This window comes from Streptomyces altiplanensis, from assembly GCF_053591575.1.
Genome location: NZ_JBSFUB010000002.1, coordinates 56,868 through 113,585, shown reverse-complemented (window position 1 = coordinate 113,585; position 56,718 = coordinate 56,868). Strand labels below are relative to the sequence as shown.

The 56,718-nt window shown below is 71.6% G+C and carries 47 protein-coding genes and 1 tRNA gene (2 of these 48 running past the window's edge); 21 read left to right on the top strand and 27 right to left on the bottom strand.

Going from position 1 to position 56,718, the window contains the following annotated elements:
• Window positions 1–413, bottom strand: partial view of a carbohydrate ABC transporter permease gene (locus ACWD0Y_RS01380; RefSeq protein ID WP_450258424.1) — the 5' end (the start) only. It extends 610 nt beyond the left edge of the window; only the first 413 of its 1,023 coding nucleotides appear in the window; it begins with the start codon at window positions 411–413; its stop codon lies beyond the left edge, outside the window.
• Entirely contained in the window at window positions 413–1,750 is a 1,338-nt protein-coding gene (locus tag ACWD0Y_RS01375; RefSeq protein WP_450258423.1) for an ABC transporter substrate-binding protein, read from the bottom strand. Before ACWD0Y_RS01375 ends, ACWD0Y_RS01380 begins: the two co-directional genes overlap by 1 nt.
• A gap of 271 nt (window positions 1,751–2,021) precedes the next feature.
• On the opposite strand from ACWD0Y_RS01375, the gene ACWD0Y_RS01370 reads away from it, so the two are divergent.
• Together ACWD0Y_RS01370 and ACWD0Y_RS01365 are read left to right on the top strand one after the other, a co-directional pair.
• A complete protein-coding gene (locus ACWD0Y_RS01370; protein ID WP_450258488.1) occupies window positions 2,022–3,077 on the top strand; it encodes a LacI family DNA-binding transcriptional regulator in 1,056 nt (351 codons plus the stop codon).
• A 247-nt stretch (window positions 3,078–3,324) separates the two neighbouring features.
• Complete coding sequence (locus ACWD0Y_RS01365) at window positions 3,325–3,564, top strand: helix-turn-helix domain-containing protein (protein WP_450258422.1); 240 nt, start codon at window positions 3,325–3,327, stop codon at window positions 3,562–3,564.
• A 12-nt stretch (window positions 3,565–3,576) separates the two neighbouring features.
• Here the strand turns inward: ACWD0Y_RS01365 and ACWD0Y_RS01360 are convergent, their stop codons facing one another.
• Both ACWD0Y_RS01360 and ACWD0Y_RS01355 read right to left on the bottom strand, forming a co-directional pair.
• Complete coding sequence (locus tag ACWD0Y_RS01360) at window positions 3,577–3,714, bottom strand: hypothetical protein (protein ID WP_450258421.1); 138 nt, start codon at window positions 3,712–3,714, stop codon at window positions 3,577–3,579.
• Window positions 3,715–4,381: 667 nt separating this feature from the next.
• Window positions 4,382–4,780 carry a hypothetical protein gene (locus ACWD0Y_RS01355; RefSeq protein ID WP_450258420.1) on the bottom strand — a complete coding sequence of 133 codons (399 nt, stop codon included), beginning with the start codon at window positions 4,778–4,780 and terminating at the stop codon, window positions 4,382–4,384.
• Window positions 4,781–5,006: 226 nt separating this feature from the next.
• On the opposite strand from ACWD0Y_RS01355, the gene ACWD0Y_RS01350 reads away from it, so the two are divergent.
• Window positions 5,007–6,218 (top strand): transcriptional regulator, encoded by a 1,212-nt coding sequence (locus ACWD0Y_RS01350; RefSeq protein WP_450258419.1) that lies wholly within the window; start codon window positions 5,007–5,009, stop codon window positions 6,216–6,218.
• Here the strand turns inward: ACWD0Y_RS01350 and ACWD0Y_RS01345 are convergent.
• Complete coding sequence (locus tag ACWD0Y_RS01345; protein WP_450258418.1) at window positions 6,199–6,861, bottom strand: HAD family hydrolase; 663 nt, start codon at window positions 6,859–6,861, stop codon at window positions 6,199–6,201. The genes ACWD0Y_RS01350 and ACWD0Y_RS01345 overlap by 20 nt on opposite strands.
• Window positions 6,862–6,986: 125 nt before the next feature.
• Here ACWD0Y_RS01345 and ACWD0Y_RS01340 point away from each other — a divergent pair, with 125 nt between their 5' ends.
• Window positions 6,987–7,118: a hypothetical protein gene (locus tag ACWD0Y_RS01340; RefSeq protein ID WP_450258417.1), complete on the top strand. Its 132-nt coding sequence runs from the start codon at window positions 6,987–6,989 to the stop codon at window positions 7,116–7,118.
• 314 nt (window positions 7,119–7,432) lie between these two features.
• Here ACWD0Y_RS01340 and ACWD0Y_RS01335 read toward each other — a convergent pair.
• From ACWD0Y_RS01335 to ACWD0Y_RS01325, 3 genes are all read right to left on the bottom strand, one after another.
• Window positions 7,433–7,505 (bottom strand) — tRNA-His (locus ACWD0Y_RS01335).
• A gap of 90 nt (window positions 7,506–7,595) precedes the next feature.
• Entirely contained in the window at window positions 7,596–8,207 is a 612-nt protein-coding gene (gene orn / locus ACWD0Y_RS01330; RefSeq protein WP_450258416.1) for an oligoribonuclease, read from the bottom strand.
• A 5-nt stretch (window positions 8,208–8,212) separates the two neighbouring features.
• Window positions 8,213–9,433 (bottom strand): helix-turn-helix domain-containing protein, encoded by a 1,221-nt coding sequence (locus tag ACWD0Y_RS01325; RefSeq protein ID WP_450258415.1) that lies wholly within the window; start codon window positions 9,431–9,433, stop codon window positions 8,213–8,215.
• A gap of 801 nt (window positions 9,434–10,234) precedes the next feature.
• On the opposite strand from ACWD0Y_RS01325, the gene ACWD0Y_RS01320 reads away from it, so the two are divergent.
• On the top strand, window positions 10,235–10,756 hold the full coding sequence (locus tag ACWD0Y_RS01320) for a universal stress protein (RefSeq protein ID WP_450258414.1): 522 nt from the start codon (window positions 10,235–10,237) through the stop codon (window positions 10,754–10,756).
• Window positions 10,757–10,834: 78 nt separating this feature from the next.
• On the opposite strand, the gene glmS is transcribed toward ACWD0Y_RS01320, so the two are convergent.
• Both glmS and ACWD0Y_RS01310 read right to left on the bottom strand, forming a co-directional pair.
• The gene (glmS, locus tag ACWD0Y_RS01315; RefSeq protein ID WP_450258413.1) at window positions 10,835–12,652 is read right to left on the bottom strand and encodes a glutamine--fructose-6-phosphate transaminase (isomerizing); all 1,818 of its coding nucleotides are present in this window, start codon (window positions 12,650–12,652) and stop codon (window positions 10,835–10,837) included.
• Window positions 12,653–12,684: 32 nt separating this feature from the next.
• Window positions 12,685–12,966, bottom strand: coding sequence for a hypothetical protein (locus ACWD0Y_RS01310; RefSeq protein WP_028811565.1), 282 nt, complete (start codon window positions 12,964–12,966; stop codon window positions 12,685–12,687).
• 228 nt (window positions 12,967–13,194) lie between these two features.
• Here ACWD0Y_RS01310 and ACWD0Y_RS01305 point away from each other — a divergent pair, with 228 nt between their 5' ends.
• A complete protein-coding gene (locus ACWD0Y_RS01305) occupies window positions 13,195–14,802 on the top strand; it encodes a beta-N-acetylhexosaminidase (protein ID WP_450258412.1) in 1,608 nt (535 codons plus the stop codon).
• Between the two features lie 78 nt (window positions 14,803–14,880).
• Here ACWD0Y_RS01305 and ACWD0Y_RS01300 read toward each other — a convergent pair whose 3' ends face one another.
• The 10 genes from ACWD0Y_RS01300 to ACWD0Y_RS01255 all read right to left on the bottom strand — a co-directional run bounded on the left by ACWD0Y_RS01300 (window position 14,881) and on the right by ACWD0Y_RS01255 (window position 28,083).
• Window positions 14,881–16,671: an IucA/IucC family protein gene (locus tag ACWD0Y_RS01300; RefSeq protein WP_450258411.1), complete on the bottom strand. Its 1,791-nt coding sequence runs from the start codon at window positions 16,669–16,671 to the stop codon at window positions 14,881–14,883.
• A complete protein-coding gene (locus ACWD0Y_RS01295) occupies window positions 16,668–17,222 on the bottom strand; it encodes a GNAT family N-acetyltransferase (RefSeq protein WP_450258410.1) in 555 nt (184 codons plus the stop codon). Before ACWD0Y_RS01295 ends, ACWD0Y_RS01300 begins: the two co-directional genes overlap by 4 nt.
• Window positions 17,219–18,493, bottom strand: a complete 1,275-nt coding sequence (locus tag ACWD0Y_RS01290) for a lysine N(6)-hydroxylase/L-ornithine N(5)-oxygenase family protein (protein ID WP_450258409.1) — start codon at window positions 18,491–18,493, stop codon at window positions 17,219–17,221. The genes ACWD0Y_RS01295 and ACWD0Y_RS01290 overlap by 4 nt, the downstream gene beginning before the upstream one ends.
• Window positions 18,477–19,931, bottom strand: coding sequence for a pyridoxal phosphate-dependent decarboxylase family protein (locus ACWD0Y_RS01285; RefSeq protein ID WP_450258408.1), 1,455 nt, complete (start codon window positions 19,929–19,931; stop codon window positions 18,477–18,479). The genes ACWD0Y_RS01290 and ACWD0Y_RS01285 overlap by 17 nt, the downstream gene beginning before the upstream one ends.
• A 141-nt stretch (window positions 19,932–20,072) precedes the next feature.
• On the bottom strand, window positions 20,073–20,951 hold the full coding sequence (locus ACWD0Y_RS01280; protein WP_450258407.1) for a siderophore-interacting protein: 879 nt from the start codon (window positions 20,949–20,951) through the stop codon (window positions 20,073–20,075).
• Window positions 20,952–20,953: 2 nt separating this feature from the next.
• Entirely contained in the window at window positions 20,954–21,976 is a 1,023-nt protein-coding gene (locus ACWD0Y_RS01275; RefSeq protein WP_450258406.1) for an ABC transporter substrate-binding protein, read from the bottom strand.
• A 219-nt stretch (window positions 21,977–22,195) separates the two neighbouring features.
• Window positions 22,196–23,356, bottom strand: coding sequence for an acyl-CoA dehydrogenase family protein (locus ACWD0Y_RS01270; RefSeq protein ID WP_450258405.1), 1,161 nt, complete (start codon window positions 23,354–23,356; stop codon window positions 22,196–22,198).
• A 2-nt stretch (window positions 23,357–23,358) separates the two neighbouring features.
• On the bottom strand, window positions 23,359–24,297 hold the full coding sequence (locus tag ACWD0Y_RS01265) for a hydroxymethylglutaryl-CoA lyase (protein WP_450258404.1): 939 nt from the start codon (window positions 24,295–24,297) through the stop codon (window positions 23,359–23,361).
• On the bottom strand, window positions 24,294–26,453 hold the full coding sequence (locus ACWD0Y_RS01260; RefSeq protein ID WP_450258487.1) for an acetyl-CoA carboxylase biotin carboxylase subunit: 2,160 nt from the start codon (window positions 26,451–26,453) through the stop codon (window positions 24,294–24,296). Before ACWD0Y_RS01260 ends, ACWD0Y_RS01265 begins: the two co-directional genes overlap by 4 nt.
• A 13-nt stretch (window positions 26,454–26,466) precedes the next feature.
• Complete coding sequence (locus ACWD0Y_RS01255; protein ID WP_450258403.1) at window positions 26,467–28,083, bottom strand: carboxyl transferase domain-containing protein; 1,617 nt, start codon at window positions 28,081–28,083, stop codon at window positions 26,467–26,469.
• A gap of 212 nt (window positions 28,084–28,295) precedes the next feature.
• Here ACWD0Y_RS01255 and ACWD0Y_RS01250 point away from each other — a divergent pair, with 212 nt between their 5' ends.
• From ACWD0Y_RS01250 to ACWD0Y_RS01240, 3 genes are all read left to right on the top strand, one after another.
• Window positions 28,296–29,516, top strand: coding sequence for a DUF418 domain-containing protein (locus ACWD0Y_RS01250; protein ID WP_450258402.1), 1,221 nt, complete (start codon window positions 28,296–28,298; stop codon window positions 29,514–29,516).
• A gap of 22 nt (window positions 29,517–29,538) precedes the next feature.
• Window positions 29,539–30,159, top strand: a complete 621-nt coding sequence (locus ACWD0Y_RS01245) for an SACE_7040 family transcriptional regulator (RefSeq protein ID WP_450258401.1) — start codon at window positions 29,539–29,541, stop codon at window positions 30,157–30,159.
• 113 nt (window positions 30,160–30,272) lie between these two features.
• Window positions 30,273–31,061 (top strand): phosphatase, encoded by a 789-nt coding sequence (locus ACWD0Y_RS01240; RefSeq protein WP_450258400.1) that lies wholly within the window; start codon window positions 30,273–30,275, stop codon window positions 31,059–31,061.
• A gap of 38 nt (window positions 31,062–31,099) precedes the next feature.
• On the opposite strand, the gene tesB is transcribed toward ACWD0Y_RS01240, so the two are convergent.
• From tesB to ACWD0Y_RS01225, 3 genes are all read right to left on the bottom strand, one after another.
• Window positions 31,100–31,972 carry an acyl-CoA thioesterase II gene (gene tesB / locus ACWD0Y_RS01235; RefSeq protein WP_450258399.1) on the bottom strand — a complete coding sequence of 291 codons (873 nt, stop codon included), beginning with the start codon at window positions 31,970–31,972 and terminating at the stop codon, window positions 31,100–31,102.
• A gap of 5 nt (window positions 31,973–31,977) precedes the next feature.
• Window positions 31,978–33,135: an acyl-CoA dehydrogenase family protein gene (locus ACWD0Y_RS01230; protein WP_450258398.1), complete on the bottom strand. Its 1,158-nt coding sequence runs from the start codon at window positions 33,133–33,135 to the stop codon at window positions 31,978–31,980.
• A gap of 118 nt (window positions 33,136–33,253) precedes the next feature.
• Window positions 33,254–34,738 carry a PucR family transcriptional regulator gene (locus tag ACWD0Y_RS01225; protein ID WP_450258397.1) on the bottom strand — a complete coding sequence of 495 codons (1,485 nt, stop codon included), beginning with the start codon at window positions 34,736–34,738 and terminating at the stop codon, window positions 33,254–33,256.
• 182 nt (window positions 34,739–34,920) lie between these two features.
• On the opposite strand from ACWD0Y_RS01225, the gene ACWD0Y_RS01220 reads away from it, so the two are divergent.
• The 3 genes from ACWD0Y_RS01220 (at window position 34,921) to ACWD0Y_RS01210 (ending at window position 39,255) form a co-directional block, all read left to right on the top strand.
• Window positions 34,921–36,399, top strand: a complete 1,479-nt coding sequence (locus ACWD0Y_RS01220; protein ID WP_450258396.1) for a sodium:solute symporter — start codon at window positions 34,921–34,923, stop codon at window positions 36,397–36,399.
• A 52-nt stretch (window positions 36,400–36,451) separates the two neighbouring features.
• Window positions 36,452–37,450 carry an agmatinase gene (gene speB, locus ACWD0Y_RS01215; protein ID WP_450258395.1) on the top strand — a complete coding sequence of 333 codons (999 nt, stop codon included), beginning with the start codon at window positions 36,452–36,454 and terminating at the stop codon, window positions 37,448–37,450.
• Window positions 37,451–37,572: 122 nt separating this feature from the next.
• Window positions 37,573–39,255 carry a thiamine pyrophosphate-binding protein gene (locus tag ACWD0Y_RS01210; protein ID WP_450258394.1) on the top strand — a complete coding sequence of 561 codons (1,683 nt, stop codon included), beginning with the start codon at window positions 37,573–37,575 and terminating at the stop codon, window positions 39,253–39,255.
• Between the two features lie 25 nt (window positions 39,256–39,280).
• Here the strand turns inward: ACWD0Y_RS01210 and ACWD0Y_RS01205 are convergent, their stop codons facing one another.
• Window positions 39,281–39,649, bottom strand: coding sequence for a hypothetical protein (locus tag ACWD0Y_RS01205; RefSeq protein ID WP_450258393.1), 369 nt, complete (start codon window positions 39,647–39,649; stop codon window positions 39,281–39,283).
• 166 nt (window positions 39,650–39,815) lie between these two features.
• Between ACWD0Y_RS01205 and ACWD0Y_RS01200 the strand changes: the two genes are divergently transcribed.
• The 5 genes from ACWD0Y_RS01200 (at window position 39,816) to ACWD0Y_RS01180 (ending at window position 48,281) form a co-directional block, all read left to right on the top strand.
• Window positions 39,816–40,733: a serine hydrolase gene (locus ACWD0Y_RS01200; protein ID WP_450258392.1), complete on the top strand. Its 918-nt coding sequence runs from the start codon at window positions 39,816–39,818 to the stop codon at window positions 40,731–40,733.
• Between the two features lie 149 nt (window positions 40,734–40,882).
• Window positions 40,883–42,328 (top strand): argininosuccinate synthase, encoded by a 1,446-nt coding sequence (gene argG / locus ACWD0Y_RS01195; RefSeq protein ID WP_450258486.1) that lies wholly within the window; start codon window positions 40,883–40,885, stop codon window positions 42,326–42,328.
• Between the two features lie 184 nt (window positions 42,329–42,512).
• Window positions 42,513–46,247, top strand: a complete 3,735-nt coding sequence (locus ACWD0Y_RS01190) for an ABC transporter ATP-binding protein (protein ID WP_450258391.1) — start codon at window positions 42,513–42,515, stop codon at window positions 46,245–46,247.
• Between the two features lie 140 nt (window positions 46,248–46,387).
• Window positions 46,388–46,765 (top strand): hypothetical protein, encoded by a 378-nt coding sequence (locus ACWD0Y_RS01185; RefSeq protein ID WP_450258390.1) that lies wholly within the window; start codon window positions 46,388–46,390, stop codon window positions 46,763–46,765.
• Window positions 46,766–46,832: 67 nt separating this feature from the next.
• Window positions 46,833–48,281: a S28 family serine protease gene (locus tag ACWD0Y_RS01180; RefSeq protein ID WP_450258389.1), complete on the top strand. Its 1,449-nt coding sequence runs from the start codon at window positions 46,833–46,835 to the stop codon at window positions 48,279–48,281.
• Window positions 48,282–48,387: 106 nt separating this feature from the next.
• On the opposite strand, the gene ACWD0Y_RS01175 is transcribed toward ACWD0Y_RS01180, so the two are convergent.
• Together ACWD0Y_RS01175 and ACWD0Y_RS01170 are read right to left on the bottom strand one after the other, a co-directional pair.
• Window positions 48,388–50,220, bottom strand: coding sequence for a glycoside hydrolase family 3 protein (locus ACWD0Y_RS01175; RefSeq protein WP_450258388.1), 1,833 nt, complete (start codon window positions 50,218–50,220; stop codon window positions 48,388–48,390).
• 395 nt (window positions 50,221–50,615) lie between these two features.
• Complete coding sequence (locus ACWD0Y_RS01170; RefSeq protein ID WP_450258485.1) at window positions 50,616–51,398, bottom strand: sugar phosphate isomerase/epimerase family protein; 783 nt, start codon at window positions 51,396–51,398, stop codon at window positions 50,616–50,618.
• Window positions 51,399–51,567: 169 nt separating this feature from the next.
• Here ACWD0Y_RS01170 and ACWD0Y_RS01165 point away from each other — a divergent pair, with 169 nt between their 5' ends.
• Window positions 51,568–52,404 (top strand): ABC transporter substrate-binding protein, encoded by an 837-nt coding sequence (locus ACWD0Y_RS01165; RefSeq protein WP_450258387.1) that lies wholly within the window; start codon window positions 51,568–51,570, stop codon window positions 52,402–52,404.
• A gap of 266 nt (window positions 52,405–52,670) precedes the next feature.
• Here the strand turns inward: ACWD0Y_RS01165 and ACWD0Y_RS01160 are convergent, their stop codons facing one another.
• On the bottom strand, window positions 52,671–53,744 hold the full coding sequence (locus ACWD0Y_RS01160; protein WP_450258386.1) for a LacI family DNA-binding transcriptional regulator: 1,074 nt from the start codon (window positions 53,742–53,744) through the stop codon (window positions 52,671–52,673).
• A 95-nt stretch (window positions 53,745–53,839) separates the two neighbouring features.
• Here ACWD0Y_RS01160 and ACWD0Y_RS01155 point away from each other — a divergent pair, with 95 nt between their 5' ends.
• The 3 genes in view from ACWD0Y_RS01155 to ACWD0Y_RS01145 are tightly spaced (at most 5 nt apart) and all read left to right on the top strand, a layout consistent with a single transcriptional unit that may run on beyond the window.
• Window positions 53,840–54,991: a Gfo/Idh/MocA family protein gene (locus ACWD0Y_RS01155; protein WP_450258385.1), complete on the top strand. Its 1,152-nt coding sequence runs from the start codon at window positions 53,840–53,842 to the stop codon at window positions 54,989–54,991.
• Window positions 54,988–56,151 carry a dihydrodipicolinate synthase family protein gene (locus ACWD0Y_RS01150; RefSeq protein ID WP_450258384.1) on the top strand — a complete coding sequence of 388 codons (1,164 nt, stop codon included), beginning with the start codon at window positions 54,988–54,990 and terminating at the stop codon, window positions 56,149–56,151. Before ACWD0Y_RS01155 ends, ACWD0Y_RS01150 begins: the two co-directional genes overlap by 4 nt.
• 5 nt (window positions 56,152–56,156) lie before the next feature.
• Window positions 56,157–56,718, top strand: partial view of a sugar phosphate isomerase/epimerase family protein gene (locus ACWD0Y_RS01145; protein ID WP_450258484.1) — the 5' portion only. The gene runs 269 nt beyond the window's last position; the window shows 562 of its 831 coding nt (coding positions 1–562); the start codon lies at window positions 56,157–56,159; the stop codon falls past the right edge of the window.

Genomic DNA, 56,718 nt, shown 5'->3' with positions numbered 1-56,718 from the left:
TTGAGCAGGTGCGCGATGCCCAGCGCCATCAGCAGCTGCGGCACCGTCGAGATGATGCCGATGGTGAAGGTGTTGCGCAGCGCGTTCCAGAAGAACTCGTCCTCCAGCAGCCGCGTGTAGTTGTGCAGCCCCACCCACTGCATGTCGTCCGGCGCCGACAGCGACACGCGGTGCAGCGACGACCAGCCCGTATAGAGGAGGGGGAAGACCCCGAAGGCCGCGAAGAAGACGAAGAAGGGCGCGACGAAGGCGTACGGGCTGTACTTCATGTCCCAGCGGTAGCGCCTGCTGCGCCACGCCCGGCGGCGGCCGGTGCCCCCCGGCCGCCCGGCCGCCGCCGGTACCGCTCCCGGGCGGTCCGCGGCCGCGTCCCCCGCGGAGGGGGACACCGCCTGGTCGGTGTACGGACGCATCAGCCGCCGTCCACCGCGTTGTCGATCTCCTTCAGGGCCGATTCCCAGCCCTGCTCCGGGCTCTTGCCCTGCTGCTCCACCTGGAGGATGCCGACATCACCGAAAGCGGTGCTGATCTGCTGGTCCTTCGGGCCGAGCAGCAGCGTCGGGATGCCCTTGGCCGCCTCGGCGAAGAGCTGCCCGGTGGGCGCGTCGCCGAAGTACGGGTTCCTGGCGCCCGCGACCACGTCCAGCTCGTACGCCGGCGGGGTGGACGGGAAGCTCGCCTGCTTGTCGAAGAGCTTCGCCTGCTGTTCGGGCGCGGTCAGCCAGGCCGCGAGTTTGATCGCCTCCGCCTTGTTCTTGCCCGCCTTCGGTACGCCGATGAACGAGCCGCCCCAGTTGGCGGGCTTGGGGGCCGCCGCGACGTCCCACTTGTCCTCGCCCGCCGCTCCCGCCTTCTCCTTGATGTAGCCGAGCATCCACGGCGGGCAGGAGACGGTGGCGAAGGTCCCGTTCGCGTACGCCTGGTCCCACGCCTTGTCGAACTGCTTCAGCTTTCCGGTCAGCCCGCCCGTCGCGGCCTGCATCGCCAGGCCCCAGGCGGTCTTCACCGCCGGACTGTCCTTGTGGATCAGCTTGCCGTCGGCGTCGTAGAAGCGCTCCGCGTAGCCGTTGTTGACGGCGGCGAAGAGACCGGCCGCCGAGTCGGTGAACGTGGTGCCCTTGGGCCCCTTCGCCTTGTACCGCTTGCCGGCGTCGACGTACTTCTGCCAGTCGCCCGCCCACAGCTTGCCGACGGCCTCGCGGTCGGTCGGCAGCCCCGCCTTCTCGAACAGGTCCTTGCGGTAGCACATGCCCATGGGCCCGATGTCCGTACCGAGCGCGACGGTCCGCCCGTCCTTGGCGGTCCCCTGCGCCCACTTCCAGTCCAGCCAGTCCGACTTGTCGACGCCGGGCGCCTTGGACAGGTCCTCGAACTTGTCGGCCTGGGTGGTGGCGATCTCGTTGATGTTCCCGACCTCTATGGCCTGGATGTCCTGGAGACCGCTGTTGGCCGCGAGGTGCGTCAGCAGTTCCGGGTAGTACGTGTCGACGCGCTCGGTCACGTCCTCCTTGATGAGGATCTCCGGGTGCAGCTTCATGTACTCGTCGTAGAGCCCGGCCTGCTTGTAGCCGAAGACCCCGAAGGTGCCGATCTCGATGGTGGTCCTGCCCCTGGTGTCCGTCCCGCTGTCGCCGGAGCCGCCGCCCGGGCCCTCGCTGTCCTCGGCGCAACCGCCGAGCAGGCCGGCGCCGAGTGCCACAACGGCGGCGACGACCACCGCCCGGTGAGGCGTTCGGGTGCTGATGCGCATTGCGTCCTCCTTGTGCCCTGACGTGCCGACCCCCTGGCCAACTGTGCTGGTGAGCCCATGAATTGCGGCTGCGGCCCGGGTGGGGAACGTGCGGGATGTGTACGGTTCGGGTACTGTGGGAGCGCTCCCACGTGTGATGTGTTGAAGGTTGGCGGCTCGCCGTGGGGGTGTCAAGACGCCGGACGGCGGGATGTGCGGTCCGAGACCGCTATGAGATATTGCGCAGCGCCGGACGGTGACCGGACGGCGCACAGGGCGGGGAGGTCGGGACATCGTGACTCGTGGATTCCGGAGCCGGAGCGGCGGACGGCCGACGCTCGAAGAAGTGGCCGCACGCGCCGGTGTCGGCCGGGGCACCGTCTCCCGGGTGGTCAACGGCTCCCCGCGGGTGAGCGACGAGACCCGCGCCGCCGTCGAGGCCGCCGTCGACGAGCTGGGGTACGTACCGAACCGCGCGGCCCGCGCCCTCGCCGCCAACCGCGCCGACGCCGTCGCGCTCGTCGTCCCCGAGGTCGAGTCCCGCTTCTTCACCGAGCCGTACTTCTCCGACATCCTGCGGGGCGTCGGCGCCGCCCTCGACAGCACCGAGATGCAGCTGCTGCTCACCATCGTCGGCAACGACCGCGAGCGCAGCCGCCTGGCGCACTACCTCGCGGGCCACCGGGTCGACGGCGTCCTGCTCGTCTCCGTACGCGCCGGCGACCCGCTGCCCGAGCTGCTGGCCGAGCTGGGCATACCGACCGTCATCAGCGGCCGCCGTTCCGAGCGCGAGCCGCTCGCCTGGGTCGACGCGGACAACGTGGCCGGCGCGCGCGGCGCCGTGGACCACCTCATGGCGCGCGGCCGCCGCACGATAGCCACCATCACCGGACGGCTCGACGTGTACGGCGCCCAGTGCCGCCTCGAGGGCTACCGGCAGGCACTGGCCGCGGCCGGCCTCGACGCCGACGAGCGGCTGATCGCCCCCGCCGACTTCACCGAGGCGGGCGGCCGCCGCGCCATGGCGGAGCTGCTGGAGCGCCGCCCGGACATCGACGCGGTCTTCGCCGCGTCCGACGTGATGGCGGCGGGCGCCCGCCAGGTCCTGCGCGAGCGGGGCCGCAGCGTTCCCGGCGATGTGGCACTGGTCGGCTTCGACGACTCGGTCATCGCCCGCCACATGGACCCGCCCCTGACCAGCGTCCGGCAGCCGATAGAGGAGATGGGCCGCGAGATGGCCCGGGTGCTGCTCGAGGAGATCGCCGACCGCCGCCCGGCGGTCACCCGCAGCGTCGCCCCCCGCCAGGTCGTGCTCCCGACGGAGCTGGTGACCCGCGCGTCGTCCTGACGGCCGCGGCGGTCATGGCCGCGTCCCATGGCGGCCATGGCGGCGTCATGGAACGCAAAAGATCCGAGCCCCCGACCTGTTTCCAGGGCGGGGGCGTAGCGGCCATTCTCCGCGAGCCTGGGGAGCATTGCGGAGAGCGCTGATCGTGTGGGGGTGTGGCCCGAGTGAGGTACCCACCCCTTTCTAGATCGTGCAGTGTAGGTTTTGCCCTACATGTATTCGATCGTGAACCGGCGAACATGAGCGAGTGCCGCGCTCCGTCCCTCCGCCCGACTGGATCATCGCCCGTCGCCGTGTCATCGGGGACCAGATCCGAGCCGCCCGGCTCCACGCGAACCTGACTCAGCAGACTGTGGCTGAGAGAGCCGGGACGGGCCGGGCGTCCTACGTGCGGACCGAGCAGGGGCAAGCGGCCGCGCTGATCGACTCCCTGATTCTCGTCGCCGACGCGATCGGTGTCCCGCTTGCCGACCTCGTCAGGCAGTGACCGCGGTCGGGGTCACTGCCCGCAGACGTTGCACGGCGTCATCTGCTGGCTGGTGCAGTTCCCGTTGTCGTCGTAGTGGTAGATCGTGACCTTGGTGCCGGGGCAGCCGTTGTTACCGCACGGCGTGGCCTGATCCTGCTGGTGTCCCATGGGTGAACCTAGCCTTCTGCTCGGAGGTGGGCTCCCACCGCCGGGTGCATCCGGTGCAGTACCAGCGTCAGCGATCGTCGGCGCCGGGTCGTGTGGTCGTGGTGTCTTTCCACAGCAACGGGTGCTCGGGGCAGTGGGGGCAGTAGGGCGGCTGCTGCACTCGCTGTTCTCCTTGGTTGCGCATTCCGCCAGCGTGGGTGGGCAGCCGGTGGTGCGGTGTGCTGACCCGCCCTGACCACTCGTACGAGCGATCAGGGCGGGCGGCCTGTCTCGGCTTCGACCTGTCCAGGGGCGTGGCAGCCGAGGCAGGAGTCAGGGGTGTGCTTTCCGGTGGCACGGACAGCCGCAGCGCAGCCGCACTGCCACCACGCCGCCGGCCTGCACGTCTTCGTTGCCGTGGCACAGCTTGTGTTCACCGAGGCGGCATTCCGCTGCCGTGGGGCTGCGGGGCTCGGTGGGCGCCGTGGTCACTGCGTCTCACCTGTACGACGTGGCCATGAGGTACGGGTAGGCCAGTGGTAGTGATCATCGCGTTTGTGGTTCGGCTCCAGGGTGCAGCGCAGAGGCCGGCCACCCTTCGGGATCCAGCAGACACCGGGGATGTGGACGCGCCGCTCAGCCAGGGCGAGAGCAAGCGGCCCCGGGCTGGTGATGTCCATGGCGCGGCTCATACGAAGTGCTCCACTCCGAGGCGCGGCCCGAGCGCATCCTCGACGGCGGCGCGCAGCGCGTCGGCGTCGGTGAGCCAGTCGCTGCCGCCGGGGCAGATCCGCCAGTACGACCCAGGGCCCTGAGCACGGCGGGCGGGCGGGACGCTGAGGAAGTCGCCTTCCCCAAGGGCCTGCGTGTTGTCGACCGCCCACTGCCCGGCCGTGCCCGCAGCGACGAACCAGTAGAGGCAGGGCTCGCGGGGGTCTTCGATGACAGCACCAGAGCGCCGACCGAGGACCTCGATGGTGGTGAGGCCGACGCTGCGCGGGACTCGCACGGCGTCCCAGTTCTGGCCGGCGGGCAGGAGTTCGCACCCTGCCCTGCTGAGTTCCGGTGCTCGCGTGTCCTTTGCCATGGGGTCCTCGCTGCGGCTCGTCGAGTGGTGCGATCAGAGTGGTCCCATGACAGGCGAGTTACGAGGACTTCTAGCGGACTTTTCCCTGCACCAATGCGGGCTTTCTTGCGCCCAGTTGGGGTGACATCTGGCCGCAGTGAGGGCGTGGTGCGAGAATGGCGTCCGAGTCCCCACGGAGGTGCACGTGTCTCGGCCCGCAGGCAACACCCGCTTGAAGGCGGCCCGCATGGCAGCCGGTTACCGATCGCAGCAGGCTCTCGCCACAGCAATGGCCGCCCGCGGGCTGGCCGTCGGCGTTCGCCAGGTACGCCGCTGGGAGTCCGAGACCCCGCCCTGGCCGCACCCGGACTGCCAGCAGGCTCTCACGCAGCTGCTTGGCCAGGGTATGGAACAGCTTGGATTCACCCCGCCCAGCGGCCGGGACGGCCAGCGGCCGGACCAGGTACGCCGGGCGCTGGTCACGGGCACCGTCGCCGCCATCGGCTTGGCCGCAGTGCCCTCGCAGGCAGCGCATGCCCTTCAGCCGTCGTCCGTGGCCGGCGACTTCGAGGTAGTGACGCGGTCGCACCGCCGCCTGTACTGGACGGTGGCGCCAGCGACCCTGCATCCGTCCGTCATCGCGCACGCCTCGCTCGGCTGTGCGCTGCTGCCGGAGACGGCGGGCGCGACCCGGCAGGCGGTGGCCGCAGCGTTGGCGGAGTCATGGCTGCTGGCGGGGCGGATCGAGTTCTTCGATCTGCGGCAGGCAGAGCACGCACAGGACACGTGGCTGCGCGCCCTGCAAGCTGCGGGCGAGGCGGACGACGCGCTGCTCGGGGCCGCGATCCTGGCGCACACCGCATTCATCCCCGGCTGGGGAGGCAGGCGAGATGAGGCGGTGGAGCGCATGGTGGCCGCCCGTACCTACACCCGCCGCGGCCCGGCGTCGGCGGAGTTCTGGGCATGGCTGGACGCGGTGGAAGCGGAGTGCGAGACCCGCTGTGGAAACACCCGCACGGCGCTGCATCTGATCGGGCACGCCGAGGACACCCTGGCTGCCGGATCGGAGCACGAGACGCCGGAGTGGATGGACTGGTTCAGCCCCGTCCGCCTCGCGGCATTCAAGGGCAACACCCAGCTCAAGGCAGGGCATCTGCCGCAGGCGAGGGCAACGCTTCTGCACGTCCTCGACGAGCTGTCTGTCGACGCGGACAAGCAGCGGACGGTCATCTTCGGCGACCTGGCCGCGGTGGAGGCGGCGGCCGGGAACCCGGAGCAAGCCTGCGAGTACGCGCGCCAGGCCCTCGATCAGCTGGCCGTGACCTGGTACGCGACGGGCATGGGCCGGGTGCGGGACGTGCGGCGTGCGCTCGCCCCGTGGCAGCACGAGGCATGCGTGCGTGACCTCGACGACCAGCTGTACGGGTGGGGTACGACGGTCAGCGCGCTGACGCGTTGAACTTGGTGATCAGCTCAGGAAGTTCGAGGAGGCTCTCCACCCGGAAGGTGGGAAGCTTCTTCGCTTCCTCGTCCCTCCACTGGATCGTCGCCCACGGCCCGCGGTGGACCAGCGCGGTGGGCATCCCAGCGGCGACGGCCGGCCGCAGGTCGTTGTCGATCCGGTCGCCGACGTAGAGGATCTCGCCCGGCTCGAAGGGCACCACCTCGGCGACGCGCTCGAAGAACAGCGGGTCCGGCTTGCTGGCGCCCCAGTCGTCGCTCGTGCCGATCAGGTCCACGTCGCCGGTGAACAGTTCACGGAGGATCCCGCCGGCCCTCACGGTCTGGTTGCCTGCGATACCGAGCCACAGGCCGGCATCGCGCAGGGCCGCGAGGGCGGGGCGGACGTCGGGGTAGAGGTCGGACTCGTCGAAGTGCTCGGGCTGCCCGGCGGCGGCTCGCTTGTCCCGCTGTTCGTACAGATCGAAGCCGGGGGCGAACTCCTGGAAGACGTCCCGGTAGTCGCGGCCTTGGGCGATGATCGCGCCGAACATCGCGGCGAACGTGTGGCGGGGTACGCCGAGCCAGTCGGCCCAGGTCCCGTACTCCCGCGTCTCGTCCACCAGGCACTCACCGACGTCGAACACCACTGCGCGAATCATGGAACCGGATCTTACGGTCTGATGGATTTCAGTCACATCCACTGCCGGTTGTCAGTGCCCCGCCGTAGCCTTGCCTCATGCCCCCATCCCCTGCCGTACCTGGCTCTGTGCGGTCTGCTGAGGCCGTGAATGCGGAGATCCGCGCCCTGGTCGCGCGCGCGGAGGGCGGGCTGTCCGAAGCAGATGAGGCCCAGTATCAGCGGCTGCTGGTGGAGTGGTCCGCGGCGGTAGGCGAGGGCGTCGTCGAAGCGGCGTAGAGCACTGCTGTGGCGGGAAGCACCAAGCCGGCCCGGACGCACGAAAGCGCCTCCTGCACTCCGTGCGCCTCTACGAGGTTCTTGGAACTGATCGGCCTGTTCCGGCTCGCCGAATCGTTCTGACCGCCACTCGCCGGCCTGTCGCCACTTCACTTGGTAGGTGGCGATGCCATCTTTCTTGGGACGTTTCACGATGCTCGCCCTGGGCCGACGATACGACCGGCGTGGGGGCCCTGTGTTCCCGCTGCGTTCCCAAAGTTTCGAGCACGAAGAAGCCCCGACCTGCTTTCGCAGGTCGGGGCTTGATCGTTCAGGGTGAGTGACGGGACTTGAACCCGCGGCCACCTGGACCACAACCAGGTGCTCTACCAACTGAGCTACACCCACCGCGGCCGGTCGTTCCCGACCGGCTGAGAAAAAGTGTACAGGGTCCCAGAGGGTGCTCGCGCCCAGGTTTCGCCGGGCCCCGCCGGGTGTCTACTCCGCGGGCTGCGCAGGCAGGACGTACTTCGCCGCGATCTTCTTCGCCGTGTCGGAGTCGGGGCCGGGCCGGGGCACGAAGACCGCCTCCCGGTAGTAGCGCAGCTCCGCGATGGAGTCCTTGATGTCGGCGAGCGCCCGGTGGTTGCCGTTCTTCTCCGGGCTGTTGAAGTACGCCCGCGGGTACCAGCGGCGGGCCAGCTCCTTGACCGACGAGACGTCCACGATCCGGTAGTGGAGGTACGCCTCCAGCGTCGACATGTCACGCAGCAGGAACCCGCGGTCGGTGCCGACCGAGTTCCCGCACAGCGGGGCCTTGCCGGGCTCCTTCACGTGTTTCCTCACGTACGCCAGGACCTGCTCCTCGGCGTCGGCCAGCGTCGTTCCGCCGGCCAGTTCGTCGAGGAGACCCGAGGCGGTGTGCATCTGCCGCACCACCTCGGGCATGGTCTCCAGGGCCGCGTCCGGCGGGCGGATCACGATGTCCACCCCTTCGCCGAGCACGTTGAGCTCCGAGTCGGTGACCAGTGCGGCCACCTCGATAAGTGCGTCGTCCGTCAGCGAGAGCCCGGTCATCTCGCAGTCGATCCACACCATGCGATCGTTCATGTGTCTCACCCTACGGGGCGTTCCCGCTGGCCGGGCAGCGTCGGGCGGCCGGGGGCGTACGCATCGGAGCCCGGCTTGCCCGGATCGGGTGCCGCCGACGCGGTCGCGGAGGGACCCGACGGCGTACTCGCCGCCGCCGCGCGCCTGGCCTGCTGCGGCAGCGCGTCCATGGTCGGGGTGACCGCGGACGGGGCCGGGTGGGCCTCGCCCTGCGGCCGCCGGGCCCGGTAGGCGGCCCGGTACGCGGCCGGGGACGAGCCGAGCTGGCGCCGGAAGTGCCCGCGCAGCGCGACCGGCGAGCGGAAGCCGCAGCGGCCCGCGACCTCGTCGACCGAGTAGTCGGACGTCTCCAGCAGACGCTGCGCCTGGAGCACCCGCTGGGTGATCAGCCACTGCAGGGGAGCGCTCCCGGTGAGGGAGCGGAAACGCCGGTCGAAGGTGCGGCGGCTCATGTAGGCGCGCGCGGCCAGCGTCTCCACGTCGAACTGCTCGTGGAGGTGCTCCAGCGCCCAGGCGACGACCTCGGCCAGCGGGTCGGCGCCGATCTCCTCAGGTAAAGACCTGTCGAGGTAGCGCTCCTGCCCGCCGCTGCGGCGCGGCGGCACGACGAGCCTGCGGGCCAGCGCCCCGGCGGCCTCGGTGCCGTGGTCCGTACGCACGATGTGCAGGCACAGGTCGATTCCGGCCGCCGTGCCGGCCGAGGTGAGGACGTCGCCGTCGTCGACGAAGAGCTCGCGCGGGTCGACGTGGACCGACGGGTAGCGCTTGGCGAGCGTCGGCGCGTACATCCAGTGCGTGGTGGCCGGGCGGCCGTCGAGCAGCCCCGCCGCCGCCAGCACGAACGCACCGGTGCACAGCCCGACGATGCGGGCCCCCTCCTCGTGGGCGCGGCGCAGCGCGTCGAGGGCCTCCGGCGGTGGTGGCGAGGTGATGGAACGCCACGCCGGTACGACGACGGTGCCGGCCCTGCTCATCGCCTCCAGGCCGTAGGGGGCGGTCAGTTCGAGTCCGCCCGTGGTGCGCAGCGGTCCGTCCTCTCCCGCGCACACCAGTAGCCGGTAACGGGGCACTCCTGCGTCCTGCCGGTCAATGCCGAACACAGAGAGCGGGATCGAGCTCTCGAAAATGGGGCCGCCACTGAAGAGCAGCACCGCTACGATCTCCCGGCGGCGGCGTCCGGAGAGCTTCCGTGCGGCCTCCGGTGCGGCAGTGGAGTCCTGGCTCATGACGCTAAGCCCCCCTCGGTGTTCGCGTCCTCTCGGTCCTGCACGTTTCCCCTCGGTCCTGCATGATTCCCCCGCCGTATATACCCATGATCGAATCTACTGTGTCCCGTGGCGCCGGCGTGACAACTTCGGCATTCGGCACTATGTCGACAAGGTCACTTGGCGTGAAGCATTCGATCACGAAGCGTTCCACTCGCGGGCCTCGCAGGGAAGTACGCCTCGCCCTCATGGCCCGTCCCCGTAGGGTGCGTTGGCCGGAGGCGGTCCTTTCATGCCTGGCGGAACAGGGGTTGGAAGGCCATTCCGTCAAGGGTTGGGCGGCGACATGAAGTTGGCTGAAAAGATACGGGTGCATGAGGGCCGGGCCGCCGCTCCCCCGGCGCACTTCCCGCGGCGAAGTGCCCGCCCCGGCGCGTCCCGGCCGCCCGCGCTCGCGGACGCGCCCGTTCTCCCTGCCGCCGCTGCCGCCGCTGCCGCCCGCGGGCGTGGCCGAACGTGCACCGGTGGGCCGCGTCGGCGGCCGCGCCGACGATCATGTCCGCCGGGCGCCGCGGCCGGCGGCGCACGTCTGTCAAGACACCTGTAAGGGGCAACCGGCATTGCCTTACGGGCCGGGCTCGTGCATGCTCCCTTGGACGCCGCCCGAGGGGCGGTCGGCTCTGGGCAGAAGAGGAGTGTCGCCGTACCCTTGGGGGTATGGAGTTGGGAAGATGATTCCCGGACACAGCTCCACCGCTCGTTGCCATTCCTTTCCTCAATAAAAGCGACCCCTCCCCAGAGGACTTCTTCGCCGAGACACCCATGGCCGGTCACGAAACCCCCGAACCCGCGGACCGCAAGCAGGTCGTCGATCCCCTGGACGACCTCCGGGCGGTGGAGCAAACACGCCATTCCTGCGATCCCGCCTTCCAGCACGGTGTCGTCGTCGGCTTCGACGGCTCCACGTCCAGCGAGCGGGCTCTTTCGTATGCCATCGGCATGGCGGTGCGGTCGGGCTCCGGCCTGATCATCGTCCATGTGGCCAACAGGCTGCCGACCACGGTCTGGGCGGGGTGCGAACCGCCGGTCTTCGTGGACGTGCCGGATCACCGCACCGAGGTGCTCGGACTGGAGCTGGCCTGCGCGGACTACCTCTCCGAAGTGCCGTGGATCCTCGTCGAGCGCGGTGGCGACATCTGCCACGAGCTGGAGGAGGTCGGCCAGGAGTACTCGGCCGACGCGATCGTGGTCGGGACGACGCACGGCCTGGTCGGACGGATCTTCGGCTCGGTGGCGGGCCGGCTGGCGCGGCGCGCGCAGCGGCCGGTCATCGTGATCCCGTAAGCACTGCGGCACGAGGCCGGCCCCCCGCTTCACGCGGGGGGCCGGCCTTCGTCGTACCTGCGGCCCGGTCTGCGGCTGCTACTCGACCGTCACGGACTTGGCGAGGTTGCGCGGCTTGTCGATGTCGCGGCCCATGGCCAGTGCCGTGTGGTAGGCGAGGAGCTGGAGCGGAATGCCCATGAGGATCGGGTCCAGCTCCGTCTCGTTCTTCGGGACCACGATGGTGTGGTCGGCCTTTTCCTGCTCGCGGTGCGCGACCGCCAGGATCCGGCCGCTGCGCGCCTTGATCTCCTCCAGCGCCGCGCGGTTCTTCTCCAGCAGCTCGTCGTCGGGCACGATCGCGACCGTCGGCAGGGCGGGCTCGATCAGGGCGAGCGGGCCGTGCTTGAGCTCGGAGGCCGGGTACGCCTCGGCGTGGATGTAGGAGATCTCCTTCAGCTTGAGGGAGGCCTCCAGGGCGACCGGGTAGCCGCGCACGCGCCCGATGAACATCATCGACTGGGCGCCGGCGTACTCCTCGGCGATCTTCTTGATCTCGTCCTCGGTCTTCAGGATCTCCGCGATCTGGGCGGGCAGCTTGCGCAGGCCCTCGATGAGCCGCTTGCCGTCCGAGACGGACAGGTCGCGGATGCGGCCCAGGTGCAGGGCGAGCAGCGCGAAGGCGACGACCGTGTTGGTGAAGCACTTGGTGGAGACGACGCAGACCTCGGGACCGGCGTGCACGTACATGCCGCCGTCGGCCTCGCGGGCGATCGCCGAGCCGACGACGTTCACCACGCCGAGGACGCGGGCGCCCTTGCGCTTCAGCTCCTGCACGGCCGCCAGCACGTCGTACGTCTCACCGGACTGGGAGACGGCGACGTAGAGGGTGTCGGGGTCCACGACCGGGTTGCGGTAGCGGAACTCGGACGCGGGCTCGGCGTCGGCGGGGATGCGGGCCAGCTCCTCGATCAGCTGCGCGCCGATCATGCCCGCGTGGTACGAGGTGCCGCAGCCGAGGATCTTGACGCGGCGGATGCCGCGCGCCTCGCGGGCGTCCAGGTTCAGGCCGCCCAGGTGCACGGTGGAGAAGCGGTCGTCGATGCGGCCGCGCAGCACGCGGTCCACGGCGTCGGCCTGCTCGGAGATCTCCTTGTGCATGTACGTGTCGTGGCCGCCCATGTCGTACGACTCGGCCTCCCACTCCACGGTGGTCGGCGTGGCCGTCGTACGCGAGCCCTCGGTGGTGTACGTACGGAAGTCGTCGGCCTTGAGGGTGGCCATCTCGCCGTCTTCGAGGGTGACGATCTGGCGGGTGTGCGAGACCAGCGCGGCGATGTCGGAGGCGACGAACATCTCCTTCTCGCCGATGCCGAGGACGACCGGCGAGCCGTTGCGGGCGACGACGATGCGGTCGGAGAAGTCGGCGTGCATGACGGCGATGCCGTACGTGCCCTCGACGTGGCGCAGCGCCTCGCGGACCTTCTCCTCCAGCGTCACGGCCTGGGAGCGGGCGACGAGGTGGACGAGGACCTCGGTGTCGGTCTCGGAGAGGAACTCGACGCCGTCGGCGACCAGCTTCGCGCGCAGCTCGGTGGCGTTGTCGATGATGCCGTTGTGCACGACGGCGACCCTGCCCTCGGCGTCGAGGTGCGGGTGGGCGTTCTCGTCGCTCGGGGCGCCGTGGGTGGCCCAGCGGGTGTGGGCGATGCCGGTGGTGCCGGCGAAGCGCTTGGGGACCCTGGCCTCCAGGTCGCGGACGCGGCCCTTGGCCTTGACCATCTTCAGGCCGCTCGCCTTGGGGCTCGTGACCACGATGCCCGCCGAGTCGTAGCCGCGGTACTCCAGGCGCTGGAGGCCTTCGAGCAGCAGCGGGGCGACGTCACGCTTGCCGATATAACCGACGATTCCGCACATATGGTGTGTCCCTCGAGTCGTTGAGTGGGTGCTCAGCCGTAGACGATGCGGCGCAGTTGCCGGAGCGAGAGCTCCGGTGGCGCCACGGCGCGGTGCGGCATCTCGGCCGCGATCCGTTCGAAGATCTCCGCGTTCACCAGGCCGCCGGACTGAAGCTCGCGGTGGCGGCGGCGCACGAAGTCCTCGGCCGTCTCGTCGAAGTACGCCAGCACGTCGAGCACCACCCGGGCGGCCTCACCGCGCGGGAGCGCGGTGCTGCGGACCAGATGGTCGATGAGGTCGTCGTACGGCGACGACGGGCGGCGTTCGAGCACCCGTAGATACTGCGGGGGATTTGGGGCGCACGCAAGAATCCTGCCCGAATCCGGGCAGGATCTCGCTCCTGGAGGGGGAGGATCCGGTCGTATCCGGGCGTCTCCCGGTGCGGGACACGGAGGCAGAAGTGGTCTAAACCCTTGACCCCGGAGTGGGGCGCGCGATACCCATGGTGACCGTTCGCCTGCACTACGCCACTGTTGCGAAGCCCGCCGAAGGGACCGCCCGTGAGTCAACGCAGAACGCTCCCACGCCTGTTCGCCCCGCTGGTCCTCGTCGTCGCCGCCGGCGCGACGGGCGTCGCGGCCACCCCGGCGGCCGCCGGACCCGCCGCGGAAGCAAGACCACTGGGCCAGGTGATTCCGGCGCCCGCCTCCGTCTCCGAGGGCGGGCCTTCTTATGCCCTCACGCACCGGACGCGCATCAGGGTCGACGGCGACTCGCACGAGGCGCGGCGGATCGGCTCGTACCTCGCGGACATCCTGCGCCCGTCCACCGGCTACGCGCTGCCGGTCACGGAGCGGGACGCCAAGGACGGGATCCGGCTGCGGCTCGGCTCCGGGGACGCCTCGCTGGGCGACGAGGGCTACCGGCTGGAGTCCGGCCGCCACGGGGTCACCATCACGGCCCGCAAGCCCGCCGGGCTCTTCCACGGCGTGCAGACGCTCCGTCAGCTGCTGCCCGCCTCCGTGGAGGAGGACACCCGGCAGCGGGGGCCGTGGAAGGTCGCGGGCGGAACGATCGAGGACGCGCCGCGCTACGGCTACCGGGGCGCGATGCTCGACGTGTCGCGGCACTTCTTCAGCGTCGACAAGGTCAAGACGTACATCGACCAGATGGCGCTCTACAAGGTCAACAAGCTGCACCTGCACCTCTCCGACGACCAGGGCTGGCGCATCGCCGTCGACTCCTGGCCGCGGCTCGCGACGTACGGCGGCTCGACCCAGGTCGGCGGCGGCCCCGGCGGTTACTACACGAAGGCCGACTACAAGGAGATCCTGCGGTACGCCGCCTCCCGCCACCTGGAGGTCGTCCCCGAGATCGACCTGCCGGGGCACACCAACGCGGCGCTCGCCTCGTACCCCGAACTGAACTGCGACGGCGTCGCCCCGCCCCTCTACACGGGGACCAGCGTCGGCTTCAGCTCGCTGTGCGTGCCGAAGGACATCACGTACAGGTTCGTGGACGACGTGGTGCGCGAGATCGCCGCGATGACGCCCGGCAAGTACCTCCACATCGGCGGCGACGAGGCGCACTCCACGTCGGACGCGGACTACGTCGCCTTCATGGACAAGGCGCAGGCCGTCGTCGGCAAGTACGGCAAGACGGTGATGGGCTGGCACCAGCTGACGGGCGGCAATCCGGTCAAGGGCGCCGTCGCCCAGTACTGGGGGCTCGACAGGACCTCGGCGGCGGAGAAGGCGCAGGTCGCCGATGCCGCGAAGAAGGGGACGAAGCTGGTGCTGTCGCCGGCCGACCGGGCGTACCTCGACATGAAGTACGACAAGAGCACCCCGCTCGGCCTCGCCTGGGCGGGCTACGTGGAGGTGGAGCGCTCGTACGACTGGAACCCCGGGGCGTACCTGCCGGGCGCGCCGGCCGGGTCGGTCCTCGGGGTCGAGGCGCCGCTGTGGTCGGAGACCCTGTGGACCAACGACCAGGTCGAGTACATGGCGTTCCCGAGGCTGCCGGGCATCGCCGAGCTGGGCTGGTCGCCGGCGGCCACGCACGACTGGGACACGTACAAGGTGCGGCTGGCGGCCCAGGGGCCGCGGTTCTCGGCGCTGGGCATCGACTACTACCGCTCGGCGCAGGTGCCCTGGCCCGCGGAGTAGGGGCGGAGAGGGGGCGGGCGTCCGTGAGGGCCTGGGGCACGGACGCCCGCCCGCTCGTCGTTCCGGTCGGCGGCCGGGTCAGGCCCGGGCGAACCGCGCGATCGGGTTGTCGAGGGTGCCGACGAGCTGGAGCGCGCCCGACGGGTCCTGGAGGTCGACCATCTGCTTGTTGTTGCGCAGCTGGAGCCGGTTCAGGCAGGACAGTGCGAACTCCGGTGCGAACATGTCGTACTGCTTGAACTTGTCCGCGAGCTGCGGGTGCGCCTCCTGGTAGTCGGCCACGCACTCCGCCACCGTCCGCCAGAAGGTGTCCTCGTCGGTGACGCCGTCGGTGGCGAGCGTGGCGCCGAGGAAGCGGAAGAAGCAGTCGAAGACGTCGGTGAAGAGCGAGAGCAGCTTCATGTCGTCGGGCACTTCGGCGCGGACGCGCTCGACGGCGGGCGGCAGCACCGCGTCCGGGTCCATCACGCAGATCTCCTCCGCGATGTCCTTGAAGACCGCCCGGGTGACGACGCCGTCCTCGATGGCGAGGATGACGTTCTCGCCGTGCGGCATGTAGACCAGGTCGTACGCGTAGAAGCTGTGCAGCAGCGGCGTGAGGTACGCGTGGAGGTAGCGGCGCAGCCACTCGGCCGGGGCGAGACCCGACTCGGCGATCAGGGCGCCCGCGAGGGACGCGCCCTCGTGGTCGGTGTGCAGCAGCGACGCCATGGTGGCGAGGCGCTCGCCCGGCGCCAGGGACGGGACGGGGCTCTCGCGCCAGAGCGCGGCGAGCATCTTCAGGTACGGGGAGCCCTTGGCGGTGGCGGCCTCGTACTGGCGGTGGTGGTAGCCGATGGCCGCGCGCTCACGGATGATCGTCAGACCGGTCGCCCGGAGGGTCTCGTCGTTCTCGATCAGTCCGGCCAGCCAGTCGTTGATGGCGGGCGTGGCCTCCATGTAGGCGGCGGAGAGGCCGCGCATGAAGCCCATGTTGAGGACGGACAGCGCCGTTTTGACGTAGTGCTTCGCCGGGTCGCTCGTGTTGAAGAAGGTACGGATCGACTGCTGGGCGAGGTAGCTGTCGTCGCCCGCGCCGAGGCAGACGAGGCGGTGCTGGGCGACCTCGGCGGCGAAGGTGACGGAGAGCTTGTTCCACCACTGCCAGGGGTGGACCGGGATGAGGTAGTAGTCGGCCAGGTCCAGGCCGAGACCGCTCAGCGTCGCCGCGAACCGGCCGAGGACCGCGTCGCCCAGTTCGGCGCGTACGAAGTCCTCGTACTCCAGCCCGGCGCCGGCTGTGAAGGTGGCGTGGTCGCGGCGGGCGGCCAGCCAGATCAGCTGGACGGGGGAGGCGGCCTCGGGGGCGTACGAGCGGTACTCGTCGATGCCGAAGCCGAGACGGCCGTTGTTGGCGACGAAGCAGGGGTGGCCCTCGGTCATCCCCGTCTCGATGTCCTGGAAGCCGGCGCGGGCCAGCGCGGCGGCGGTGACGGGCGTCTTGGTGAGCTTGTACGCCGTGCCGGAGAGGGTGGAGCTGATCTCCTCCAGGTAGACGGGGAGGATCTCCGGGCTCAGGCCGAGTGCCCCGCGCAGCTCGATGAAGAACTCGAGGGCGTCGAGGGGGATCTCGGCGCCGTCGCGGTGGCGGGTGATGGACTCGGGGAAGACCTGCCAGTGGTCCAGCGCGTGGCGGTGGGCGGTGAAGCGGTACTCGGTCGCGCCGTCGTCGGAGCGGACGGCGTACCGGTTGTCACCGAGGGGCTCGGGGGCCAGCAGGCGCTCGTGGGAGAACTCGGCGAGTGCTTTGCGGACGAGGAGCCGGCTCGCGTGGGCCCAGCGCTCGGGGGAGAGGTGGGAGACGGCGTCGGTGGAGCTCTCGCGGTTCACAGGGCGGCTCCGGCGGTACGTGCTGCGGTACGTGCTGCTTCGAACCGGGCGCGCGTGCAGACGCTCAGGTAGGCGTCCTTCTCCGGCTTGGCGATCTTCTCGACGATCTCGAAGCCGACGGCCTCGTTGAGGCGGTGGACGGCGTCGTTGCGCACGTCGGGCTCGACGACGACGCGGCGGGTGGCCGGGTCCGCGAACAGCTCCTCCATCACCGCGGTGATCACGGCGCGGGTGAAGCCGTGGACGGGCGTGTCGGTCGGCGCGACCAGGAAGTGCATGCCGACGTCGCCGGGCTGGGCGTCGTACAGGCCCACGAGCTCGACGTGGGCGGGGTCGTAGCGCTCCATGAGGAAGGCGGGCTCGCCCTCGTGCAGGCCGATGAAGGCGTCGTGGTGCTCGGCCGCGGCTATCGCCATGTACTCGCGCTCGACGTCCGGCAGCGACGCGTCCTGCATCATCCAGAAGGCGGCCTTGGGGTGGGTGACCCAGCCGTGCAGCAGCTCGGCGTCCTTGAGCGGGTCGAGGGGACGGATGGAAAACGAGCTGTTCATATCGCGAACTCCTGGAAAGCGATGGCCTTCTCGACCGGGTAGTACTCGGAGCCCAGCAGCTCACCGATGATGTAGGCGTTGCGGTACGCGCTCATGCCCAGGTCGGGCGAGGTGATGCTGTGGGTGTGGACGGCGGCGTTCTGGAGGAAGATGCCGCGGCCCGTCGTGTCGATGCTGTAGTTGCGGGCCACGTCGTAGCGGCCCTGGCCGTCCCAGCGGATCCGGTCGCGCACGCCCTCCAGGAAGGCGGGGGTGCGGTAGCGGTAGCCGGTCGCGAGGACGAGGCCCTCGGTGTCCAGCTCGAAGTCCTTGCCCTGCTCCTCCTGGCGCAGCCCGAGGGTGTACGTCGCGCTTGCGGCGTCGTAGCTCGCGGTGTTGAGGGAGGAGTTGGTCAGGAGGCGGGTGGGGACCGGGCCCTTGAGGTTCTTCTGGTAGAGCAGGTCGAAGATGGCGTTGATCAGCTCGGAGTCGATGCCCTTGAAGAGGTTCTTCTGCTGGGACTCCAGGCGGTAGCGCGTCGTCTCCGGGAGGGCGTGGAAGTAGTCGACGTACTCCGGGGAGGTCATCTCCAGCGTGAGCTTGGTGTACTCCAGCGGGAAGAAGCGCGGCGAGCGGGTGACCCAGTTGAGCCGGTAGCCGTGCACGTCGATCTCGGAGAGCAGGTCGTAGTAGATCTCCGCCGCGCTCTGGCCGCTGCCGACCAGGGTGATGGACTTCTTCGCCTGGAGCGCCTCTTTGCCGCTCACGTAGCGCGAGTTGTGGATGAAGTCGCCGCCCAGGCCCTGGCAGGCGTCCGGGATGTACGGCGGGGTGCCGGTGCCCAGGACCAGGTGGCGGGCGCGGTAGGCGGCGTCCTGGGTACGGACGACGTACAGCTCGGCCTCGGCGTCGAACTCGACGGAGGCGACCGTCTGGTTGAAGCGGATGTTGCTGAGCTTGGCGGCGGCCCAGCGGCAGTAGTCGTTGTACTCGGTCCGCAGCGGATAGAAGTTCTCGCGGATGTAGAAGGAGTACAGCCGCCCCTGCTCCTTCAGGTAGTTGAGGAAGGAGTACGGCGAGGTCGGGTCGGCCATCGTGACCAGGTCCGACATGAACGGGGTCTGGAGGTGAGCGCCTTCGAGGAACATCCCCGCGTGCCACTCGAAGTCCGGCTTCGTTTCGAGGAAGAGACCGTCGAGCTCGTCGATCGGCTCGGTCAGGCAGGCGAGTCCGAGGTTGAACGGACCGAGTCCGATACCGATGAAGTCAAGAGGCTCAAGAGGCGTGGACAAGGGACTCTCCCAGGTACTGCTCGGCGTGGCCGGCGATGAGGTCGAGGACGGCCGCGATGTCGTTCAGCGTCGTCTCGGGGTTGAGAAGGGTGAACTTCAGGTAGTGCTTGCCGCCGACCTTCGTCCCGGCCACGACGGCGTCGCCCGACGCGAACAGCGCCTTGCGGGCGTACAGGTTGGCGCGGTCGATCATGGCGGGGCCGGTGACGTCGGCCGGGACGTAGCGGAAGACGAGGGTGGAGAGCGAGGGCTGGACGACGACGTCGTAGCGCGGGTCGGCGGCGAGCAGCCGCCAGCCCTCGCCGGCGAGGTCGCACACCTCGTCGAAGAGCTCGCCGACACCGTCGGCGCCCATGGTCCGCAGGGTCATCCACAGCTTGAGGGCGTCGAAGCGGCGGGTGGTCTGGAGGGACTTGTCGACCTGGTTGGGAATGCGCTCCTCGACCATCCGGCGCGGGTTCAGGTAGTCGGCGTGGTACGTCGCGTGGCGCAGGGTGGCACCGTCGCGGACCAGCAGCGCGCTCGAACTGACCGGCTGGAAGAAGGACTTGTGGTAGTCCACGGTGACCGAGTCGGCGCGCTCGATGCCGTCGAGGAGGTGGCGGCGGGTACGGGAGGCCAGCAGGCCGCAGCCGTACGCCGCGTCGACGTGCATCCAGGCGCCGTACAGCTCGCACAGCTCGGCTATCTCGGGCAGCGGGTCGATCGAGCCGAAGTCGGTGGTGCCGGCGGTGGCGACGACGGCCATCGGGACGAGGCCCTCGCTCGTGCAGCGGGCCAGCTCGCGGGCGAGGACCACGGTCTGCATGCGCTTGTCGTTGTCGCAGGGGATCGCGATGACGGCTTCGGGGGAGAGGCCGAGGAGCTTCGCGGACTTCTGGACGCTGAAGTGGCCGCATTCGGAGGCGAAGACGCGCAGTTTGCCGGAGTCGTCGGTCTTGGCCTCCTCGCGGGCCAGGAGCAGCGCCTGGAGGTTGGACTGGGAGCCGCCGCTGGTGAACACGCCGTCGGCGCCCGTCTCCTCGGCGGTGCCGAAGCCGATGCGGCTTGCCGTCCAGTCGACGAGGCGGCGCTCGATGAGGGTGGCGCCCGCGCTCTGGTCCCAGGTGTCGAGGGAGGAGTTGACGGCGGAGAGTACGGCCTCGGCGGCGACGGCCGGTATGACGACCGGGCAGTTGAGGTGCGCGAGGTAGCGCGGGTGGTGGAAGTAGACGGCGTCGCGGAGGTAGACGGATTCGAGTTCGTCCAGGACGGCGGTGGTGTCACCGAGCGGCCGGTCGAGGTCGATCGCGTCGAACCGGGGAGCGAGCTGCTCCGGGGTGATGCCGGTGAACGGCCTTGTGGTCGTGGCGAGTTTGTCCGCCACCCGCTCGACCGCTGCGGTGGCGGTCCGGCGGTACCGCTCGGCGGTTGTGTCATTGAGCAGGTGTGAACGCATGAACTGTCCTCCCGGGTACGGGAATTCATTGCGCCTTCAGGACAGGAGGAGGGGGGCGAAGGCGCGATGTCTTGGTTAGGTTAGCCTAACCTAAATCGATCTCGCAACGTCCTCGCCCCCAGGGGCCCCGGCTGTTGTGCCTTACTGCGCGTCTTCTTCTTCCACGCGCTCGCGCAACTGCTCCTCGCTCAGCCCGCGGCGCCAGTAGCCCACGAACGTCACGCGCTTGCGGTCGAACTTCCGCTCCTGGACGAGATGGCGGCGCAGCGCCCGTACGCACGAGGACTCGCCCGCGATCCAGGCGTATGGCGTACCGTCCGGCAACCCGGCCTCGGGAACGGCGCGTACCGCGTCCAGCGCGGAGGGCGCGTTCTCGTCCCGCACCAGCCAGGTGATGTCCGCGTCGGCCGCTGTGGTCAGCTCCAGGCGGTCGTCGGTGTGCTGGACCTCGATCCAGACCTTGGCCCTCGTCCCGGCCGGCAGCCACTCCAGGGCGGCCGCGGCGGCCGGCAGCGCGGTCTCGTCCGCCCATATCAGGACCCAGTCGGTGTCCTCGGGCGGGCGGAAGCGCACGGCGGTGTTGTCCTCGACCGCAGGCCCGAGGACCACGACGCGGTCACCGGCGCCCGCCTGTCCCGCCCAGCGGCAGGCGGGCCCGCCGTCCTCGTGGAGGGCGAAGTCGATGTCCACCTCGTCGGCCCGGGCCCCGTCGGCGGCCCGGCGCTGCTCGCGCACGGTGTACGAGCGCATGACCGCCCGTACGTCGTCGGGCAGCGCGCGGTACGAGCCGAACCAGTCGGGATCGGTCTCCGGCGGAAGCACCGGCTCCGGCTGGCCGGGGTGCGGCAGGAAGAGGGAGAGGCTCTGGTCGCGGCCCCCGGAGGCGAAGGCCCGCAGGTCCTCGCCCCCGAACGTCACCCTGACCAGGGAGGGGCTGAGCCGCCGCGTCCGGACGACCGTCAGGCCGAAGAAGCGGAACGGGACGACGGCGGCTTCGGCTTCCTCGGCTGACCCGGTCATGCTCAGGCGACCTTCTTGGCCTTCTCGATGGCCTCGGCGAGGTCCTCGAGGATCGGCGCGCACTTGTCGTAGGAGTAGATCGGCTCCGTGGTGCGCGGGATGACCTGGCCGGCCTTGACGGCGGGCAGGCGGGTCCAGGTCGGCTTGTTCTTGAGGTCGTCGGGCTGCAGGATCCCGGTCCGGTTGTCCATCATGATGATGTCGGCCGGGTACTTGTCGATGTTCTCCCAGCTGAGCTCCTCGAAGAAGCCGGCCGCGTTCACCTTCGGCTCGACGAAGTTCACGCCCAGCTCCTGGAAGTAGAGCGTGTCCGCCGACATCTTCGCGAGGGAGACGTAGAAGAGGTCCGGGCTCGCCGAGCCGATCATGACCTTGACCTTCGGGTTGGCCTTGGCGGCCTGGCGCAGGCGCGCGGCGGCCTTCTCGAAGCGGGACTTGGCGTCGGTGACCTTCTTGGCCCCGACGTCGGCGCCGAGGGACTCGGCGAGGTCGGCGTGGCGCTGGATCGCCTTGGGGACGGTGGTCTCCGCGGCCCACAGGGCGACGCTCGGGGCGACCTTGAGGATCTTCGCGGTGGACGCCTCGGGGACGTACCAGAGCTTGTCCTTCTCCCACATCGCCGTGACGAGGAGGTCGGGGTCGAGGGCGACGTACTCCTCGACGTTGAACTCGTCGTAGACGTTGCCGATGATCTTGACCTTGGTGATGTCGAGATCGCCGGCCTGGACGTCGGCCTTGCCGTCCGCGGTCCTGGTCGGCCCGAACACGCCCTTGACCTCGACGCCGAAGTCGTGGAGCGCGGCGGCGACGCCGGTGAACGCGACGATGTTCTTGGGGGTGGCCGGGCTCTTCACCGTCTTGCCGCGGTCGTCCTTGAAGGACCACGGGCCCGACTTCCCGGTGGCCTTCTCCTCGCTTTTCGCGGAGGTCTCGCCGCAGGCGGTCAGCGCGGCGCCGATGCCTATGGCGCCGCCGGCGGCGAGCAGACTGCGGCGGGAGAGGCGGGAAGCTCGGGCGTGAGGCATGACGGTGTCTGCTTTCGTACGTGCGGTCGGGGTCCACCACGGGACAAGTCCGAGGGTAGGTTAGCCTAACCTCACACATTGTCCAGAGGGTGGCCCCGAAAGCTTCCGCAGGCCACCGCACTGTGCCGCGCCGTGCCGCAGCCCGGCCGACTGCCGTGCCGCACAAGGCGGTCGGCCCGTGAGGCGGTCACCGCTTCAGGCGGTCACCGCGCGAGGCGGTCAGCCCGTGAGGCCCAATTCCCGGGCGATCAGCATGCGCTGGACCTCGCTCGTGCCCTCGCCGATCTCCAGGATCTTCGAGTCGCGCCACATCCTGGCCACCGGGTACTCGTTCATGAAGCCGTAGCCGCCGTGGATCTGAGTGGCCTCGCGGGCGTTGTCGACCGCGACCGTGGAGGAGTAGAGCTTGGCGAGGGCCGCTTCCTTCTTGAACGGCTCGCCCCGGACCAGGCGTGACGCCGCGTCGCGCCAGCCGATGCGGGCCATGTGGGCGCGCATCTCCATGTCGGCGATCTTGAACTGGATCGCCTGGTTGGAGCCGATGGGGCGGCCGAAGGTGTGGCGTTCCTTCGCGTACGCCACCGATTCGTCGACGCACCCCTGGGCCAGGCCGGTCGCGAGCGCCGAGATGGCGACGCGGCCCTCGTCGAGGATGCGCAGGAACTGGGCGTAACCGCGGCCCTCTTCGCCGAGGAGGTTGGCGAGCGGGACGCGTACGTCGGAGAAGGACAGCTCGCGGGTGTCCGAGGCGTTCCAGCCGACCTTGGAGTAGGGGGCGGCGACGGTGAAGCCGGGGGTGCCGGAGGGGACGATGATCGCGGAGATCTCCGGCTTGCCGTCGGGCCCGCGGCCCGTCACGGCGGTGACGGTGACCAGACCGGTGATGTCCGTACCGGAGTTGGTGATGAAGCACTTGGAGCCGTTGACGACCCACTCGTCGCCCTCGCGGCGCGCGGTGGTCTTCGTGCCGCCGGCGTCCGAGCCGCAGTCCGGTTCGGTCAGGCCGAACGCGCCGAGCATCTCGCCCGAGCACAGCCGGGGCAGCCACGCGCGCTTCTGCTCCTCCGTGCCGAAGCGGAAGACGGGCATCGCGCCGAGCGAGACGCCCGCTTCGAGGGTGATGGCGACCGACGAGTCGACCCGGGCCAGCTCTTCGAGGGCGATGCCCAGGGCGAGGTAGTCGCCGCCCATGCCGCCGTACTCCTCGGGGAAGGGCAGGCCGAAGAGGCCCATGCGGCCCATCTCGCGGACGATCTCGTACGGGAACTCGTGGCGTTCGTAGAGGTCGCCGATCTTCGGGGCGACGACGTCGTGCGCGAACTCCTCGACCGTACGGCGGAGTTCTTCGTGCTCGGGGGAGAGGCGGTGGTCGAGGGACATGACTACGACTCCTTGTGGGACAGGGCACGCACGGTGCGGGAGGGGCTGGGGCGGCCCAGCCGTTCGGCCATCCACGCGCTGGTGGCGGTGAGCCGGCCGAGGTCGACCCCGGTCTCGACGCCGAGGCCGTCGAGCATCCACACGAGGTCCTCGGTGGCGAGGTTTCCGGTGGCGCTCTTCGCGTACGGGCAGCCGCCGAGGCCGCCCGCGGAGGCGTCCACGGTGGTGACGCCGTACTGGAGCGCGGCGAGGGTGTTGGCGAGGGCCTGGCCGTACGTGTCGTGGAAGTGCACGCCGATCACGGAGGCCGGGACCCCGGCCTCGTCGAGGGCGGTGAGCAGGGCCAGGACGTGGCCGGGGGTGGCCACGCCGATCGTGTCGCCGAGGCTCAGCTCGTCGCAGCCGAGGCCGAGGAGCGCCCGGGCCGCCTTGACCACCTGCCGGACCGGGACCGCCCCTTCCCACGGGTCGCCGAAGCACATGGAGAGGTAGCCGCGGACATGGACCCCCTCCTCCTTCGCGCGGGCGACGACCGGCTCGAACATGGCGAGCGACTCGTCGACGGTCCGGTTGAGGTTGCGGCGCGCGAAGGTCTCGGTCGCGCTCCCGAACACGGCGATGCGGCGCGCGCCGAGGCCCAGGGCGCGGTCGAGGCCGCGGGCGTTCGGCACGAGCACCGGGAGCTCGGCGCCGACGTCGTGCAGGAGGGGGAACAACGCCTCGGCGTCGGCGAGCTGGGGCACCCACTCGGGACGCACGAAGCTGGTCGCCTCGACGGTGGTGAGCCCGGCGCCGGCGAGGCGGTGGATGAACTCGGCCTTCACCTCGGTCGGTACGACGGTCTTCTCGTTCTGGAGGCCGTCGCGGGCGCCGACTTCGTGGATGCGTACACGAGCCGGCAGGCCCGCCGCCGGCACCCGCATGGGCAGTCCGTCGGTCATGACTCCTCCTGCGGGACGACCACGGCCAGGACCTGGTCCATGGCCACGGTGGAGCCCGGCGTCACGTCGAGCTCGGTGACGGTGCCGGCGTGCGGGGCGGAGATGACGTGCTCCATCTTCATCGCCTCGACGACGAGGAGGCTCTGCCCGGCGTCGACGTGGTCCCCCACGGCCACCTTGACCACGGTGACGGTGCCGGGCATGGGCGCGGCGAGGGTGTCGGCGCCCGAGCGGGCGCCGCCGGTCAGGCTCGCCTCGACGGGGTCGTGGTGCTGGACGTGCCAGGAGTCCCCGTCCCGGCCCAGCCACGTGCCCTCCGGGCCGGTGGCGTGGCGGAAGGCGTGCGTCACGCCGGCGAGTTCGACGGTGACGGTGCCGGCGTCGGCGTCGACGATGCGCGCGCGGACCGGAAGCCGTTCCTCCGCCGCCCCGCCCCTTCCCGGCTGCGGCATGTGCGGCTCCGCCGCGACAGGGGGCAGGTCCCCGGATGCCGTGGGCGGCGGCTGCGCGCCGGTGGGGGCAGCCGGTTCCAGGGGGACGGCGGCAGCCAGGTCCGGGGCCGGGGGCCGCGCTTCGGGGATCAGGATCTCCTGGCCCCTCGCCGTGGTACGGAGCCGGATCTCCACCGGGTCGTGGCCCGGTACGCGGGCGTGGTGGACCGTCCAGGCGGGGGAGCCGCCCAGGCGCCAGCCCGTGCGGGCGGAGAAGGGGTCCGTCCAGCGGGGTGCGCCGCCGGCGGCAGCCGGCTCTGCCGACCTCAGCAGCGCCGCCGCCGCGTACACCTCCGGCGGGACCCCGTCCGGGACCAGGCTGTCCGCGTCGCGCTCGACGAGGCCGGTGTCGAGGTCGCCGGAGACGACGTCGGGGTGGGCCAGCAGGCGGCGCAGGAAACCGGCGTTGGTCGGGACGCCGAGGACGACGGTGTCCGCCAGGGCCGCGCGCAGGCGGCGCAGGGCGGTGGCGCGGTCCGGGGCGTAGGCGATCACCTTGGACAGCATGGGGTCGTAGAGGCTGCCGACCTCCGTGCCCTGCGTGAGCCCGGAGTCGGTCCGCACTCCGTCACCCTGCGGTTCGTGCAGAGCCAGGACCGTGCCGCCCGAGGGCAGGAAGCCGCGGGAGGGGTCTTCGGCGCAGATACGGGCCTCGACCGCGTGGCCCGTGAGCGTGATGTCCTTCTGGGTGAAGGGGAGTTCCTCGCCGGCCGCGGCCCGCAGCTGCCACTCCACCAGGTCCAGGCCGGTGATCAGCTCGGTCACCGGGTGCTCCACCTGGAGGCGGGTGTTCATCTCCATGAAGTAGTACGACGACGGGTCGCTGCCCGGGACGATGAACTCCACCGTGCCCGCGCCCCGGTAGCCGCAGGAGCGCGCCGCCTGGACCGCCGCCTCGCCCATCGCCGCGCGGGTGGCCTCGTCCAGGAGGACCGACGGGGCCTCCTCGATGATCTTCTGGTGGCGGCGCTGGAGGGAGCACTCGCGCTCGCCCAGGTGGACCACGTTGCCGTGGGCGTCCGCCAGGACCTGGATCTCGATGTGCCGGGGCCGGTCGATCCACCGCTCCACCAGCAGCGTGTCGTCGCCGAACGACGCCCGCGCCTCGCGCCGCGCCGCCGCGATCTCCTCCGCCAGCGCGGACTCGGTCCGTGTCAGCCGCATGCCCTTGCCGCCGCCGCCCGCCGAGGGCTTGAGGAGGACCGGCATGCCGATCTCCCGCGCCGCCGCCGCCAGCTCGTCGTCGGTCAGGCCGCTGCCGGACGAACCGGGGACGACCGGGACGCCCGCCGCCCGTACCGTCTCCTTCGCCCGGATCTTGTCGCCCATGAGCGCGATGGCGGACGCGGGCGGCCCGATGAAGGCGAGCCCCGCGTCCGCGCAGGCCTGCGCGAACGCCGCGTTCTCGGCGAGGAATCCGTAACCGGGGTGGACGGCCCGGGCGCCGGTACGGGCCGCCGCCTCCAGCAGGCGGTCGGCCCGCAGGTAGCTCTCCGACGCCGCCGCCGGGCCGATGCGGACGGCGGTGTCGGCCTCCCGCACGTGGCGGGCGTCCGCGTCCGCGTCGCTGAACACGGCCACCGAGCGCACACCCAGCCGGCGCAGGGTGCGGATGACGCGGACCGCGATCTCACCGCGGTTGGCGACCAGAACTGTGTCGAACATCGTCATGTGTCACTCACATCCGGAAGACGCCGAAGGCGGGGTCGGACAGCGGGGCGTTGGCACAGGCGGTCAGGGCCAGGCCCACCACCTGCCGGGTCTCCAGCGGGTCGATGACCCCGTCGTCCCACAGCCGCGCCGTCGCGTAGTAGGCGTTGCCCTGGGCCTCGTACTGCTCGCGGACCGGGGCCTTGAAGGACTCCTCCTCGGACGCGGACCAGGACTCCCCCCGTGCCTCGATCTGGTCCCGCTTGACCGTCGCCAGCACCGACGCCGCCTGCTCGCCGCCCATCACCGAGATCTTCGCGTTGGGCCACATCCACAGGAAGCGCGGCGAGTACGCCCGCCCGCACATCGAGTAGTTGCCCGCGCCGTACGACCCGCCGACCACGACCGTCAGTTTCGGGACGCGCGTGCAGGCCACCGCCGTGACCATCTTCGCGCCGTGCTTGGCGATGCCGCCCGCCTCGTAGTCCTTGCCGACCATGAACCCCGAGATGTTCTGGAGGAAGAGCAGGGGAATGCCGCGCTGGTCGCACAGCTCGATGAAGTGCGCGCCCTTCTGGGCGGATTCGGAGAAGAGGATGCCGTTGTTGGCGACGATGCCCACCGGGTGGCCGTGGACCCGGGCGAACCCGGTCACCAGGGTCTGGCCGTACTCCGCCTTGAACTCCTGGAAGCGCGAGCCGTCGACGGTACGCGCGATGACCTCCCGCACGTCGTAGGGCGTACGGGGGTCCACCGGCACCGCGCCGTAGAGCCCGGCCGGATCCACCTTCGGCTCCTCGACGGGCTCCACCGGCCACGGCAGCGGCCCGCGTCCCGGCAGCGTCGCCACGATGTTGCGGACGATGCGCAGCGCGTGCGCGTCGTCCTCGGCGAGGTGGTCGGTCACCCCCGAGACGCGGGAGTGGACCTCGCCGCCGCCCAGCTCCTCCGCCGTGACCACCTCGCCGGTCGCCGCCTTCACCAGCGGCGGCCCGCCCAGGAAGATCGTGCCCTGGTTCCGCACGATCACGGCCTCGTCGCTCATCGCCGGGACGTACGCCCCGCCCGCCGTGCAGGACCCGAGGACCGCGGCGATCTGCGGGATGCCCGCCCCCGACATCCGCGCCTGGTTGTAGAAGATCCGTCCGAAGTGCTCCCGGTCCGGGAACACCTCGTCCTGCATCGGCAGGAACGCGCCGCCGGAGTCCACCAGGTACAGGCACGGCAGCCGGTTCTCCAGCGCCACCTCCTGCGCCCGCAGGTGCTTCTTGACCGTCATCGGGTAGTACGTGCCGCCCTTGACCGTGGCGTCGTTGGCGACGACCACGCACTCGCGGCCGCTCACCCGCCCGATCCCCGCGATCACACCCGCCGCCGGCGCTGCGCCCCCGTACATCCCCTCCGCCGCCAGCGGCGCCAGCTCCAGGAAGGGCGACCCGGGATCCAGCAGCGCGTCCACCCGGTCGCGCGGCAGCAGCTTGCCGCGCGCCGTGTGCCGGGCGCGGGCCTTCTCGCCGCCCCCCAGCCGCGCCGCGGCGAGCCGCCCGCGCAGCCCCTCCACGAGTTCCTGGTGAGCCGCTTCATTGGCCCGCCATGCCTCGGCTGCCGGATCGGCGGTGCTGGTCAGCACCGGTGCCTGCCGCATCTCCTGAGCCCTCTCGCCCGGTCGGTGTGCTGTCGGTGAGCATGTTAATGAGCGTTAACGCCTTCTCAGGTTAACGACCGCTAACCCCCCTGTCCAGGGCTCTCCTCCCGGAGAGGGGCGGGCGATTCGTCCTGCGGTATGACGCACTGGCGTCCGAGGGCTGTCAGGATCTGTTCGGACTGCGTACGGGGTGCACTACGGGGGCGGGGCTTGTGGCCACACTGCGAGACACGGCGGAAACCGGGGCGGGGCCGCAGCCGCGGCAGCGCGTTCTGGAGGTGGACGCCCTCCGCGGCTTCGCGCTCCTCGGGATACTCCTGGTCAACAGTCTGACCATGGCCGGTCCCTACGGCCTGGTGGGCGGCCGGCCCGCGGGCACCGCCGACTCCGTGGCCCTCTGGCTGGTCCAGTTCCTCGCGCAGAGCAAGTTCTACCTGCTCTTCTCGTTCCTCTTCGGCTACAGCTTCACCCTCCAGGCGGCCTCGGCCGAGCGCGCCGGCGCCCGCTTCGGACCGCGGACGATGCGGCGGCTGCTGGGGCTCTTCGTCCTGGGAGCCCTGCACGCGGTGTTCCTCTACGTCGGCGACATCCTGACGACGTACGCCCTGCTCGGCCTGATCCTCTTCGCCGCCCGCCGGGCCACCCCCGAGGGCGCGTACCGCGCCGCGCTGTGGGTGTGGGGCGCCTTCGGTTCGGCCCTGCTGCTGCTCGGCGCGCTCGCGACGCTGGTCGACCCGGGCGCGGAAACCGCACAGGGCGCCGCCGCCGCGGAGGCCGCCGAACTCACCGCCGCCTACCGGGGCGGCTTCGCCGACGTCGTCGGCGCGAACCTGGAACAGGTGTGGTTCGCCGCCGTCGCGCTGCTGACCATAGGCGGCCTCGTCGTCGCCGTCTTCCTGCTGGGGCTGGCGGCCGGCAAGCGGCAGTGGCTCACCCGCGTGAGCACCGCCGGTCTGCGCCGCATCCTGGTGACCGGCCTCTGCGTGGGCGTGCCCACGGCCGCCTTCTCCGCCGCCGGCACGGCGGGCCCGCTCCCCGCTCGCTGGGAACTGCTCGCCGGGATGGCCGGCACCGTCTTCGCCCCGGCGCTCACCGCCGCGTACGCCGCCGGACTGCTGCTCTGGTTCGGCACGCCGGGCGGGGCGCGGGCGGCGGGGACCCTCGCGTCGGCCGGGCGCATGGCGCTGACCAACTACCTCGCCCAGTCGCTCGTCATGGCCCTGGTCTTCACGGGCTACGGCCTCGGTCTGTACGGACGCCTGGGCATCGCCGTCCCGGTCTGCCTCGCGCTCGTCCTGTACGCGGCGCAGCTCGCCCTCAGCGGCGCGCTGCTGCGCCGCTACCGGCTCGGACCGGTGGAGTGGCTGCTGCGGGGGTTCACTCATTTCCGCGAGCGTCCCGGCGGGCGTTCCCATGAGGTTAACGGGCGCTAACCGGCCGGTTTAGAATGACCTCATGAGCACCAACGCCGCCGCCCGCGTCGCGGCCCCGACCCGCCGCGAGCAGATCCTCAAAGAGGCCGCCCGCCTCTTCGCCGAGCGCGGCTTCCACGGCGTGGGCGTGGACGAGATAGGCGCCGCCGTCGGCATCAGCGGCCCCGGTCTCTACCGCCACTTCCCGGGCAAGGACGCCATGCTCGCCGAACTGCTCGTCGGCATCAGCGAGCGGCTGCTGGACGGCGGCAGGCGGCGCGCCGCGGCGGAGTCCGCGGACAGTCCGGAGGCGGTGCTCGGCTCCCTCATCGACGGCCACATCGACTTCGCCCTCGACGACCGGCCCCTGATCACCCTGCACGACCGCGAACTGGACCGGCTCAGGGAGAGCGACCGCAAGCGGGTGCGCAGGCTCCAGCGGCAGTACGTCGAACTGTGGGTCGCCGTCGTACGGGAGCTGAATCCCGGCGTACCGGAGGCGGAGGCGCGGTCGGCCGTGCACGCGGTGTTCGGACTGCTGAACTCCACGCCGCACCTCGGGGCGTACGGCAAGGGGCTGCCGGGGCGGGCGGCGATGGAAGGGCTGCTGCGGCGGCTGGCGCACGGCGCGTTCGGCGCGCTCGCGCCGCGCACCGCGGCCTGACCCGCCTTCTCCGGCTTCCTCGGCTTCCTCGCTTTCTCCGGCTTATCCGGCGGCGCCTTCTCCGGCGGCGGCTTTCCCGGACGGGGGCCGGAGCCGGACGGCACAATGGGCTCATGCCGATACCCAGCCGCGCCGCCCTCGTCGACCATCTCACCCGCACCCGCATCGCCGGTGACGTCGCCACCCCCCGCGACAACAACCTCTCCCACTACCGCAAGCTCGCGAACGGCGACCGTCACTACTGGCTCGGCCTCGAACTCGGCGACCGCTGGACCGACGAGCAGGACGTCCTCGCCGTGATGGCGGAGCGCTGCGGCGTCAGCGACGACCCCGGGCACCGCAGCGGCCAGGACACCATCGACCCCGAACTGACCGTCGACGCGCTGGAGCGGATGGCGGCGCGGCTGCGCAAGGCCGCCGCCGGCAAGGAGCGCGTGCTGTTCGCGACCGGGCACCCCGGCGGGCTCCTCGACGTGCACCGCGCGACCGCGGACGCGCTGCGCATCGCGGGCTGCGAGATCGTGCGGATCCCGGGCGGGCTCACCGCCGACGAGGGCATGGTGTTCCAGTTCGCGGACGTCGCGATGCTGGAGCGCGGCGCGACGCTGTGGCACACGCACTCGCCCGAGCCGATGACGGCGATCCTCGACGGCCTGGAGCGCGAGGGCCGGCCGCTGCCCGACCTGGTCGTCGCCGACCACGGGTGGGCCGGCTGCGCGGGACAGCGCGGGATCGACGCGGTCGGGTACGCCGACTGCAACGACCCGGCGCTCTTCATCGCCGAGGCCGAGGGCACGCTCCAGGTCACCGTCCCGCTCGACGACCACGTCACCGACCCGCGCTTCTACGACCCGATGACGGCCTACCTGCTGGACGCGGCCGGCCTGCTGGGCACGGCCTGATCCGGCGCACGGGCGGGTGACGCCACGAGCCACGCGGGTCAGCGCGGGACCCGGACCACGCCCTCCTGGATGACGGAGATCGCGAGCCGGCCGTCCCGCGTGTAGATCCTGGCCTGCCCCAGCCCCCGCCCGCCCGACGAGGACGGCGACTCCTGGTCGTACAGCAGCCACTCGTCCGCCCGGAAGGGCCGGTGGAACCACATCGCGTGGTCGAGCGAGGCGCCGACGACGTCGCCGGTCGTCCAGCCGCCGCGCCCGTGGGCCAGCAGCACCGAGTCGAGCAGCGTCATGTCGGAGACGTACGTGGCGAGGCAGACGTGCAGCAGCGGATCGTCGGCCAGCTTGCCGTTCGTACGGAACCACACCTGCGAGCGCGGCTCGCGCGGTTCGCCGACCGTGCCGTACGGCGGGGCGTCCACGTACCGCAGGTCGACCGCCGCGCGGGCTTCGAGCAGGCGGTCGACGACGCCGGGGTCGAGAAAGTGGTCCGCGTACTCCGGCAGCATCTGGGCGGTCGTCGGGAGCGTCTCGGGATCCGGTGCGGGCGGCATGTCCGCCTGGTGCTCCAGGCCCTCCTCGTACGCCTGGAAGGACGCGGAGAGGTGGAAGACCGGCTGCCCGTGCTGGACCGCGACGACGCGCCGGGTGGTGAAGGAGCGGCCGTCGCGGATGCGGTCGACGGTGTAGACGATCGGCGCGCCCGGGTCGCCGGCGCGCAGGAAGTACGCGTGCAGGGAGTGGGCGAGCCGGTCCTCGGGGACGGTGCGGCCCGCCGCGACCAGCGCCTGGGCGGCCACCTGGCCGCCGAAGACGCGCGGGACGACGGCGGAGCGCGACCGGCCCCGGAAATAGTCCTGCTCGATCTGCTCCAGGTCGAGCAGATCGAGCAGGCTGTCGAGCGCTTCGGTCACCTGGACTACAGGCCCATCGACTTGGCGATGATGGACTTCATGACCTCGCTCGTGCCGCCGTAGATGCGGTTGACGCGGTTGTCGGCGTACAGGCGGGCGATCGGGTACTCGTTCATGTAGCCGTAGCCGCCGTGCAGCTGGAGGCAGCGGTCGATGACGCGGTGGGCGACCTCGGTGCAGAACAGCTTCGCGGACGCGGCCTCGGCGGGCGTCAGCTCGCCGGCGTCCAGGGCCTCCAGGGCGCGGTCGGCCACGGCCTCGGCGGCGTCCACCTCGGCCTGGCAGGCGGCCAGCTCGAACTTGGTGTTCTGGAAGGACGCGACCGGCTTGCCGAAGACGGTGCGGTCCGTGACGTACTGCTGGGCGAACCGGACGGCGGCCTTGGCCTGCGCGTACGCGCCGAAGGCGATGCCCCAGCGCTCGGAGGCCAGGTTCGTGCCGAGGTAGTAGAAGCCCTTGTTCTCCTCGCCGAGCAGGTCCTCGACCGGCACCTTCACGTCGACGAACGCCAGCTCGGCGGTGTCGGAGGTGCGCAGACCGAGCTTGTCCAGCTTGCGGCCGACGGAGTAGCCCTCGGACTTGGTGTCCACGGCGAACAGGGAGATGCCGAAGCGGCGGTCCTCGGCGCTCGGGGCGGAGGTGCGGGCGCACACGATGACGCGGTCGGCGTGCACGCCGCCGGTGATGAAGGTCTTGGCGCCGTTGAGGACGTAGTGCGTGCCGTCCTCGGAGAGCTTGGCGGTGGTCTTCATGCCCGCGACGTCGGAGCCGGTGCCCGGCTCGGTCATCGCCAGCGCCCACATCTCCTCGCCGGAGACGAACCTGGGCAGGAAGCGCTTCTTCTGCTCGTCGGTGGCGAGCATCTTGATGTAGGGCAGGGCGAGCAGCACGTGCACGCCGGAACCGCCGAAGTTGACGCCCGCGCGCGCGGTCTCCTCGTAGAGCACGGCCTCGAACTTGTGCGTGTCCAGGCCCGCGCCGCCGAACTCCTCGGGGACGCTGATGCCGAAGACACCCAGCTCGCCGAGCTTGTAGTAGAAGTCGCGCGGCGCCTGGCCAGCGGCGAACCACTCGTCGTAGACGGGGGCGACCTCGGCCTCGATGAAGGCGCGGATGGTCTCCCGGAACGCCTGGTGGTCCTCGTTGAAAACGCTACGGCGCACGACGACGCCCTCCCTCTGTCCTCAGCTCCGGCTTCGACCCGGCTTGTCTAAGCGCTTGCTCAGTCGAAGTTACCGGGTGGTCACCAGGGCTGTCCAGGTCGGTGCACGGTCATACGCGTCACAACCAGCGCAGCGCGAACCAGAGATCCATCCGTACGTCGGCGTCGTCCAGGTCGGCTTCGAGGAGGGCGGCGCAGCGGGCGATCCGCTGGCGGACCGTGTTGCGGTGGACGTCGAGCGCGACGGCCGTGCGGTCCCAGCTCCCGTGCAGCGACAGCCACGTGCGCAGGGTTTCCGTCAGGGCGGGGGACGCGGCGATCGGCGCGAGCCGGGCGCGGGCCTGGGCGCGGGCCTCCTCGGGCGCGACGAGCGAGGCGAACCCCGCCCCCGCCCCGGCCCGGTCGCGCACGAGGGGACTGCGGGCGGCCTCGGCCCGGCGCACCGCCCGGGCGGCGCGGACGTCGGCGGCGGGCAGGTCGTGCGGGGGCACGGGAGCGCTCACCCCGAGGATCCACCCCGGCTGCGCCTCGATCTCCCCGGCTCCGCTCAGCAGGACCCGTACGACGCCCTCCTCCTCGTCCGTCGCGTCCACCAGCGCGCTGCCGAGCGCCGCGCCGAGCGCCGCGGCGGCGAGCGGGTCGGGTCCCGTGGCGCCGGTCGCCGGCCGGGCGTGCACCACGGTCCACTCGTCCGCGCCGAGCAGCGGCGCCACCGCGCCGGCGTCCGCCCCGAGCAGCAGCCGCACCAGCGCGGCGGCGCGGGCGGACTCCGCGGCGCCCTGATGCGGCGCCGTGAGCAGGGACAGCAGGACGACGGCGACGCCCGCGATGGTGTGGTCCCCGGCCTCGCGCCGCTCGGAGGCCACCCCGAGAACGAGCCGCTGGCCGCCCGCGAGGGCGTACGCGGCGAGATGGCTGTCACCGGCGGTGTCGGTCGCGGAGGCGGGCACGGCCCGGGCGGGGGCCTCGTCCGGGGGCGGATTCACCACCCGGGTCAGCCGGGACAGGGCCGCGTGGGTCTCCGGCGACGGGGAGCGGCCCGCCGTCGCCAGGGGCGCGCCCTCCGCCGACAGCAGCACCGCCCACGCCCCGCCGAGCCGCGCCGTCAGCTGCCGCAGCACCGCCGGGACCGGATCGGGGCGGGCCGCCGCCGTGGCCAGGCCCTGCTGGGCCTGCGTGACCCGGCGCAGCTCGCGGTGGCGGGCCTCCGCCATCAGCCGCCACACCGCGCGGGCGATCCCCGAGAACGTGGTCGCGGGCTCCACCTCCACCAGGGGCAGGCCGTGGCGCTCGCAGGCGGCCACCAGGGCGGGCGGCACCGTGTCGTACACCGGCGTGACGCCGAAACCGAGCGCCGCCGCGCCCGCCTCCACCACCCGGGCCACGTACCGGTCCGGGTCCGTGAGCTGGACCCCCGCGGTCAGGAGGAGCTCCCCGCCGAGCAGGTACGGGTACGGGTCGGCCATCTCCGACGTGTGCACCCAGTGCAGATCCGCCTCCTCGGGGCCCGCGATCCGGCGCAGGCCGAGCTCCTCCCGCGCCAGCAGCGCCGCCAGCGAAACCGGCGGGGTCGGAGGGGAGGGAGGGGGCGGGGTGTCCGGCATGGACGGTCCATCCATTTGAGATCTGGAAAGTAGATGAAACGTACACTTCAGTGTCGCCTTTCGGCCACTTAATGTCGACCCGACCGGTGGCCGCGGGTACGGGCGGATGTCCCCGCAGAAGAGCTGCCGCGCTCCGCACACATCTCTGCACGACACGCCACTGAGCGCGCGAAGGAGGGCCCATGGCCGTCGACTACACAGTGATCGTCATCTACCTGGCCGGTATGGTCGCCATGGGCTGGTGGGGCATGCGCCGCGCCAAGTCCAAGAGCGAGTTCCTGGTGGCGGGACGCCGCCTCGGGCCGGCCATGTACTCCGGCACGATGGCCGCCATCGTCCTCGGCGGCGCCTCCACCATCGGCGGCGTCGGCCTCGGCTACCAGTACGGTCTCTCCGGCGCCTGGATGGTCTTCACCATCGGCCTCGGACTCCTCGCCCTCAGCGTCTTCTTCTCCGCGCGCATCGCCCGCCTGAAGGTCTACACCGTCTCCGAGATGCTCGACCTCCGCTACGGCGGCGGCCGCGCCGGCATCATCTCGGGCGTCGTCATGTGGGCGTACATGCTCATGCTCGCCGTCACGTCGACCATCGCGTACGCCACGATCTTCGACGTCATCTTCGGCATGGACCGCGCCTTCTCGATCGTCCTCGGCGGCGCCGTCGTCGTCGCGTACTCGACGCTCGGCGGCATGTGGTCGATCACGCTCACCGACATGGTGCAGTTCGTCGTCAAGACGATCGGCGTGCTGCTCCTGCTCCTGCCGATCGCGGTCGTCAAGGCCGGCGGCTTCGGCGAGATGAAGGCGCAGCTGCCCACCGAGTACTTCGACCCGCTCGGCATCGGCGGCGAGACGATCTTCACGTACGTGCTGATCTACACGTTCGGCATGCTGATCGGCCAGGACATCTGGCAGCGCGTCTTCACCGCCCGCAGCGACAAGGTCGCGCGCTACGGCGGCACGGTCGCCGGTACGTACTGCCTCGTCTACGCCCTCGCCGGCGCCGTCATCGGCACCGCGGCCAAGGTCCTCTACCCCAAGCTGCCCCACGCCGACGACGCCTTCGCGACCATCGTCAAGGACGAGCTGCCCATGGGCGTACGCGGCCTGGTCCTCGCCGCGGCGCTGGCGGCCGTGATGTCGACCTCGTCGGGCGCGCTGATCGCCTGCGCCACCGTCGCCAACAACGACATCTGGTCGCGGCTGCGCGGCGCCGTGTCGAAGGGTGGACCGGAGGGCGAGGTCCACGACGAGGTGCGCGGCAACCGCATCTTCATCCTGATCATGGGCATCGCGGTCGTCTGCATCGCGATCGCCCTGAACAACGTCGTCGAGGCACTCACCGTCGCCTACAACCTGCTGGTCGGCGGTCTGCTGGTGCCGATCCTCGGAGGCCTGCTGTGGAAGCGCGGCACGGTGTACGGCGCCCTGGCGGCCGTCACCGTCGGCGGACTCGGCGTCGTCGGCCTGATGGCCCGGTACGGCATCCTCGCCAACGAGCCCGTCTACTACGGCCTGTTGCTGTCGCTCGCGGCGTACGTCGCCGTCAGCCTCGCCACCCGTCCGACCGACGCCGCCGTCCTGGCGGCCTGGCGCGAGCGGCTGGCGGGCCGGGGCGCGGAGGACGAGCCCGAGTCCACGCCCGCCCCTCTGCCCGGCTAAAGTCATAAATCGCTACAAAGCGCAAAGAAGCGTAAGAAGGAAGGCATTTCACATGAGCAGCAGCAGCGAGCAGCAGTTCCGCGGCCCCGTCGACTCCTCCCGCATCCCGCGGTACGCGGGTCCCGCGACGTTCGCGCGGCTGCCCCGCCTCGACGAGGTCGGCGGCCGGGCCGACGTCGCCGTGGTCGGCGTGCCCTTCGACTCCGGCGTCTCCTACCGCCCCGGCGCCCGCTTCGGCGGCAACGCGATCCGCGAGGCCTCGCGCCTCCTGCGCCCGTACAACCCGGCGCAGGACGCCTCGCCGTTCGCGCTCGCGCAGGTCGCGGACGCCGGTGACATCGCCGCCAACCCGTTCAACATCAACGAGGCCGTCGACACGATCGAGGCCGCGGCCGACGACCTGCTCTCCACCGGCGCCCGCATGATGACGCTCGGCGGCGACCACACCATCGCGCTCCCGATCCTCCGCTCGGTCGCGAAGAAGCACGGCCCGGTCGCCCTGCTCCACTTCGACGCGCACCTGGACACCTGGGACACGTACTTCGGCGCCGAGTACACCCACGGCACGCCGTTCCGCCGGGCCGTCGAGGAGGGCATCCTCGACACCGAGGCGCTCTCCCACGTCGGTACGCGCGGCCCGCTGTACGGCAAGCAGGACCTGACCGACGACGAGAAGATGGGCTTCGGCATCGTCACCTCCGCCGACGTCTACCGGCGCGGCGCCGACGAGGTCGCCGACCAGCTCCGCCAGCGCATCGGCGACCGCCCCCTCTACATCTCCATCGACATCGACTGCCTCGACCCGGCCCACGCGCCCGGCACCGGCACCCCCGAGGCGGGCGGCATGACCTCCCGCGAACTGCTGGAGATCCTGCGCGGCCTGTCCTCCTGCAACCTCGTCTCGGCCGACGTGGTCGAGGTCGCGCCGGCGTACGACCACGCGGAGATCACCTCGGTCGCCGCCTCCCACACCGCGTACGAGCTGACGACGATCATGTCCCGGCAGATCGCGGCCGGCCGCGCCCAGGGCGCGGAGCGCGGCGCGAAGTAACCTCATCGCCGAGCCGGCACCGGCCCGCCCGCCGCGCACGCGCGCGTACGGCGGGCCGGCCACGGCGCGCGGCCGGAACGTCGGCACCGGGCCGCCAGGCCCGGCCCGGAAGGGATGTACGCATGACCCACGACCACGACCTGGTCCTGCGGCCCACCGAGGCGCAGACCGCTGCGGCGCTCAGCCCGCCCCCCGGCCGCAACGGCGGTGACCTCGTCGTCGAAACCCTCCAGGGCCTCGGCGCGACCACGGTCTTCGGCCTCCCGGGCCAGCACGCGCTCGGGATGTTCGACGCGCTGCGCCGCTCCTCGCTCTCGTACGTCGGCCTGCGCGTCGAGAACAACGCGGGCTTCGCCGCCGACGCGTACGGCCGGATCACCGGAGAGGCGGCCCCGCTGCTCCTCTCCACCGGCCCGGGCGCCCTGACGTCGCTCGCCGCGCTCCAGGAGGCGGCGGCGGCGTCCGCGCCCGTCCTCGCGATCAGCAGCCAGGTCCCGTCGGCCGGCATCGGCGGCGGCCGCCACGGCTACCTGCACGAACTGCGCGACCAGAAGGCGTCGTTCAGGGACATCGTGAAGTCGGTCCACACGGTCCGTACGGCGTCGCAGATCCCGTCGGCGATCGCCGAGGCGTGGGAGTCGGCCCTGACCGCCCCGCACGGCCCGGTGTGGATCGAGATCCCCCAGGACGTCCTGCTCGCGCGGACCTCCCTCCCCGTCGTCACGGCGATGGACGCGACCCCGCGCGAACTGCCCCCGCGCCCCGAACTGACGGCCGTCGCCGCCCACCTGCTGTCGACGGCCGCGCGCCCGGCGATCATCGCGGGCGGCGGTGTCGTCCGCTCCGACGCCTCCGGCAAACTGCTCGCGCTCGCCGAGAAGCTGGACGCGCCGGTCGTCACGACCTTCGGCGGCAAGGGCGCGTTCCCGTGGACGCACCCGCTCTCCCTCCAGTCCTGGCTGGAGGACCGCCACACGACGGACTTCCTCGAAGACGCGGACGTCCTGCTCGTCGTCGGTTCGGGCCTGGGGGAGCTCTCCTCGAACTACCACACGTTCGAGCCGCGCGGCCGGGTCGTCCAGATCGACGCGGACCTCGGCAAGCTGGAGTCCAACCACCCGGCACTCGGCATCCACGCGGACGCCCGCCTGGCGCTGTCGGCGCTCCTGGAGACGGTGGAGGACCGCGAGGACGGGACGGCGCGCGAGCGCGTGAGCGACGTCCTGGCGAAGGTGCGGGAGCGCATCGCGTCCCAGGACCTGCCGCTGGAGCAGCAGTTGCTCGCCTCCGTCCGGGAGGCGCTGCCGGACGCGTCCCCCAGCTTCTGGGACATGACGATCCTCGCCTACTGGGCCTGGTCGGCCTTCGACCCCCGCCACCCCAACACCATGCACTCGGCGCAGGGCGCGGGCGGTCTCGGCTACGGCTTCCCGGCGGCGCTCGGCGCGGCGGCGGCGGACCCCACCCGCCCCGTCCTCGCGGTCTCCGGCGACGGCGGCGCGATGTACTCGATCGCCGAACTCGCCACCGCCCGCCAGCACAACCTCCCGGTCACCTGGCTGATCGTGGACGACGGCGGGTACGGCATCCTCCGCGAGTACATGACCGACGCCTTCGACGAGGCCACCGGCACGGAGCTGTCCCGCCCGGACTTCGTCGCCCTGGCCGAGTCCTTCGGCGTACCGGCGCGCCGCACGACCCCGGAGACCCTGGCCGAAGACCTGGCCGGGTCCCTGTCGGCCCCCGGCCCTTCGGTGCTCGTCCTCCCGGCCCTGCTGCGGATGTTCGCCCCGACGCACCTCTGACGGTCCGGCCGGGCACCCGGCCCGGCTACGCCAGCGCCGGGTGCTCCTCCCGGAGCGTCTGCGCGTGCAGGAACCGGCTCTCGCAGAACTCCTGGCGTTCTTCGTGGCCGAAGGCGCGCGGGAGCTCCTTCCCCGGGGGCAGCAGGTCGGGTATCGACCGCAGGAGCGCGGCGGCGGCCTCGCCGTGGCCGCGTCCGCGTGCCTTCAGGAAGTAGGGGCCCATCTTCTCCAGGTACGCGTTCATGCGGTCGAAGGGCCTCTCGGCGGCCCTCGCCGATGCGCCGGGCTGCCCCAGCGAGTGGTTGCCCCCCGGTGCGCTGAGCTTCTGCAGCGCGGCGAGCGTCGCGTAGAGCCGGCCGCAGAGCTGGGCCTCGCTCGGCTTGGCGGTTGCCATGTCCCTCCCGGTTCCGTCCGTGGGAAGGCATCACTACCCAGAGGGATTTCGCGGAGAACTCCGATTCCGCGCTCGCCTCCCGTGCAACCTTTCCGCCCCTGAAGAGTCATTTCAGCCAGGAACACAAGGGGACGGCAGAAACACCAAGGGGACGGGGACCCACACCATGACACACCACCGCATACACCGCGGAGCGATCGCCGCAGCACTGGCACTGGGCGCACTGGCTCCCGCTGTCACCGCGGCGCCCGCCGCCGCTGCCACCGCGCCGGCGGTGGCCTGCACCTCGGGCAAGGCGGGCCTCGCGGCCAAGCTGACGAAGGACATCACCGCCGCGCTCAAGGGGCGGAAGTCCACGACGGCCCTCTCGCTGTACGACCGCACCACCAAGACCACCTGCACCCTGCGCGCCACGCAGAAGTACGACTCCGCGAGCGTGGTCAAGGTGACCGTCCTCGCCGCGCTGCTGTGGGACGCCAAGAAGACCAACCGCTACCTGACGTCCCGTGAGGCCAAGCTCGCCACCGACATGATCACCAAGTCGGACAACAACGCCACCAGCGCGCTGTGGCGCCAGCTCGGCATGACGAAGATCAAGGGCTTCCTGGCCGCCGCCGGAATGACGCAGACCGTCCCCGGCACCGGCGGTTACTGGGGCCTGACGCAGATCACCGCGCGCGACGAGCAGAAGCTGCTCGCGCTGCTCACCGCGAAGAACACCGTCCTGAGCGACAACGCGCGGAAGTACACCCTCGGCCTGATGGGCAAGGTCGTCTCCTCCCAGCGCTGGGGCACTCCGGCCGGAGCCCCGTCCACCGCCACGATCCAGGTGAAGAACGGCTGGCTGCCCCGCTCCACGCACGGCTGGCGGGTGCACTCCGTCGGCGCGTTCACGGGCAGCCGCCACGACTACGCGATCACGGTGCTCACCCACGACAACCCCACCATGAACGACGGTGTGAACACCGTCCAGGCCGTGTCCCGGGCGATCCACAAGGCCCTCAACCCCACGGCCTCCGCCTCCACGCTGTACGCCCCCACGCAGACCCCGCGCGAGGCGATCCCGGCGGTGCCGAAGCCCTGACCCGGCCCGCCGGACGGCGGTGGTACGTCCGCGGAACGCGGCGACGGACGTATCACCGCCGGGCGGCGAGCTCCTTCTCCCCGGCGGCACAGGACACGGGGACCCGGACTGCCTTTGCATGACCATGCGCCATCATGCATACTCTTCCTATGTCCAAGGTCCTCACCTCCCTGCCCGCCGGCGAGCGCGTCGGCATCGCCTTCTCAGGCGGCCTCGACACCTCGGTCGCGGTCGCATGGATGCGCGACAAGGGCGCCGTCCCGTGCACCTACACCGCCGACATCGGCCAGTACGACGAGCCCGACATCGCCTCGGTGCCCGGCCGCGCGAAGACCTACGGCGCCGAGATCGCGCGCCTGGTCGACTGCCGCGCGGCGCTGGTCGAGGAGGGCCTGGCCGCACTCGCCTGCGGGGCGTTCCACATCCGCTCGGGCGGGCGCGCCTACTTCAACACCACGCCGCTCGGCCGCGCCGTCACGGGCACCCTCCTGGTCCGGGCGATGCTCGAGGACGACGTACAGATCTGGGGCGACGGCTCGACCTTCAAGGGCAACGACATCGAGCGGTTCTACCGCTACGGCCTGCTCGCCAACCCGCACCTGCGGATCTACAAGCCCTGGCTGGACGCGGACTTCGTGACCGAGCTCGGCGGCCGCAAGGAAATGTCGGAGTGGCTGCTCGCCCACGACCTGCCCTACCGGGACAGCACGGAGAAGGCGTACTCCACCGACGCCAACATCTGGGGCGCCACCCACGAGGCCAAGACCCTGGAGCACCTGGACACCGGTGTGGAGACCGTGGAGCCCATCATGGGCGTGCGGTTCTGGGACCCCGAAGTCGAGATCGCCACCGAGGACGTGACCATCGGCTTCGACCAGGGCCGTCCGGTGACGGTCAACGGCGAGGAGTTCGCCTCGCCGGTCGACCTGGTGATGGAGGCCAACGCCATCGGCGGCCGCCACGGCATGGGCATGTCCGACCAGATCGAGAACCGGATCATCGAGGCCAAGAGCCGCGGCATCTACGAGGCGCCCGGCATGGCCCTGCTGCACGCGGCGTACGAGCGCCTGGTCAACGCGATCCACAACGAGGACACCCTCGCCCAGTACCACAACGAGGGACGGCGCCTCGGCCGGCTGATGTACGAGGGCCGCTGGCTGGACCCGCAGGCGCTGATGGTGCGCGAGTCGCTCCAGCGCTGGGTCGGCACGGCCGTCACCGGCGAGGTGACGCTGCGGCTGCGGCGCGGTGAGGACTACTCGATCCTCGACACCACGGGCCCGGCGTTCAGCTACCACCCGGACAAGCTGTCCATGGAACGCACCGAGGACTCGGCGTTCGGCCCGGTGGACCGGATCGGCCAGCTCACCATGCGCAACCTCGACATCGCCGACTCGCGCGCCAAGCTGGAGCAGTACGCCGGACTCGGCCTGATCGGCACCGCCAATCCCGCCATCGGCGCCGCCCAGGCGGCCGCGACCGGACTGATCGGCACCATGCCGGAGGGCGGCGCCGAGGCCATCGCCTCCCGCGGCGAGGTCTCCAGTGACGACGAGATGCTGGACCGCGCGGCGATGGAGTTCGGTACGGACTGACCGGCCCCCCTCGAGCGGGAGACCCGGCGCCGGCGGCGCCGGGGAGCACGGGCGCACCGGCACATGTCCCGGTGCGCCCGCGCGTGGTCCTGGGCCCGAAGACCCGCCTTCGGTCCGGCGGGATGAAATCCGCACCTCACCGCGTTGGTGACTTCCGGCAGATCAGGACGACCGGGAGGCACCAGTGGCGGCGGCAGATCAAGGGTGGGCACGGCGGCTGGCGGGCTATGCCTGGAGGTACCGGCGCAATGTCGTGCTCGCACTGGGGTCGTCGCTCGGCGGCATGGCCGTCATGGCGCTCGTCCCGCTGATCACCAAGGTCGTCATCGACGACGTCATCGGGGACGGCTCCAAGTCCCTCGCCGTATGGACCGGGCTGCTGATCGCCGCGGCCCTCGTCGTGTACGTCCTCACCTACGTACGCCGCTACTACGGCGGCCGCCTCGCCCTCGACGTCCAGCACGACCTGCGCACCGAGATGTACGGGACCATCACCCGCCTCGACGGGCGCCGTCAGGACGAGCTCTCCACCGGCCAGGTCGTCGGCCGCGCCACCAGCGACCTCCAGCTCATCCAGAGCCTCCTCTTCATGCTCCCGATGACCATCGGGAACATCCTGCTGTTCCTCATCTCCCTCGCGATCATGGCGTGGCTCTCGCCGCTCCTGACCCTCGTCGCCCTCGCCGTCGCCCCCGCCCTCTGGTTCATCGCCAAGCGCAGCCGCACCCGGCTCTTCCCGGCCACCTGGTACGCCCAGGGCCAGGCCGCCGCCGTCGCGGGCGTCGTCGACGGCGCCGTCTCCGGCGTACGCGTCGTCAAGGGCTTCGGCCAGGAGGAGCAGGAGACCGGCAAGCTGCGCGAGGTCGGCCGGCGGCTCTTCGCCGGGCGCATGCGGACCGTCCGGCTCAATTCCCGGTACACCCCGGCCCTCCAGTCCGTGCCCGCCCTCGGCCAGGTCGCGATGCTCGCCCTCGGCGGCTGGCTCGCGACGCGCGGGCAGATCACCCTCGGCACGTTCGTGGCCTTCTCCACCTACCTCGCCCAGCTCGTCGGCCCCGTCCGCATGCTCGCCATGGTCCTCACCGTCGGCCAGCAGGCGCGGGCCGGTGTCGAGCGCGTCCTGGAGCTGATCGACACCGAGCCGTCCATCGAGGACGGGACCAGGGAACTTCCCGCCGACGCCCCCGCGACCGTCGAGTTCGACGACGTGACCTTCGGTTACGCCGACGACCGGCCCGTCCTCGACGGCTTCTCCCTCGAAATCCGGTCCGGCGAGACCGTCGCCGTCGTCGGCTCCTCCGGCAGCGGCAAGTCCACCGTCTCCCTCCTCCTGCCGCGCTTCTACGACGTGTCCCACGGCGCCGTCCTCGTCGGCGGGCACGACGTCCGCGAGCTCACCCTCGACTCGCTGCGGGCCGCCATCGGGCTCGTACCGGAGGACAGCTTCCTGTTCTCCGACACCGTCCGCGCCAACATCGCGTACGGGCTGCCGGACGCGACCGACGAGCAGATCGAGACCGCCGCCCGCGCCGCCCAGGCCCACCACTTCATCTCCGGGCTGCCCAGCGGCTACGACACGGCCGTCGGCGAACACGGCCTCACGCTCTCCGGCGGCCAGCGCCAGCGCATCGCCCTCGCCCGCGCCATCCTCACCGACCCCCGCCTGCTCCTCCTCGACGACGCCACGTCCGCCGTGGACGCCCGCGTCGAGCACGAGATCCACGAGGCGCTGAGGTCCGTCATGGCGGGGCGTACGACGCTGCTCATCGCCCACCGCCGCTCCACCCTCAACCTCGCCGACCGCATCGCCGTGCTCGACGGCGGCCGCCTCGCCGACATCGGTACGCACGAGGAGCTCCAGCGGCGCTGCGCCCTCTACCGGCGGCTGCTCACCGACCCCGACGAGCTCGGCGGCGTATCGCCCGGACACCTCCTCACCAAGGCGCCGCAGCCGGCCGACGACCGGTCCGTGCAGGCGGAGCTGGACGCCGAGTTCGACGCCGAGCGCGGCATCACGCCCGACCTGTGGGTACGGGACGAGACCTCGTCCGGCGGCCGGGACACCGACCACGCGCCCGGCATGCCGGCCACCCCCGAACTGCTCGCCCAGGTCGCCGCGCTGCCGCCGGCCGACGACGTACCGGACGTCGACGAGGACCGCGCAGTCCAGCCCGAGGAGTCGTACGGCCTGCGCCGCCTCCTGCGCGGCTTCGGGCTGCCGCTGCTGGTCAGCCTCGTACTCGTCGCCGTCGACGCCGGCATGGGGCTGCTCCTGCCGGTCCTGATCCGCCACGGCATCGACGAGGGCGTCACCCGGCTCGCGCTCGGCGCGGTGTGGGCGGCGTCCGGGCTCGCGCTGCTGTCCGTGCTCGCGCAGTGGGCCGCGCAGACCGCCGAGATGCGGATGACCGGCCGGACCGGCGAGCGCGTGCTCTACGCGCTCCGGCTCAAGATCTTCGCCCAGCTCCAGCGCCTCGGCCTCGACTACTACGAGCGCGAGCTGACCGGCCGCATCATGACCCGCATGACGACGGACGTCGACGCCCTGTCGACGTTCCTCCAGACCGGTCTCGTCACCGCCTTCGTCTCCCTCGTCACCTTCTTCGGCATCATGGTCGCGCTCCTCGTCATCGACGTGCAGCTGGCCCTGGTGGTCTTCGCGACGCTGCCGGTGCTGGTCATCGGCACGTACTTCTTCCGGAAGTCGAGCGTCAGGGCGTACGAGCTGGCGCGCGACCGGGTGGGTGTCGTCAACGCCGACCTCCAGGAGTCGGTGTCCGGGCTGCGCATCGTCCAGGCGTTCCGGCGCGAGCGCACCGGCGCCGAGCGGTTCGCTGAGCGCAGCGACAGCTACCGCGAGGCGCGCGTGCGCGGCCAGTGGCTGATCTCCGTCTACTTCCCGTTCGTCCAGCTGCTGTCGTCGGCCGCCGCCGCCGCGGTGCTGATCGTCGGCGCGGGGCGGGTCGAGGCGGGCACGCTGACCACGGGCGCGCTCGTCGCGTACCTCCTCTACATCGACCTGTTCTTCGCGCCCGTGCAGCAGCTCTCGCAGGTCTTCGACGGGTACCAGCAGGCCACCGTCTCCCTGAGGCGCATTCAGGAGCTCCTGCGGGAACCCACGTCGACCGCCGCCGCCGAGCGGCCGAAGGACGTCCTGTCGCTGCGCGGCGAGATCGCCTTCGAGGACGTGCGCTTCCAGTACGGGGCCGCCGACGAACCCGAAGAGGCACTCAGCGGGATCGACCTGCGCATCCCGGCCGGCCAGACCGTCGCCTTCGTCGGGGAGACCGGCGCGGGCAAGTCCACCGTCGTCAAGCTCGTCGCCCGCTTCTACGACCCGACCTCCGGGCGCGTCACGGCCGACGGCACCGATCTGCGCGACCTCGACATCACGGCGTACCGGCACCGCCTCGGCGTCGTACCGCAGGAGGCGTACCTCTTCGCGGGCACGGTCCGCGACGCCATCGCCTACGGGCGGCGCGACGCCACCGACGCCGAGGTCGAGGCGGCGGCCCGCGCGGTCGGCGCGCACGACATGATCGCCACCCTCGAAGGCGGCTACCTGCACGAGGTCGCCGAACGCGGCCGCAACCTCTCCGCTGGCCAGCGCCAGCTCATCGCGCTCGCCCGCGCCGAACTCGTCGACCCGGACGTCCTGCTCCTCGACGAGGCGACCGCCGCCCTGGACCTCGCCACCGAGGCCCAGGTCAACCAGGCCACGGACCGGCTCACCGGCCGCCGCACCACCCTGGTCGTCGCGCACCGCCTGACGACGGCGGCGCGGGCCGACCGGGTCGTGGTCATGGACCACGGCCGGGTCGTCGAGGACGGCACGCACGACGAACTGCTGGCCCTGGGCGGGACGTACGCCCGGCTGTGGCGCACGTTCGTCGGCGAGGACGAGCCGGCGGCGGTCTGAGCACGGCGGGCCGCCACCCGCCGCGGCGTCCCGGATCTCCCTCGCGCTGTCCGCAACCGAGCCACCCCCCTCGGGCGTCCGTACGCACGTGTGTGCGTACGCTCACGAGGGGGAAGAGGGCGCGAGTGTTCGGTGGGGCGATGAGAAAACACCTGATGTACGGACTTGCCGTGGCGGTCGCGGTGGCGGGACTGACCCTCACGGGCCCCGGCGCCGGGAGCGCCGAGGCGGTCGCGGCCTGCTCCGGCCGCAAGGTCAAGACGGTCGCCTTCGCCACCGGTGAACTGCGCGTCTACAAGAGCCGCCGCTACGCCTGCGCCGTCACCGTCGCCAAGCGCCCCGGCGCACGGCAGAGCATGTCCGTCACCATCCAGGCGCGCGGCAGCCGGGCCGCCAAGGACAGCGGCCGGTTCACCCACCGCGCGGGGCCGGTGACGGTCTACGCCCTCAACCGCTGCGTGCGGGCGCACGGTTCGGTCGGCACCAGGAAGGCGTCCACCGGCTGGATTCTCTGCTGAGGCTGGTGATACGGGAGTTGCCCGGCTAGGTTCGCCCCGTCGTCTGTGACTGAACAGGGGAGGGCGAATGCGCAAGGCGCTCAGAACGCTGCTGTCGGCCGCGGTGCTCATAGGCACCGTCGGGCTCAGCGGCGCACCGGCCGGGGCGGCCACCACCGCCGGGCCGGGCAGCACCGAGCAGGACATCCAGGACATCAAGGAGCGGATCCTCGCGATACCGGGCATGAGCCTGGTCGAGGAGAAGCCGTACACCGGCTACCGCTATTTCGTACTGAACTACACCCAGCCGGTCGACCACCGGCGCCCGTCCAAGGGCACCTTCAAGCAGCGCGTCACCTTGCTGCACAAGGACGTCAACCGCCCGACGGTCTTCTTCACCAGCGGGTACAACGTCTCGACGAACCCCGGCCGCAGCGAGCCGACGCGGATCGTCGACGGCAACCAGGTGTCGATGGAGTACCGCTTCTTCACTCCGTCCCGCCCCGCGCCCGCCGACTGGTCGAAACTCGACATCGAGCAGGCCGCGAGCGACCAGCACCGCATCTTCACCGCGCTGAAGAAGATCTACTCCAAGAAGTGGCTCTCCACCGGCGGTTCCAAGGGCGGCATGACCGCGACGTACTACGAGCGCTTCTACCCGCGCGACATGGACGGCGTCGTCGCGTACGTCGCCCCCAACGACGTGGTGAACAAGGAGGATTCGGCGTACGACCGCTTCTTCCGCGGCGTCGGCACCAAGGAGTGCCGCGACGCGCTGAACGCCGTGCAGCGCGAGGCGCTCGAGCGGCGCGGTCCGCTGACCGCGAAGCTCAAGGAGTGGGCGGACGCCGAGAACGCCACCTTCGAGACCGTCGGCAGCCTGGACAAGGCGTACGAGTCGACGGTCCTGGACTTCGTGTGGGCCTTCTGGCAGTACAGCAAGGAGAGCGACTGCGCGGACGTGCCCGCCGCCGACTCCTCCGACCAGGTCCTCTACGACTACGTCGACCAGATCTCCGGCTTCGCCGCGTACAGCGACCAGAGCCTGGCCACGTACACGCCGTACTACTACCAGGCGGGCACCCAGATGGGCGCGCCGCAGGTGAAGTACCCGCACCTCGACGGCCTCATGAAGTACGGCCCGGACTTCTTCCAGCCGCGCGTCTACGTGCCGCGCGACATCCCGATGAAGTTCGATCCGAGCGTCATGCGCGACGTGGACGGCTGGGTGCGGCACAACGCCACGCGGATGCTGTTCGTGAACGGGCAGAACGACCCGTGGAGCGCCGAGCCGTTCCGCCTCGGCAAGGGCGCGCGCGACTCCTACGTCTTCACCGCGCCCGGCGCCAACCACGGCGCCAACGTCGCGGGCCTGGTACCCGAGCAGAAGGCGAAGGCGACCGCCGCGATCCTCGAATGGGCGGGCGTGGCCCCGGCCGCCGTCCAGGAGGACCCGTCGAAGGCGAAGCCGCTGGCGTCGTACGACGCGAAGCTCGACAAGCGCGGTACGGAGCAGCGGCAGACCCTGCGCCCGTAACGCGTCCGGCCGCGCCCGCCGGATGTGACGAAGACTCACACCCGGCGGGCGCAGCCCACCGCAGCTGGTGGTGGTGCGCCGATGGTCCGGCGTACGGCGCGTACGCCTAGTACGTCAGCCCGTACCCGACCGGATACAGCACCTTCGCCGGATCGTCCGCCCGCTGCACCGGAACGGGCAGCTTCCCTCCGGGCCGGGCATGGCCCGCGATGACCCGCGCCGCCGCGCGCAGTTCGACATCGGTCCACGAGTACGCCGCGACGCTCGCCCGCAGCCCCGTCCCGTCGAGCTGGGCGATGTCGTACGGATTGCGGATGGCGAGGGTGACGACGGGCACCCCGGTCGCCGCCAGCTCGCGGACGAGCGTGCGCTGCGGACTGGTCGCCGAGACGTTGTACGTCCCCACGACCACCACGTCCTTGCCCCTGGCCGCCGCCACCGCTTCGTCGATCTTCGCCCGGGTCGGGGTGATCCCGGTGGACAGGGCCGTGGCGGTGAAGCCGAGTCCGGTCAGGGCCCCGGCGACGACGGTGGTGGGCGGCCCGGTGGTACCGGAGGGCGACGCGGGGTCGGCCCCGACCACCAGCACGTTCTTGTGCGTACGGCGGCTGAGCGGCAGCAGCCGGCCCTCGTTGGCGAGCAGGGTGGTCGTCTTCTCGGCGATCCTGTCCGCCGCGGCGAGGTGCGCCCGCACGCCCACGGTCCGGTCGACCTCCTCGGGGGAGGTGTAAGGAGAGCGGAACAGCCCCAGCTTGTCCTTGAGGAGCAGGATCCGCAGGACCGACTCCTCGATCCGCGCCATGCTGATCTCCCCGTCCCGCACGGCCTTGAGGACGGCGTTCCAGGCGGTGGGCAGGTCCGGCGGGTTCAGCAGCTGGTCGCACCCGGCGAGGAGCGCGAGGACGGGTACCCGGTCGTCGCCGTACTTCTGGCGTACGCCCGCCATGGCGAGGGAGTCGGTCACCACGACCCCGTCGTATCCCAGCCGCTCGCGCAGGACCCCGGTCAGGATCGGCCTGGAGAGCGTCGCCGGGTCCTCGGCCGGGTCGAGGGCCGGTACGACGATGTGGGCGGTCATGATCGAGTCGATGCCGGCGGCGATGGCGGCGCGGAACGGCGGGGCGTCCAGCTCCTCCCACTGCTCGGCGGTGTGACGGATCGTCGGGAGGGAGTAGTGGCTGTCGTCCTTGGTGTCGCCGTGCCCGGGGAAGTGCTTGGAGGTCGCGGCGATCCCGGCGCCCTGGTACCCCTTGACCTGCGCGGCGACCATCCCGGCGACGGCTTGCGGATCGGACCCGAAGGACCGTACGCCGATGACGGGGTTGGCGGGGTTGACGTTGACGTCCGCGACGGGCGCGTAGTTCTGCACGATGCCCATGGCGGCCAGCTCGGCCCCCGCGATCTGCGCCGCCTTCCGCGCGTCGGCGTGCGAGCCGCCGGCCCCGAGCGCCATCGCACCCGGCACGAGGGTCGCGGGCCTGCCGACGCGGGCGACGATGCCGTGCTCCTGGTCGGTGGAGATGAGGAGGGGGACGGGGGTGCCCTGCGCGAGCCCGGCCCGCTGGATCCCGTTCGACAGACCGGCGATCTGATGGGGGTCACGGGTGTTGTGCGCCCAGGTGAAGTAGATGATGCCGCCGACGTGGTACTTCGCGACGAGTTCGGCGGCGGTCCTGACCCCCGTCTCCTTCAGGTTGAGGTCGATGTCGACCTGGTCGGGCTCGGTCGCGGAGTGCCCGTACACCCGCATCACGAAGAGCTGGCCGACCTTCTCCTCCAGGCTCATCCGGGAGACGAGGCGCTTGAGGCGGTCCCGGGTGGATCTCCTCGTGGACTCCTCACCTGCGGCTATGGCCGGCGTGGTGGTGATGGCGGCCGCGGCCACCGCGGCGGCGGTCGCGCTGAGCAGGGTGCGTCTGGAGGTGCGGTGGTGGTGCACGTGAACTCCTTACGGCCGTACCCGACAACGGAGTTGAAGGAAACTTCCAAGGAGTCACGGATATCCGGAAACTAACTGCCAGGTCAAGGGTGCGGCAGCACAAAGGAGCCCGTGTCGCACACGGGGCGCGGTGAAGGGGCCGAACGGGGAGGGGGAGCCGCCACTGGCGCATGCGGAGGGGGCGCGCCAGTGGCGGCTGTGCCGCCGGCCGCAGGCGGCTGGAGAGGGGGCGGTCAGCGAGTGCCGACACCGCTCTGCGAAGACCCACCGGCAGTACGCCGGTTGGACGGAGGCGGTTCGCCGCGGGTTCCCCCGGTACGGAGATCTCACGGAAACGGTGCGGAGGAGACGGACGGGGCGGCCGGAACCCCCTCGGCCCCCCGCACACCCGCCGGTCAGCCCAGCAGGCCCCGCAGGTACGCCCGCCCGTCCGCCAGCAGCCCCGGCAGGTCCGCCACCGCCGGGTACCAGCGCTTCTCGTACTCCCAGCACACCCACCCGTCGTCGTCGAGCAGCGCGAGGCACTCGCCCAGCGGCAGCACGCCCGCCCCCAGCGCCAGCGGGGTCGTGTCGTCGGCCGACGCGATGTCCTTGACCTGGGTGTAGCCGAGGTGCGGAGCCAGTACGGCGTGGGCCGCCGCCGGGGTCTCGCCGCCCAGCCAGGTGTGCATCACGTCCCACAGCGCGCCCACGTTCTTGTGCCCCACCGGTCCCAGGACGCGCGAGGCCGCCGCGCCGGTGCGGTGCGAGTCGTGCGTCTCCAGCAGGATCCGCACGCCCAGGCCGGCCGCCGTCTCCGCCGCCAGGCCCAGCCGCCGGGCCGCCGTCGCGTCCGCCTCCTCCTGGCTCTGTCCGTCGCCGCCGCCGGGGAAGACGCGGACGTACGGCGCGCCCAGGTCGTGCGCGAGGGCCAGCAGGGCGCGGAGCTCCTCGTACACGGGCTCGTCCTCGCCGGGGGCCGCCACTTGGGTGTACCCCGCCACCGCCAGGATCTCGACACCCGCGCGTTCGAACTGCTCGACGACGTCCCTCCGCGCTTTCGCGCCGATGCCCGGATGGACCGGCTCCTCGGGGTGCGCGCGCAGTTCCACGCCGTCGTAACCGGTCCCGGCGGCCAGCCGTACGACCTCGCTCATCGGCATGCCCGGCACCCCGAGGGTGGAGAAGGCGTACTTCACTGTGGTGTTCCTTCCTTCGGTCCGTACGAGCGGTGCGGCTGCCAGCACATCATTTCGTCCCCACCACGACTTCCCGGTAGTCCACCCCGTAAGCGGAACCGTGCGCCGCACGCCCCGCCGGGCGGCGCACGGAAGCTTCCGGCGGCTTCCGGCGGGGCAGGACTCGCCCATGACTGAAGCAGCAGCGATATGGCAGTTCGGCGACGACCGCGGACAGGTGTCGTCGGCCTCCCGGTGGCCCACCAGGGTCGTGGCCTACATACAGGCGGGCGCGACCCTCTGGGACCACGGCCTCCTTCCCCTGGGCATCTTCGGCTCGTACCACGACGGCCCCGCGCCCGACCGCGCCAAGTCCGGCCGGCTCCCGCTCGGTGAGGTCACCTACTTCGGCGCGGGCGGCTCGCTCGACCCCGACCGGGTCCTCTCCTCCGGGGCCGACCTCGTCGTGGCCGTCAGCTACGGGGGCGGCCAGGTCTACGGGATCGAGCCGGCCGCGGCCAAGCATCTGGAAGCCCAGGTGCCGGTCGTGGTCCTCGACGTCGGGCAGGGGCGTTCGCTCGACGAGATCCGGGGACGCTTCGCCGCCCTCGCGGCCTCGCTCGGCGGCGCGGAGCCCCCGGTCGCCCTGGACGCGGCGCGCGAGCGGCTGCGCACCGCCGCGACGGACGACGCACCCCGCGTCCTGGCCCTCTCCCCGGCCGGCGACCAGGTCCACCTCGCCCGCCCCCACTCCTGGCCCGACCTGCGCGCCCTCGCCGGACTGGGCGTACGGCTGACGGACCCGCCCGCCGGGAGCGGCGCGAACTGGTCCACCGTCGGCTGGCCCGAAGCCGCGTCGCTCGCCCCGCAGATCGTCCTGGCGGACACCCGCGCCAACGCGACCCCCTTCGACGCGGCCCGCCTGGGCGACGCGCGCGTGATCCCCTGGAACCCGGAACTCCCGGCCAGCCACGCGGCGCACGCCCGCTTCTTCACCCGGGTGGCGGACGCGCTGACCACACGCTGACCGCGACCGCCGCGAACGGACGGGCCACGCAGGGAGCCAGCCCCCCGGGACGTACGGTGCCCGCAGGCCACCACCCACCGGCGCGAGGGGGCGGGCCGCGCAGGGGGTGGTGTCCGGGACGTGCTGTGCCTGCCCGGGGGCGACCCCCGGACCCCCGGCCGAAGCCCCGGGGGTGCGCGGTGCCCGCAGACCACCACCCACCCACCTGCCCCCGCCCGGCCCCCGCGGCGCCGGCCGCACCCCCGCCCAGCCCGCGCCCCCGGGCCTCAGCCCCGCACCGCCCCCGTGGACCCCCGCACCACCAGCTCCGCCGCCACCGAAGCGACACCCCCCGGCGGCGGCGCCTCCCGCCCCGTGGCCAGCCGGCCCGCCCGCGCCCCCGCCTCGTACAGCGGCAGCCGCACGGTCGTCAGCGCGGGCACCGTGTCCACCGAGAACGGGAGGTCGTCGAAGCCCGCCACCGACACGTCGTCCGGGATGCGGAGCCCCCGGTCGCGCAGCGCCGCGCACGCCCCCAGCGCCACCGTGTCGTTCGCGGCGACCACGGCCGTCAACCCCCGATCCCGCCGCAGGATTTCCAGCGTCGCGTCGTACCCGGACCGCCGGTCGTACGGCCCGTGCACCGTCAGCTCGCCCTCGTCGGGGACGCCGGCCTCGGCCAGCGCCTCCCGGTGCCCCTCCAGCCGGTGCCGCGTGGTCGTACGCTCCACCGGCCCGGCGACGTACCCGATCCTCCGGTGCCCCAGCGCCAGCAGGTGCTCGGTGAGCCGCCGCGCCCCGCCCCGGTTGTCGAACGTCAGCGCGGCCACCACCGACTCGCCGTCCCCCGACAACGGCGGCCGCCCGCACAGCACCACCCGCGCACCCCCGTCCGCCAGCTTCGCGAGCTTCGCCGCGACCGCCGCCGAGTGCCCGGGGTCCTCGATCGCGCCCCCGGTCAGGATCACCGCGGCCGCCCGCTGGCGTTGCAGCAGCGTCAGGTACGTGAGTTCCCGCTCCGGCGATCCTCCCGTGTTGCAGACGATCGCGAGCTTCTCGCTCCCCGCCCGCCCCGCGCCGGTGCCGGTGCCTTCCGTCCCGCCGATCTGCGACTGGGCCGCCCCGGCCATGATCCCGAAGAACGGGTCGGCGATGTCGTTCACCAGGATCCCCACGAGATCCGACGTCGCCGCGGCGAGCGCGCTGGCCGGCCCGTTCAGCACGTAGTCGAGATCGTCGACCGCGCGCAGCACCCGCTCCCTGGTGGCGGCGGCGACCGGGTAGTTGCCGTTGAGCACACGGGAGACGGTGGCCGGCGACACCTGGGCGCGGGCCGCCACGTCCGCCAAGGTCACTGTCATCTGGTCGTCCTCCGGGTCTTGTACGAGCAGCTGTCCGCAGGCTAGCTTCATAGCGCATAGAAAGCGCTTGCTATGGCCGTACGGAGGGAACTTTCGTGACACGCAGGACAGTGCGCATCGCCATGAACGGCGTCACGGGCCGGATGGGGTACCGCCAGCACCTCGTCCGCTCGATCCTCGCCATCCGCGAGCAGGGCGGCCTGGACCTCGGCGACGGCACGGCCTTGTGGCCCGAGCCGGTCCTGGTGGGCCGCCGCGGACACGCGCTCAAGGAGATGGCCGAACGCCACGGCCTCACCGAGTGGTCCACGGACCTCGACGCCGTCCTCGCCGACGAGACGGTCGACATCTACTTCGACGCGCAGGTCACCTCGGCCCGCGAGGAGGCCATCAGGAAGGCGATCGCCGCCGGCAAGCACGTCTACACGGAGAAGCCCACGGCCACCGGCCTCGACGCCGCCCTGGACCTGGCCCGCCTCGCCCGCGACGCCGGCATCAAGCACGGCGTCGTACAGGACAAGATCTTCCTCCCGGGCCTGCTCAAGCTGAAGCGCCTGATCGACGGCGGCTTCTTCGGCGAGATCCTCTCCGTCCGCGGGGAGTTCGGCTACTGGGTCTTCGAGGGCGACTGGCAGGACGCCCAGCGCCCCTCCTGGAACTACCGCGCGGAGGACGGCGGTGGCATCGTCGTCGACATGTTCCCGCACTGGGAGTACGTACTGCACGAGCTGTTCGGCCGCGTCACGGCCGTCCAGGCGCACGTCACGACGCACATCCCGCAGCGCTGGGACGAGCAGGGCAAGCCGTACGCCGCCACCGCCGACGACGCGGCGTACGGCATCTTCCAGCTGGAGGGCGGCGCGGTGGCCCAGATCAACTCCTCCTGGGCGGTCCGCGTCAACCGCGACGAACTCGTCGAGTTCCAGGTGGACGGAACGCACGGCTCCGCCGTCGCCGGCCTGCGCAACTGCCGCGTGCAGCACCGCAGCGCGACCCCCAAGCCGGTCTGGAACCCGGACCTGCCGGTCACGCACTCCTTCCGAGACCAGTGGCAGGAGGTCCCCGACAACGACACGTACGACAACGGCTTCAAGGCCCAGTGGGAGCTGTTCCTGCGCCACGTCGCGCTCGACGAGCCGTACACCTGGGACCTCCTCGCCGGCGCGCGCGGCGTCCAGCTCGCGGAGCTCGGTCTCCAGGCGTCCGCCGAGGGCCGCCGCCGCGACGTTCCGGAGCTGTCGCTGTGACGGTCAACCTCCCGCACGGCGCGCACGGACACCGCGCCTACGCACCCCGCACCGAGCCCTTCGCCCTCGCACCCCACGGCGCCCCCCTCACCTCCCGCACGGTCTACTCGGCGGCGCACGTGGTGGCCGACCCGTACGCCGACGTGTCGCCCGACGCGCCCGCCGCGATCGACTGGGACGCCACCCTCGCCTTCCGCCGCCACCTGTGGTCGCACGGCCTGGGCGTGGCCGAGGCGATGGACACGGCGCAGCGCGGCATGGGCCTCGACTGGGCGGGGGCGAGCGAACTCATCGTCCGCTCGGCCGCCGAGGCCAGAGCGGCCGGCGGCGCGATCGCCTGCGGCGTGGGCACCGACCAGCTCGCCGCCGGCGTCCCCCACGCCCTCCCGGACGTCACGGCCGCGTACGAGGAGCAGCTCGCCCTGGTCGAGTCGACCGGCGCCCGCGCCATCCTCATGGCGTCACGGGCCCTGGCGGCGGCCGCCCGGGGCCCGGAGGACTACCTGACGGCGTACGGCCACCTCCTGCGCCAGGCGGCCGAGCCGGTGATCCTGCACTGGCTGGGCCCGATGTTCGACCCGGCGCTCGACGGTTACTGGGGCAGCACGGACCTGGACGCCGCCACGGAGACCTTCCTGGAGGTCGTCGCCGCGCACCCCGACAAGGTCGACGGCATCAAGATCTCGCTCCTGGACGCCCAGCGCGAGATCGACCTGCGCCGCCGCCTGCCGAAGGGCGTGCGCTGCTACACGGGCGACGACTTCAACTACCCCGAACTGATCGCGGGCGACGACCACGGCTTCAGCCACGCGCTGCTGGGCATCTTCGACCCGCTGGGCCCGCTGGCGGCGGAAGCGGTCCGCACCCTCGACACGGGCGACACGAAGAAGTTCCGCGAGCTCCTCGACCCCACGGTCGAGCTGTCCCGCCACCTCTTCGAGCCCCCGACCCGCTTCTACAAGACGGGCGTCGTCTTCCTCGCCTGGCTGGCGGGCCACCAGTCGCACTTCACGATGGTCGGCGGCCTCCATTCGGCCCGCTCGCTGCCGCACTTCTCCCGGGCGTACGAACTGGCCGACGGCCTGGGCCTGTTCCCGGACCCGCACCTCGCCGAGGACCGTATGAAGACCTTCCTCACCCTGCACGGAGTAGACCAGTGAGTCCAGTGAGTGACCTCTCCCGGCTCTCCCTCAATCAGGAGACCATCAAGCAGTGGTCGCTGCCCGAGCTGGCCGAGGGCTGCGCGAAGGCGGGCGTCCCCGGCGTGGGCCTGTGGCGCGCACCGGTCCAGGAGTACGGCGTCGAGCGCGCCGCCCGCCTGATGCGGGACGCGGGGCTGACCGTCACCAGCCTGTGCCGGGGCGGCTTCCTCACGGGCGTCGGCGACGCCGACCGCGCCTCGGCCCTGGCCGACAACCGCCGGGCCGTCGACGAGGCCGCCGCACTCGGCACCGCCACCCTGGTCCTGGTCTCCGGCGGCCTCCCGCCCGGCAGCCGTGACCTGCACGCCGCCCGCGAGCGCATCGCGGACGCGCTGGCCGAACTCGCGCCGTACGCCGCCGAGCGGGGCGTACGCCTGGCCATCGAGCCGCTGCACCCGATGTTCGCCTCGGACCGCTGCGTGGTCTCGACCCTGGACCAGGCGCTCGACCTCGCGGAACGCTTCCCGGCGGACCAGGTGGGCGTGGTCGTCGACACGTACCACCTGTGGTGGGACGACCGCGTCG

Excerpts from the sequence above, each read along its gene's own strand:
- ACWD0Y_RS01355 (WP_450258420.1), bottom strand. The coding sequence starts at position 4,780 with ATGGCAAAGGACACGCGAGCACCGGAACTCAGCAGGGCAGGGTGCGAA.
- ACWD0Y_RS01205 (WP_450258393.1), bottom strand. The coding sequence starts at position 39,649 with ATGGCAACCGCCAAGCCGAGCGAGGCCCAGCTCTGCGGCCGGCTCTAC.
- ACWD0Y_RS01265 (WP_450258404.1), bottom strand. The coding sequence starts at position 24,297 with ATGACCGACGGACTGCCCATGCGGGTGCCGGCGGCGGGCCTGCCGGCT.
- ACWD0Y_RS01225 (WP_450258397.1), bottom strand. The coding sequence starts at position 34,738 with ATGCCGGACACCCCGCCCCCTCCCTCCCCTCCGACCCCGCCGGTTTCG.
- ACWD0Y_RS01295 (WP_450258410.1), bottom strand. The coding sequence starts at position 17,222 with ATGAACAGCTCGTTTTCCATCCGTCCCCTCGACCCGCTCAAGGACGCC.
- ACWD0Y_RS01280 (WP_450258407.1), bottom strand. The coding sequence starts at position 20,951 with ATGACCGGGTCAGCCGAGGAAGCCGAAGCCGCCGTCGTCCCGTTCCGC.
- ACWD0Y_RS01240 (WP_450258400.1), top strand. The coding sequence starts at position 30,273 with ATGCCGATACCCAGCCGCGCCGCCCTCGTCGACCATCTCACCCGCACC.
- ACWD0Y_RS01285 (WP_450258408.1), bottom strand. The coding sequence starts at position 19,931 with ATGCGTTCACACCTGCTCAATGACACAACCGCCGAGCGGTACCGCCGG.
- glmS (WP_450258413.1), bottom strand. The coding sequence starts at position 12,652 with ATGTGCGGAATCGTCGGTTATATCGGCAAGCGTGACGTCGCCCCGCTG.
- ACWD0Y_RS01320 (WP_450258414.1), top strand. The coding sequence starts at position 10,235 with ATGGCCGGTCACGAAACCCCCGAACCCGCGGACCGCAAGCAGGTCGTC.
- ACWD0Y_RS01360 (WP_450258421.1), bottom strand. The coding sequence starts at position 3,714 with ATGGGACACCAGCAGGATCAGGCCACGCCGTGCGGTAACAACGGCTGC.
- argG (WP_450258486.1), top strand. The coding sequence starts at position 40,883 with ATGTCCAAGGTCCTCACCTCCCTGCCCGCCGGCGAGCGCGTCGGCATC.
- ACWD0Y_RS01160 (WP_450258386.1), bottom strand. The coding sequence starts at position 53,744 with ATGACAGTGACCTTGGCGGACGTGGCGGCCCGCGCCCAGGTGTCGCCG.
- ACWD0Y_RS01375 (WP_450258423.1), bottom strand. The coding sequence starts at position 1,750 with ATGCGCATCAGCACCCGAACGCCTCACCGGGCGGTGGTCGTCGCCGCC.
- ACWD0Y_RS01185 (WP_450258390.1), top strand. The coding sequence starts at position 46,388 with ATGAGAAAACACCTGATGTACGGACTTGCCGTGGCGGTCGCGGTGGCG.
- ACWD0Y_RS01350 (WP_450258419.1), top strand. The coding sequence starts at position 5,007 with ATGGCAGCCGGTTACCGATCGCAGCAGGCTCTCGCCACAGCAATGGCC.
- ACWD0Y_RS01345 (WP_450258418.1), bottom strand. The coding sequence starts at position 6,861 with ATGATTCGCGCAGTGGTGTTCGACGTCGGTGAGTGCCTGGTGGACGAG.
- ACWD0Y_RS01275 (WP_450258406.1), bottom strand. The coding sequence starts at position 21,976 with ATGCCTCACGCCCGAGCTTCCCGCCTCTCCCGCCGCAGTCTGCTCGCC.
- ACWD0Y_RS01220 (WP_450258396.1), top strand. The coding sequence starts at position 34,921 with ATGGCCGTCGACTACACAGTGATCGTCATCTACCTGGCCGGTATGGTC.
- ACWD0Y_RS01255 (WP_450258403.1), bottom strand. The coding sequence starts at position 28,083 with ATGCGGCAGGCACCGGTGCTGACCAGCACCGCCGATCCGGCAGCCGAG.
- ACWD0Y_RS01180 (WP_450258389.1), top strand. The coding sequence starts at position 46,833 with ATGCGCAAGGCGCTCAGAACGCTGCTGTCGGCCGCGGTGCTCATAGGC.
- ACWD0Y_RS01260 (WP_450258487.1), bottom strand. The coding sequence starts at position 26,453 with ATGTTCGACACAGTTCTGGTCGCCAACCGCGGTGAGATCGCGGTCCGC.
- ACWD0Y_RS01165 (WP_450258387.1), top strand. The coding sequence starts at position 51,568 with ATGACTGAAGCAGCAGCGATATGGCAGTTCGGCGACGACCGCGGACAG.
- ACWD0Y_RS01270 (WP_450258405.1), bottom strand. The coding sequence starts at position 23,356 with ATGTCCCTCGACCACCGCCTCTCCCCCGAGCACGAAGAACTCCGCCGT.
- speB (WP_450258395.1), top strand. The coding sequence starts at position 36,452 with ATGAGCAGCAGCAGCGAGCAGCAGTTCCGCGGCCCCGTCGACTCCTCC.
- ACWD0Y_RS01245 (WP_450258401.1), top strand. The coding sequence starts at position 29,539 with ATGAGCACCAACGCCGCCGCCCGCGTCGCGGCCCCGACCCGCCGCGAG.
- ACWD0Y_RS01210 (WP_450258394.1), top strand. The coding sequence starts at position 37,573 with ATGACCCACGACCACGACCTGGTCCTGCGGCCCACCGAGGCGCAGACC.
- ACWD0Y_RS01200 (WP_450258392.1), top strand. The coding sequence starts at position 39,816 with ATGACACACCACCGCATACACCGCGGAGCGATCGCCGCAGCACTGGCA.
- ACWD0Y_RS01325 (WP_450258415.1), bottom strand. The coding sequence starts at position 9,433 with ATGAGCCAGGACTCCACTGCCGCACCGGAGGCCGCACGGAAGCTCTCC.
- orn (WP_450258416.1), bottom strand. The coding sequence starts at position 8,207 with ATGAACGATCGCATGGTGTGGATCGACTGCGAGATGACCGGGCTCTCG.